The following is a 43238-nucleotide window of genomic DNA, read 5'->3' as shown; positions in this document are numbered from 1 at the left end:
TGGCCCTGATCTTCTTCCCTCGACAAGAAGAATGATCAACCAAGGGCTGCGGCCATGATCAGCCAGGGTCGATACAAGCCGACCCCAGGTTAAAGATCAAGTTAGCATCCGCCCGGCGCACTTTCGGGGGACAGCCGGGGCCGGCCCGCTCGACCACGCGACGTTTCCGGAACGTTTCCGGAAGTTGTTGACAGCACGGTCGGCGGGTATCGAGACTGACCCTCCAGTGACATGCATCTGCGTCGATTGGTGACGTCGAGCATCAAGGAGGGCCCGTGAACAGCGACCTGACGCGGCGCAGGAGATTAGCCCGGACAGCTCTGCCAGCGGCGGCGTTGTTGCTGATTGGCAGCGCCGTGGCAGTCCAGTCGAGCGCCCCGGCCGCCGCGGCCGAGACCACGCTGCGGGCCGCAGCCGCCAACGCCGGGCTGTTCTTCGGCGTCGCGGCCTCCCCCAACCGGCTCTACCCGATCGTCGGTCAGGAGTTCGGCCAGCTGACACCCGAGAACGACATGAAGCCGGACCGCATCGCCACCTCCAGCGGCGGGTTGCAGAACACCAGCGGTGCGGACACCTTGGTCAACCACGCCCAGAGCAACAACATGCTGGTCCGTGGCCACACCCTGGTCTGGCACTCACAGGCCGGCGCGTTGCAGGGCGCCAGCCAGGCGACGCTGAACACCTTCATCGGCAACGCCATCAACCGGTGGGGCAGCAGGATCGCGTACTGGGACGTGGTCAACGAGGCGCTGGAAGACAACAACACCGGCCGGCGGCGGAACCAGTGGCCGCACACCATGAACCGGGACGCGAACGGCGACGGTGACTTCTTCGACCCCGGCGACACCGACGTCATCCGGGATTCCTTCATCCGGGCCAAGCAGGTCGTGCAGGCCGGCGGTTACACCACCAAGCTCTGCATCAACGACTACGACGTCGATGGCCTCACGGTCCAGGGCGGAGTCCGCAACCGCAAAGCCGACGCGCTGTACGACATCGTCAGCAACTACCGGCAGTACATCGACTGCGTCGGGTTCCAGGCGCACTTCAACGACAACCCGAACAGCATCATCACCGACGACCTGCAGGCCAACATCCAACGCTTCGCCGACCTCGGCGTCGAGGTGCACATCACCGAGCTGGACATCGACGACGACCTGAGCAACAACGACATCGGAGCGGGTCAGGCGGAGAACTACCGCAAGGTCGTCCGGGCCTGCCTGAACGTCGAGCGGTGCACCGGCATCACCGTCTGGGGCATCTCCGACAGCGAGTCGTGGCGCTCCTCCGAGCGGGGCCTGCTGTTCACCGGCGGCAACGGCAACTACCAGAAGAAGGCCGCCTACCACGCGGTGCTCGACGAGTTGAACAAGGGCCGGAACACCACCACCCCGCCGCCGTCCGAGCCGCCGGTCGACCCGACCACCCCGCCGCCCTCCGAGCCGCCGGTCGACCCGACCACCCCGCCGCCGTCCGAGCCGCCGGTCGACCCGACCACTCCAGCGCCCACCACGCCGAACCCGACCACCGGATGCTCGGCAACCGTCTCGGCACTGGACGCGTGGACGGGTGGCTTCGTCGTCACCGTACGGGTCACCGCCACCACCGCGCCGATCAGCGGGTGGAGCGTCCAGCTCACGCTGCCCTCCGGTTCGTCCGTGACCAACGCCTGGAACGCCGACCGCAGCGGCAACAGCGGCACCGTGCAGTTCAGCAACGTCAGCTACAACGGGTCGGTGAACGCCGGCCAGTACACCGAGTTCGGCTTCCAGGGCGTCGGGACCGCCACCGGGTTGAACCCGGTGTGCACACCCGCCTGACCATCGCCTGTGCTGGGCGGGGCGTGTGCCCCCGCCCAGCACAGGCAGGACAGGCTAACGGGATCTGAGACTCATGACGGTCGAGAACACCGCGAGCGCCACGAACAGCGCGGCCGACGAGGCCACCAGGGGGTTGACGAAACCGGGCACCAGGTCCGGGCCGCACGTGGTGTCCTGTAGCGGCCACATGCTGTGCGATCCGCCAGCCGGAACGCCACGGTGATGGTCGTAGCCCGCCACCTGTCGCAGAGCACACCGGTCGTCCACGTCGGTGATCAGCCCGAAGGTGGTCGCCGCCAGCCCGTGCCCGTAGGCGGCGATCCCCGTCAATGCGGTACCCATGGTCAGCAGCCAACTGGCCCGCGTCAACGCCCCTGAGCTGTTCCGCGAGAGCCGGCGCTCACGGAGGGTGAATGCGGCCATGGCCACGAGCGCGACGGCACCGACCGCCACCACCGGCCAGGCCAGCGCCAGCAGCACAAGCGCGATGAAGATGAAAGCCATCGAGGTGCAACCTACTCTCGGCGAACCCTCCTGACTCCGGTCAGGGCCCCCGCCTTCGTGGTCCCGTCGGCAAACACTTTTCCTTCGACGTCGGGGCGGCATAGATTCGAGGCTCACGTCAGGGCTACGGAGGGTTGGGTGTGAGGGACGCGATACGGATCGGCGAGCTTGCGGCCCGGACCGGGGTGAGTGCCCGGTCGATCCGGTACTACGAAGAGCAGGGGCTGCTCGTCTCGACGCGTACCGCGAGCGGTCAGCGGATCTTCTCGGAGGCGGCGGTCCACCGGGTGTGGCTGATCAAGCAGCTGTTCGACGCGGGCTTGAGCAGTAAGCGGATGTATGAGCTGCTGCCCTGCATGACCAACCCGGACATCCGCACCTCGTGGTTGACCGACCGTCTCGGCGAGGAGCGTGACCGCCTCGTCGGGGAGATGGCGCAGCTCACCCGCACGGTGGCGGCGCTGGAGCGCATCATCGACGACATGGCGGTAGACGAGCAGTCGCGGGTATCGACGGCGGACGTCGCAGCGTGAATTGACGCCGTTGGCGGCTTGCCCCTGACACCGGTGTCAACTCATACCGTCAGGGCATGACAGCCAACCTCACCTTCTGCCCGACCGGCAGTGCTGAACTGGCACCGCTGCTGAAGCCGGTCACGTTCGCCGGGATGTCGTTGAACTCGCGCTTCGCCATGGCGCCGATGACTCGCGGCCGCTCACCGGGCGGGGTGCCGACGCCCGAGGTCGCCTCGTACTACCGCCGCCGTGCGGAACACGGCGTCGGGCTCATCATCACCGAGGGAATCCTGGTCGACCATCCGAGCGCAAGCCACGAAGACCCGGTGCCGCGACTGACCGCGGGTGCCGCCGAGGCAGGCTGGCGGCGGGTGGTCGACGAGGTACACGCCGTGGGCGGCCGGATCGCGGCACAGCTGTGGCACCTCGGCAGCCTCCGGGAGCCGATCGACGGGGTCGCCGCGTGGACGCCGTCGGGGGTACGTGAGCCGGGTCGCCCGACGAACCACGCGATGACCGTCGCCGACATGGACGAGTTGCTCGCCTCGTACGCCGAGGCGGCCCGGGTGGCGGCCAGGGCCGGATTCGACGCGATCGAGATCCATGCCGCGCACGGATACCTGCTGGACGAGTTCCTGTGGCCGTTCACCAACCGGCGCACCGACGCGTTCGGCGGCTCACCGGCGCGGCGCGCAGCGTTCCCGGCCGCGGTCGTCCGCGCCGTACGTGCGGAGTTCCCGGCGAACCGGCCGGTGATCGTACGGTTCTCCCAGTTCAAGGAACGGCAGTTCGACGCCCGAATCGCGGAGAACCCGGCCGAGCTAAACCAGATCCTGACCACGTTCGTCGACGCCGGCGCGACCGCGCTGCATGCGTCTCAGCGGCGATTCTGGGAACCGGCCTTCCCCGGCTCCGAGTTGAACCTTGCCGGTTGGGCGAAGCAGCTCACCGGTCTGCCGACGATCACCGTGGGCTCGGTCGGTCTGACCCGTGACTTCCTTCGGCCCGGCCGCCCGGAGTCGATCTCCGGCCTGGTCGAGCGGGCGACGGACGGCGAGTACGACCTGGTGGCACTCGGCCGGATTCTGCTCGGCAACCCCGGCTGGGTCACCCACGCCGTTGAGGGACGCCTCGATGACATCGTCGAGTACAACAAGTCCCACGAAGACACGTACCACTGAGCTGATCTGCTGCTCGGGACGGGTGTGGCGCCAGACCGCGGTGATGCGGTCGGGCCCGGCATGCCAGCATCGGAAAGGAGGACAACGGCACGTGCCGGGCCTCGCCACGACCACCGCCGTTCAGCGGCGGAGGACGACACCTCGTCCACGGCTAGGCCGGAGCGACATACTGATCGTCCAGTCATGTCCAGCGAGGACGTGCACGCGTGGTTCACTGTCGAGCATGAGGCAGCGAAGGACTCGGCTGGTGGCGGCTGTCCTGGCGCTCATCCTGATAGTAGTCTCCGTCGCTGCCTGGCGGTGGTGGCACAACCATCCGCCGTATGGCCCGGAAACGCTGGCAATCAAGTCCTCTCTCACTTTCGTCGGCAACGAGCAGGCTCAGGCCGCCCTCGGTGAACTCGGATCTGCCCCGCTTGCCTCCGGGCGCGACCAGTTGCTGCTCGGCCGGGTCTCCTGGCAGACCCTGCCCAAGCCTCTCGACGGCGGCTACTTCGCGCTCTTCCTCATTGACAAGCGGACCAACCACAAGCCGGAGGTCTTCGGCGTAGCCGCGCCACAGGAGGCCGTCGGCATCGGGAGTGCGGGCATCGAGAACCGGATCGCCGAGCGCTATTCCTGGCTACGAGGCGCGGGCGACGCCACCTTCGGGGACGACGAGTATCGGAGCAACGGCAACAGACTTCATGTGGCAGACGGGAAGGCTTCACCACTCACCTTCGTCGCGCTCTTTCCGTACGTTGATGAGCCGGATCCGGAGCTGCCGATGGCGACCGCACCGGTTGCGATGTCCGATCTGCTGCTGGCCCTGGTTTACCTGGGGCCGGACGGGCAGGTGTACTGGGCGCAGCGGCTCCAAGGCTAGGTGATGGCCGCGCGACCCAACCGGCACGGCCCGCACCGGATCCGCCTGAAGGACCATGCCATGGAGACGTCGAACACCCGGCAGCTCGCGCCTACTTTGGTGATCATTCGGGGCAACTCCGGCAGCGGCAAGACCACGGCCGCCCGCGAGGCTCGACGTAGGTTCGGGCGCGGGCTGGCACTGCTGGAGCAGGATTATCTGCGTAGAACCCTGCTCAGGGAGCACGACAGCGCTCACATCCAGCCCGTCGCCCCGGCGTTCATCGCCGAGACTGCCCGCACCGCCCTCGACCTGGGCTACCACGTCATCCTCGAAGGCATCCTGCACACCGAGCGCTACGCCACCGTTCTACGCCAGCTCATCGACGGTCATCCCGGTCCGGTCACCGTGTTCTACCTGGACGTCAGTTTCGACGAAACCGTCCGCCGCCACCTCAACCGGGACGAGCCCATCCCCGTGACACCCGACGAGATGCTCCGCTGGTACACCCATCGCGACCTGCTCGGCGTCCCCGGCGAAACCGTCATCGGCGAAACCAGCACCTTCGTGCAGACGGTCACCACCATCCTGCACATTAGTGGTCTCACCACCGTGGCACCGCAGACTCCGTGCCCACGGCGTTGCCGGCACTGCGCCCGCGAAGCCGCCCATACCGCTGCCGCAGCAGCGGCCACTTAACACATCGTGCGGACTCCCGCCGTACCGTAATCAGTGGCCTTGCTGCCACCCCGACTGCTTCGCCGTCTGCTTCTTCGTCGTCCAAGCTCCCGACATAGACCGCCGTTCGTCCGGGAAAGAGTCCTGTGGCCGCCGTCGATCCTCTGCTCAGCTCTGTGCCCGATCGCTACTACATCCACAACGAGGAGCGGGGTGAGACCCTGCACCGATCCGCGCCAGAGGCCATCCAACGCGAAGTGACCGCCCTTGATGTACGCGAAGGTCACCACGTGCTGGAAATCGGCACCGGCACCGGATACTCGGGTGCGCTGCTCGCCGCCCGAGCCGGCAAGTCCGGGCACGTGACCAGTGTCGACATCAGCGACCACCTCGTCACGTGGGCTGACCGGCTGCACCACCAGCGCGACGTCACCACAATCACCTGCCACGTCGCCGACGGCATGACCGGCTACCCACCACACGCTCCGTATCAGCGAATCGCGGCCTGGTGCGCTCCCCCACGGCTACCCAGAGCATGGATCGACCAACTCACCCCGGACGGACGGATCGTGGCATGCCTACCCATCGCCGCACAGCCGTCCACCACCCTGATCGCGACCATCACCCTCACGGCGGGACAACCGCACGTCGAAACGGTCATCTTCGGCGGCTACGCCCAAAGCACCGCCACCGCCGCGGAAGACGCCCTGACCATTCCCGGCCGATGGGTGGACCATCACATCGACCAGCCACAACCCGTATGGATATCCATCGGCTGGCGCAACCACGACGACCCGCAACGCACCGGCGCCCGCACAGCCCTCGCCCTGCTGCTCAACCCCGGCCACACCGAGACCTACCCCCACACGTCCTTGGACTGGCTGTCATGGACGACCTACTCGGTCATCGTCGGTGGCCCACAACGCAGCATCGCCGCCCTCGACGGCGGCAAGCGCGGCATCGGACACACCACCGCAACCTCCGCCGCCGTGATCCTGACCGACGGCACCATCCTCGCCGACAACGCGAACTCACCATCCCTGACCGCACTACGGACCTGGCTACAACGATGGGAACAAGCGGGACGGCCCTGCGCCACCTGGTACAACGCGGAACTCGTACCCAACAACGACGGTGATCCTCCCGGCTGGGACCTACGAATCACCGCCCAGCAGTTCGGGACAGCGCCCCGAGGTCTCCCCAGTTCCGGGTGACCCAAGCGTGACCGTCGCGCCTGGCCGATGCCGGGCCGGCGCGGCTCTCTTGCGGGCCGTGCCGCTCCAGACAGCGAAACCATCCGGCATTCATCCGGCTGGACATTTCAGGCTTGACCAGAGGTCAAGCAGCGCCAGGCACGCTCCACTTTGACTGATCTTGTTCCCGGAACGGCGAAAGGGCCGACCTGATATCCAGGTCGGCCCTCTGGCCTGGTCGGGGACGGCCGGATTCCGACCGAACACCCCTCGGCCCGGTCTGAGTCCCCGTCAGGCCGGGCCGTTGCCGTCACCGCTGAATCCCGAACGGACTTGACCTCAACTTTCGTTGAGGTTGCACGCTCGAGCGGAACTGACATCGGACGAGGACGCGGGTCTGCGCAGTCAACAGCGGATGGGCACCTCGGCGAAAGGCGAGAACGCTGATGAACTCAACGAACAGGAGAACCGTGCGCAGTAATCCCAAGCTCATCCTCACGGCCGTCCTGCTGTCGACCGTGTCGCTGCCGATCACCCTCACCGGCGCATCCGTCGCTCTGCCCGACATCGCGGCCGACCTCAACGCCGAACTGACCTCCGTACAGTGGGTCGTGACCGGCTACAACGCCACCTTTGCGAGCTTCATTCTCGCCTGCGGTGCGATCGCCGACATCGTCGGCCGACGACGAATGTACGCCATCGGCGTCGCACTCTTCGCGGCGACGGGGTTGATCAGTGCGGCAGCGAACGACATCGTGTTGCTCGACGTGGCTCGTGCACTCGCCGGCGTCGGCGGTGCCGCCGCGGCGGCAAGCGGCTCCGCACTGCTGGCGGCGTCGTTCGAGGGACCGGCACGGACCCGGGCCTTCGGGCTGTTCGGCACCACGCTCGGGGTCGGACTCGCATTCGGGCCCACCATCGCGGGGATGCTCGTCGACACGTTCGGATGGCGAGCCACCTTTACCGCTCCGGCCCTGGTGGCGCTCGTCGTGCTGGCCCTGGCACCAGGAATCCCCGAGTCGAAGGATCCGACCGGCCGGCGGGTCGACCTGCCGGGCACCCTGACATTCACCGGCTTCCTGCTGCTGCTCATCCTCGCCGTGATGGAGGGACCAAGGCAGGGTTGGGCGAGCCTGCTGGTCCTCGGTGCGTTCGCCGCCTCGGCGGCCGTGCTGGTGTGCTTCATCATCGTCGAGCGACGCCAGGACACTCCGATGTTCGACATCGGCCTGCTGCGCAGCCGGCGCTTTCTCGCCTTCTCCGCAGCGGCGGCGACAATCCTCAGCATCCTGATTCCGCTACTGATCTACCTGCCGTCGTACTTCACCGGCGTGCTCGGCATGACCTCGGGCCAGGCCGGCGCGACCCTGATCCTGCTCACCTCGCCAGCCCTGGTGCTACCCATGGTGGGCAGTGTGATCACCCGGTGGATAACGCCGACCGCGGTGGTCGTCGCGGCGGTCGTCCTGGTAGGTCTGGGGGCGGCGTGGCTCACCATCATCAAGCCTGGCATCAGCACGCTCGCGCTCGCCGGTCCGCTGCTGAGTATCGGCGTGGGGATGGGGGTGACCACCGGAATGATCGACGGAGTGGCGCTGGCGAGCGTCGAGACCCGCCGCGCCGGTACGGCCGCCGGCATGCTGAACACCGCCCGCCTCGCCAGCGAGACCATCGCCATCGCCATCCTGGGCGCCGTGCTCGCGAGCACGACCGGTGGCCGGCTGGCCGATCCCGGCTACACCCGCGGGCTGCACATCACACTCTGGGGCATGTCGGTTCTGGCTGCGGTCACGGTCCTGCTGATCGCGGTATTGCTGCGGCCTCGCTCGACGACGGCGCTGGAGCCCGCGAAGCTTCCTGGCGGCGACAGCAGGGTGCGCCGGATCGGTAGCCGATGATCTCGGACGCCCCCGGGGGGCCGACACCGGCCCAACCCGGGAACCCACCTGAACTTCGCCGCCGCGCAACCATCCATGCGCCGTGCGCAACGAGGTATCGGACAGCAACGGATGATCTAGCCTCATTTTCAACCGGTGTGGCGAGTCCGATCCAGCTTCCAGCGCAGTTGGAATGTCAGCGCCGCGGCCATCAGCACCGCCGGGACCACGGTGAAGCCGACCAGCAGGGCGGTGTGGGCGGACTCCGGCTGCGTCACGGTCTGCCCCTCCGTGGTGGAGATGAAGCCGCCCAGGGCGAGCACGGCCGAGTACACGTACGGGCCGATTGCGGTGCCGGTGGCTTCGGTGGCAGTCCAGACACCGGTGTAGGCACCAGCCCGGACGGTGCCACGTCGCTCGGCGGCCGCGACCGCATCCGGGACCATCGAGAACGCGAACAGCTGCAGCCCGGCGAACGCGACGCCCAGGACGCCGACCACCGCGACAGCCGGCCCGGTGCCGTAGCCGAGCAGCGGCGCCAGCGAACCGGCCACGAAGACCGCCTGGCAGATCAGCAGGCCACGCTGCTTGCCGATGCGCCGGGACACCTGCATCCACACCGGGCCGGCGACGACCGCTGGGCCGAGGAACGCCCCCATGAACACGGCGGTCAGCCCGGAGTTCTCGAAGACGTACGTGGTGTAGAACGGCAGCGCTGCGAGGAACAGGTGAGTAGTGGTGCCGGTGAACAGGTAGGACAGCACCAGCGCGCGGAAGTCGGGGTCCCGCCAGGCGACCACGATGTCACCGATGGTCGAGTGGGCCGCCTGCTGATCGGGCATCCGGAAACCGGCGTGGGCAGTGAGACGCCGTACCCCGGTCAGTGCGATCAGCCCGGAGACCACCATGACGCCGGAGAGCAGCAGGGCCATCCGGCCGTAGTCGCCGCGCTGTCCCGACGCCACCAGCGCCGGTGCGGCCACACCGGCACCAAGCAACCCGAGGGTGAGGAAGAGCATCCGGAACATGAAGACCCGGGTGCGCTCGTGGTACCCGACTCGAAGATCGGACGGGGTCGTCAGGTAGGGCACCTGGAAACACGCGAAGAGCAGGTTGCCGGCGATGAACCAGCCGCCCACCCAGAGCGCCGCCGATGCGCCGGAGAAGCCGGCGGGCACCGAGAACATCGCCACCATGGCCACCGGAAGCAGCAGACCGACCCGCAGCATGCCGAGCCGGTGTCCGCTGCTGCGCGCCTCCCGATCGGATCGGCTGCCCAGCATCGGATGCACGATGATGTCGATGATCTTCGGCAGCAGCAGGGTGAGACCGGCCAGGAACGGTGAGACACCGAGCGTATTGGTGAGGAAATAGAGCAACAGCAGGCCGGGAACGGTCACCCAGACGCCCATCCCGACCGAACCGGTGGCGTACGCGATCAGGTCACCTGCCCTGCTCCGCACCTCGCCCGCCGCCCCACGCAGCGCCGTCATCGGGTCGCCTCGTGCCGTGCGACCACACCTGCGGCCAGCTCGGCGCCCTGGAACGCGCCGGAGCGGACCCGGCCGGCGAGGATGCGCGCCACGATCCGGTCGGTCAGCGCGGGCAGGTGACGGGCCAGGAAGAACTCGACCGCGCCCCGCCGGGTGGTGGTCAGGTCACGGCGAGGACGACGGCTGAGCGCGGCCCGCAGCACGGTCCGGACCACCCCGTCCAACGGCTCGTACTGGCTCATGCCCTCCAGCGAGAGCCCGGCCGCGGCCGTCGAGTCGTGGATCGGGCTTCGTACCGCCGACGGGTACACGCAGGTGACGCCGACATGGGTGCCGAGCTCCAGACGCAGCGCGTCCGCGTACGCGACCAGGGCACGCTTGGAGGCACCGTACGCAGCGGCCAGCGGCAACTGCATGACGGCCATCCGCGAGCTGAGCATGACTATCCGGCCACCAGAGGCGACCAGCGCGTCCACACATGCGGCGGTGACCCGCCAGGTGCCCAGCAGGTTGATGTCGAGTTGGCGGCGTACTTCCGCGCCCGGTGCCAGTTCGGCCGGGGCAGGCCCACCGATCCCGGCGTTGTTGATCAGCAGGTCGAGCCCACCGAGTTGGTCGATTGCTTCGCGTACCACCGTCGGCACCGCGTCGTCGTCGGTGATGTCGCAGGCCAGGACCCGGACCGGGTCATCGGCACGGGGGGTCAGGTCCAACCCGACGACCTGGGCCCCCAGTTCGTCCAGCCGGGCACAGATGGCCCGGCCGAACGTGCCGGAGGCTCCGGTGACGAGGACACGCAAGCCGCGGGGGTTTCGGGCGCTCAAACCACACTCTCCTCGGCGGTGTAGGTGCGTCCGCCTCGGGCGAGGCGCTTCCGGCCGGCCGCGATCTCCCGGGGCAGGTCGGCGACGTACCGGTCGAAATCGATACGCATGTGCGGCCGCGCGTTCGTGCCCCACCGCTCGATGGCGGCGCGCAGGGCTCGCTGCACGGCGCGCTGCTGTTCGTCGATGTCGGGCAGGGCGTAGCCGCCGGAGAGATACGCGGCGACCAGTTTGGCCTGGACCTCCACGACCGGCAGCGCGGCACCGGTGGACTGCATCAGACCGACGAATGCCAGGCTGGGGTCGTCGAGATGGAAGACCCGCTGGTACAGCGGTAGCTGCTCGGGGTCGGGGCCCAGCCATTGCGGGGACAGGAACGGGATACTCACCCGGTACCCGGTGGCCCAGACGATCGCGTCGACCGGGTCGGCGCTGCCGTCGGTGAACATCACCCGGTCCCCGTCCAGCCGTTCGATGCCGGGCCGTGGGGTCACCTCGCCGTGGGTGAGCCGGTGCAGGATCGTGTCGCTGATCGTCGGATGGTTCTGGAACAGCCCACCGGCCGGGGCGGGTAAGCCGTACCTCTGCGGGGTCCCGACGGCGAGCCGCAACAAGGCCTCGGCGATGCGCTGCCGCAGCCGCCACGGCAGGGCGGCGAGGGCGCCGCCGGTCGCGTCGGCCGGGCGGCCGAACAGGTACTTGGGGACGATGTGGACGCCGCGCCGGGCGGAGAGCAGGACCGGCCCTCGAGCGACGTGCGAGGCGTCCACCGCGATGTCCATGGCCGAGTTGCCCATGCCGACGATCAGCACCCGCCGATCTCGGAAGACCTCCGGAGTGCGGTAGTCGTGGGCGTGCATCTGGGTGCCGTGGAACGTCCCCGGATAAGCCGGATCCGGATAGCGCGGATGCCAGTTGTGGCCGTTCGCGACCACCACGGCGTCGTACCGCTCGGTGTCACCGGACTCGGTCGTCACCGCCCAGTGCCGGTCACGCTCGACGCGGGTGACCGTGCTCCCGAACCGGATGTGCGGAACGAGCCCGAACGACTGCGCATAGTCGGCGAGGTAACTGGCGACGCGACCGGCCGACGGATAGTCGGGCCAGTCCGCGGGCATCGGAAAATCCGCGAACTCGGTGCGGCGCTTGCTGGTGTTCAAGTGCAGGGAGGCGTACGCCGAAGACAGGCCGCTGCTGTTGTCCCTGGCCCACAGGCCACCGGGCCGGTCGCCCTTCTCGTAGGCCACCACCGCACAACCGACGTCGAGCAGCGCCTTCACCGTGGCGAGACCGGCTGCTCCCGCACCGATCACCGCCACCCGACTCGAAGAAACGGCCATGGTGCTCCTCGACGGTTGTAGCTTCCGCCAAACCGTAGGGCCTGGCACCGGGCGGATACATGGCGTGGACCACGCAGTTTCGGGTTCTTGTTGTAGCGCACCACAACGGCGGAGGAGCATGACAGGATGACGCATCCGGACGGCTGGACGACGGTGGTGGACCTGATCGAACGCGTCGTGGGCGATGACGAACTGCTGCCGTCGGTGGTCGCCGGAGTCCGTACCACCGTGCGGGAGGTCTCCGCACTGCCCACCTCCGATATCGCCGCGCACACCCGCGCTCTGCTGGTGGCCGCAACCCGCGCACTGGCCGCACGGCGCGGCCCCACCGAAGCTGAGCTGTCGTTCGTCGCGGACCTCGGTGTCACCCGCGCCCGGCAGGGCGTGCCGATCGAATCGGTGCTGGGCGCGATCCACTTCGCCGAGCGGGCGATCTGGTCCCGAGCCCGGGAACTCGCCCGGGACCAAGGCGTCAGCGCCGAGCAACTGCTGGACGCCCGGGACCTTTACGACGACTGGGCCGAGGCCGTCCGGGCCCGGCTGATCAGCGCGCATCGGGCTACCGGAGCCAGCACGGATCCGCTTGCCGGGCGCCGGGAAACGGCTCTGCTGCGGCGGCTGCTCCAGGGCGGTTCGGCGGCCACGCTGGCAGCCGCCGAGGCCGGCCTTCCGGTCACCGACGGGCTGTGGGTGCTCGTCGCCCGGCCCGGGGAGACCGCCGCCGGCATCGAACGAGCCGTACGCGAGCACCCGCCGGTGCTGTGCGCAACCGTGGACGACCTGATGGTCGCAGTTCTGTCCCGGGCTCCGTCCGCCCGCCTGAAGGAGACCGGGGCCGTGGCGGGGCTCGCCGGTCCGGCCGAACCGGAGAAACTCGCGCTGGTGCAGCGGCTCGCCATCGCGGCTCTGACCGCCGCCGAGTCCACCGGCCGCACCGGGCTGATCCACATTGCCGATGTGGCCTGGCTGGCGGCGTTGACCGAGCGGGCAGACCTGGCAACGGTGCTGCTCGACCGGTACGCGCCCGCGTGGGCGGCACTCGGACCGACTGCCGAATCGGTGGCGCACGCCGTGCTCGCCTGGCTGGAGAACGACCGCGATGTCGACCTCGCCGGGGCGAGCCTTTTCGTGCACCCCAACACGATTCGCAATCGGGTCCGGCGCTTCGCCGCCGTCACCGGCATCGACCCGGAGGGCACCTTCGGCGCCATGACCGCCTGGTGGCTCTGCCGAACCTGGCTGCGCGACGCGACCTGATCTCGCGCCGTGCGGCGTTCGTCCAAGCGGCCTGGCATCCCGTGCAACGGGGATGCACAGGCGGCCGTGGTGGTCACGGACGAGGCCGGTGAGCTGGTAGTTCAGTTCGGTGGCACCTGAGCCTCGGCAGCTACAGACGAGGCGGGAACATCGGCGATACCTACGGCCCGCTCCCCGGCAGCGTAGGCTCAGCCACCCGGCTGCCAGCAAGCGCAAGGCCGGTCAGCGCGGCGTTGACGATACTCCCGGGCAGCAGATCATGTAGCTCGTAGAGGTCGGTGACCATGCCTGACTCACCGAACCGATCGACGCCCAGCGGCACCGCCGGAACACCGAGTGCCGAGCCGATCCAGGACATCGCATGTGACGCCGCGTCATGCACGGTGACGACCGGCGCCCGCTCGCCGAACGCGCAGTGGAAAACCCCGGGCAGGTCGGGCAGTGCGGCGGTACGCACCGAGCGGCGCAATGACCGCTGCCAAGCCTGGTACAACCGGTCCAGGCTCGTCACGTCGACGACGTGCGCGGCGACCCCCTCCTCGGCGAGTTCGGTGGCGGCCGCAAGCACCTCGGGCAGCACCGCCCCGCAGCTGACCAGGTGCACCACGGGCGCTGGCGCCAGTCCGTCGCGGCGCAGGTGCGGATACCTGTCATAGGCGTCGAACAGCCGGTACGCGCCATCGAGCACCTGCCGGCGCAGCGCCGCGTCACCGATGCGCCGGCGGGCGGCCTCGTACGGCTGCTGATCGATCGGGCGGGTGGTGAGCCGAAAGTAGTAGCTTCCCTCCGCCTCGGCCGACGCGTCCGACCCCGACGCGTCCGCCTGGCCGCCACCGGCCGCCGCGCCGATCCGCGTCAACGCGTCGCAGAGCAGCCAGTCGAGCGCACCGGCGTAGGCGGGCTCGAGGAAGGTGACATTCGGTAGCTCCATCCCGACCGAGGCGGTCATCGTGGACTGGTGCGCGCCGCCCTCGGCCGCCAGCGACACCCCGGACGGGGTGCCGGCCACCACGAACCGTGATCCTGAGTAGGCGCCGTAGATGAATGCGTCCAGGCCGCGCAGCACGAACGGGTCGTACACCGTGCCCACCGGGAGCAGCCGCTGTCCGGACAGCGGCTCGGCGAGGCCGAGTTGACCCAGCAGGAGGAAGAGGTTCATCTCAGAGATGCCGAGCTCGATGTGCTGGCCAGTGGGTCCCTCGCTCCACCGCAGGATGCCGTCCTCGATCCAGGTGCGCTGGGGCGTCGGGGCGAACACGCCGCTGCGGTTGATGAATCCGGCGAGGTTGGTGGAGGTCGCCACGTCCGGCGCGGTCGTGACCAGGTACGGGGCGACGGTCTCGACGCGGGCGAGGTTGGTCAGGATGCGACCGAACGCCTCCTGAGTGGAGATCGGCCGGCGGGCGCTGACGCCGGTCTGCGCCGGCACGATGATCGGCGCCGAGGTTTCGGCGGTACGGCGGCGCAACTGTTCGGCTCGGCCGGCGGCGAGCGCGCCCGCGCGGGTCGCGGGGTCGAGGCGATCCCATTCGGTCTGCGCGGTGAGGCCGACCTGCTCGCGGAGCGTGTCGATCTGCTCCCCGCTGAGCAGGGTTGAGTGGTTGCGGGGATCGCCAGCGGTGGGCAGTCCCCACCCCTTGACCGTGTACGCGAACACCACGCTGGGCCGGTCGGTGACCGCGTCGCACTGCCGGTACGCCGACAGCAGCGAGTCGAGATCGTGACCGCCGAGGTCGGTCACCAGCGGGCCGAGGTCGTCATCGGACACCTCGGCGAGATGGTCAGCAAGCTCGGCCGGGGCGCCGTCGAGCAGCCGTTCGCGCAGCGGCTGACGGGAGAGGCCGAACAACGACTGGTACTGCTCGTTGGGCATCCGGTCCAGCCAGGCACGCAGGTGATGGCCGCCGGGTCGGGCGAACGCCTGCTGCAGCCGACGGCCGTACTTGACCTCCAGCACATGCCAGCCCGCCGCTTCGAACTGGCCCCGCCACTGGTCGATGCGCACGCCGGGCACCACCCGGTCCAGCGACTGCCGGTTGAAGTCGACCAGCCACATCACCTCGCCGAGGCCCCGGGTCGCCGGGTCCGCGACGGCCTCCCAGATGTTGCCCTCGTCGAGTTCGGCGTCGCCGAGGATGGCGACGAAGCGGGACCGGGGCCGGGCACCGAAGTGGGCATCGACGTAACGGCGTGTGGCGGCGGCGAACAGTGGCGCGGCGGCACCGAGGCCGACCGAGCCGGTGGAGAAATCGACCTGGTCGGGGTCCTTGGTCCGGGACGGATACGCCTGCAGTCCGCCGCGGGCGCGCAGGCGGGTCAGGTACGACCGGTCCAGGTTGCCGAGCAGGTACTGGATCGCGTGGTAGACCGGGGCGGCGTGCGGTTTGACCGAGACCCGGTCCTCCGGGCCGAGATGGGCGAACCACAGCGCGGTCATCGCCGAGACCAGCGATGCGCTGGACGCCTGGTGGCCGCCGACCTTCACGCCGTCGTGGTTGGGCCGTTCCCGGTTCGCGGCGTCGACCATCCGTACGGCCAGCCACAGCACCCGGCGCTGGATCTCGTCGAGTTCCTCGTACCCGGCGGCCTGACCGGCCGTTGGGTGGGGCGGGGCGGGGATGGTCCTCGGCATCGGGGCTCCCAGGGTGTGGTCGGTGGTGGACGATCAGGCGGTGTCGGTGGGGGGGGTGCCGCGCCGGTGATCAGCGGATCAGGGGCCAGTGGGCGTAGCGGTCCGGACCGATGGCGCCTTCGTGCCGGCGTGCCTGGTCGGCGACGGCGGCGCGGATCTCGTCCGCGTCGAACCGGGTGAACCGCCCGCGGTCGTAGAGGATCTCGCCGTCGACGACAACGGTGTCGACCGTGCGGGCGCCCGCGTAGAAGATCAACCAATCGACCGGATCGTCGAAGGCCGGTAGGGACTGGGGGTGGTGGGTGGAATGGATCACCAGGTCGGCGCGCTTGCCCACCTCGATCGAACCGACCTCGTCGGACATGCCGAGCGCACGGGCGCCGTGCAGGGTGGACATCTCCAGCACCTGTTCGGCGGTGAGGGTGGGCAGCTCGTCGCGCAGTTCACGGAAGACCATCGCCGCCAGGTACGCCTGACGGGGCAGGTCGCGTGGGCCGGACAGGCCGTCGGAGCCGAGTGCGACGGTGACACCGGCGGCGACCAGCTCGGGGAACTGCCCCTCGCGCAGTGCGCCCTTGGCCCGGCGCAGCGACGCCGACGGGCAGTGCACCAGGTTGGTGCCGCTGCGGCGGACCAGGTCACGTTCGGAGTCGTCGGTCTGAATCATGTGGACGAGCGTGGTGCGTGGGCCGAGTAGACCGAGGTCGTGCAGGTGGGCGACCGGCCGCACGCCGTGGGCGGCGAGGCTGGCGTCGACCTCGGCCCGGCTCCACGACTGGTGCATGATCAGCGGTACGCCCCGGTCGTCGGCGAGCTGCCCGGCGGCGCGAAGCAGGGCATCGCTGTTGAGGCCCATGCCGACCAGGGTCACCGCGGCGCGTATCCGGGCCGTCGGCTGCCAGGGGTAGCGGTCCAGTTGGTCACGCAGTCGGGCCAGGCAGGTCTCGGTGTCGGCGGTCACCTCCGCCAACGCCCCGTCCTGCGGCACGTCGACGATGAAGTGACCGGGGATGCCGCGCATCCCGACCCTCGCGATTCCTCGGGCGGTGGCCGCCAGGTGCACCGAGCCGCCGGTGTCGGCGAAGAGGGTGGTGCCGCTGGAGACCATGTCCATCGCGCTCAGCGTCGCGGCCAGTTCCTCGTCCAGTGGTGTCTTGCCGCGGAACGCGACCTCCTCGACGGTGTCCCAGTCGCCGGCGCCCTTGGGCGACAGACCACGGACGGTCTCGGTGCCGGTGTGCACGTGCGCATCGATCAGACCCGGGTGGACCACCGCGCCGCGCAGGTCCCGCTCGGCGGCGGTGGTCGGCGGCCGGAGCCGGTCCGGACCCACCCAGCTGATCCGGCCGCCGTGCACGACGACCGTGCCGTCGGTGAGGATGCGCCGCTGCGGGTCCATGGTGATGACGCGGCCGTGGCGCAGCACCAGATCCGCGGGCAGCGGCCGGGCGGTGCCGGACGGCTGCGGCCCGCCCTCCCCCGGTTCAACCACGGCCGGTCCCGCCCAGATGCAGGATCGTGCTGCGGATGGTGGACAGCTCCTGCAGCGCGTACGGGATGCCGACCCGCCCGACGCCGCTGCTGGAGCCGGGGTGCCCGCCGGCCGGCAGGTGGGTCTCCCAGACGTTGGAGTGATCGTTGATGATGACGCTGCCGCAGGGCAGTGACTGGGCCACCCGGAACGCCCGATCCAGGTCCGCGGTGAAGACTGCCCCGCTGAGGCCGTACTCACTGGCGGCGACCAGGTCGGCGAGCTCGGCCTCGTCGCGGAACGTGGTCAGCGGGATGACCGGGCCGAACGTCTCCTCGGTGAACACCATCGATGCCGGGTCCACGCCGTCCAGGACGGTCAACGGCCAATACCGGTCGGTCGGCGCGTCGGCCAGGGGGGCGCCACCGGCCACCAGGCGGGCCCCCCGAGCGGTGGCGTCGGCGAGGTGATCCCGCATGACGACGCCGGTCTGCGCCAGGTGCAGCGGGCCGAAATCGGCGTCGGGGTCCTGCGGGGCACCAACCCGGCGGTCGGCCGCCACCGCCGCGATCGCGTCGAGAACCTGCCGGTGATAGCGCTCCTGCACCAGGACCCGCTCGGTGGCGGCGCAGCTCTGCCCCGAGCAGAAGGTGGCCGCGGTGACGACGGCCTCGGCGACCTGCTGCGGATCGGCGTCGTCGAAGACCACGGTGGGCCCGTTGCCGCCAAGTTCCAGCAGCAGCTTGCGCATCCCGCCGACGGCGGCGATCTGGTGCCCCACCGGGCTGCTGCCGGTGAACCCGACGGCGGCGAGCCCCCGGTGGGCGGCAAGCGCCGCGCCGGTCGCCGGGCCGCCTTCGACGAGGGTGACAGCACCGTCGGGCCAGCCGGCCTCGGCGATCGCGGCGGCGACGTGGGCGCTGCTGCCCGGGGTGCTCTCGGCACCCTTCCACACCACCGTGTTGCCCATCGCCAGGGCCGGGGCGAGGTACTCCAGCGGAATGTTGACCGGGAAGTTCCAGGGGGTGATCACACCGATGACGCCCAGCGGGATCCGGTCGACGAAGACTCGTTTGGCCGGGTCGGAGATGGCGGGCATGCTGCCGTCGAGGCGGCGCGCGTACTCGGCGGTCATCCGCAGCGCGTGTATCGCGGTCTCCACCTCGGCCTCGGCCTCCCGGCGGACCTTGCCGTGCTCCACCAGCAGGCTGTCGACGACCTGCTCTCGCCGGACGGCCAGCGCCGCGGCGGTGGCCTGCAGCAGGTCGCACCGCTGCCACCGGGACAACGCGGCCAGCCGGGGCAGAGCGGCCGTGGCGGCGCGCACCGCGTCGTCCACGCCGGCGGCGCCGGCGTCCGACCAGGCGCCGATGCGCTCCCCGGTGGCCGGGCTGAGCAGTGGGGTGATGGTCATGTTGGCCTCCTACGGTCAGCATCCCGGCGCAGCACACGCCCGGCCGGTGGTGATGCGCTGGCGAGCAGTTCCCCGTGGCTGGCGACCCCGTTGACGAAGACCTGGCAGACTCCGGTGGGGGCGACGGTGGCGTCGTCACCGCCGTCGTGCAGCGCGGCGAGGTCGACGACGGCCAGGTCGGCCCAGTTCCCGGGAGCGATGCGGCCCCGCCCGGTCAGCCGGAACCGGTCGGCGACGGCGGCGCTCTGCCGGCGTACCGCGTCGGCGAGCTGCTCCGGCTGGTCCCCGGCGGCGCGCAGGGTCCGCACGAAGGTGGCGAAGTTGCGGGGGTGGGCGCCGGGAACGGGGTCGATGACCCAACCGTCGGAGCCGATCATCGCCGCGGGGTGGGCGAGGACCCGCTCGACATCGGCGGCGCTCATCGCGTCGACGAGCATGGTGGCCTCGGCCGCGTCGTCGGCGAGGATGTCGAGCAACAGCGCCGCCGGGGTGGTGGCGAGGTCGGCGGCGGCCAGCGGTAGGGGCCGGCCGATCACCGGCTGCCAGCGGGGCGAGGCGTGGGAGACCACGACCTCGTCGAGGCCGACGTAGCCGGCGCCGGCGGAGAGTTCGGTCAGCAGCCGGGACCGGCCAGCCGGGTCGGTGACCAGTCGGCGGATCGCCTCGGCCCCGCCGGTGTCGGCCCAGCCGGGCAGCGCGGCGGTCAACGTCGTCGCGCCCATCGTGTACGGGTACATGTCGACGGTGACGTCGAGCCCGGCGGTGCGGGCCTGGTCGATGCGGGCCAGGGTCGTGCGGGTGGAGCCCCAGTTCGCCCGCCCCATCGCCTTGAGGTGGGAGATCTGGGTGGCGACGCCGGTGCGTGCGGCCAGGTCGAGGATCTCCTCGACCGCGGTGACGCAGCCGGCGCGTTCGTCGCGCAGGTGCACGGCGAGGACGGCGTCGGCCGCGGCGGTCAGGGTCGCCACGTCGACCAGTTCGTTCCGGTCGGCATCGCGGCCGTCCGGGTAGGCGAGGCCGAGGCTGACCCCGGCGGCGCCCTGGGCCAGGGCGTGGGCGATGGCCCGCCGGATCCGGTCGCCGTGTGCCGGGGCGTCGCCGTCGGGACGTGCCGTGGCGGCCCTGACCGAACTGTGCCCGACCATCGGCGCGACGTTGACCTGGACTCCGGTGGCGGTGAGGGCAGCGCGATAGTCGGCGAGGTCGGACCAACCACGGCGCAGGCGCGGGTTGAGGAAACCGCCGCTGGCGGGCGGCCCGCCCGCACGACGCACCGGGAACGGCGAGAACCCGCAGTTGCCGGTGACGACGGTGGTGACCGCCTGCCGCAGCAGCCCGGTGGCGTGCGGCGCGGTGGGCAGGGTGAAGTCGGCGTGTGAGTGCGCGTCGATCGCGCCGGGCAGCACGTGCAGGCCACGGCAGTCGACCTCCACGACGTCCCGGGCCCGCCCGACCGTCCCTACCGCGCTGATGCGGCCGGCGGTGACCTGCACGTCGGCGACGACCGGCCGGCGGCCGGTGCCGTCGACGACGGTACCCCCGCGCAGCAGCACGGCCCGTCCGGTGCTCGGCCGGCGGCTGGTCACCGGCCACCCCCGGCAGCGGCGACAGCGACGGTGTCCAGCACGGCGTCGCCGTCGACGAAGTACAGCTGGCGGGTGAGGTTGGCGGCGACGCAGGCGTGGTTGGGCACGAAGCGCAGGCGGTCGCCGGGGGCGAAGCGCCCGGACGGGTCGCTGACGACACCGTGTTCCTCGGAGAGCCAGGTCAGCGTCGCGCCCCGCTCCGGGTCCTCGCCGTAGCCGTCGATGAGGCTGACGCCGTGCGCGCCGCGGTCGAGGCCGAAGACCTTGGAGCCGGCGTCGACCACGGCACGGCCCGGGCCGGTGCTGACCACGGTGCAGAGCACGGAGAGCGCGCACTGGTCGAGGGTGGCCACGCCCAGGGCGACCTGGGTGCGGTCGAGGAGGGCATAGTTGCCGGGTCGGGTCTCGGTGACCCCGCGACGATCGGCGCGGGTCAAGAACGTCGGGGTCGAGCCGATGCTGACCACCTCGCAGGTGGTGCCGGCGGCGCGGATGTCCCGGGCGGCATGTCGTACCGCGTCGACCTCCTGCTGGGCGGCGCGGGCCAGCTCGGCGGTGTCGCGGGCGCCGTAGGCGTGGCCGGCGTGGGTGAAGACACCGGCGATTCGCAGACCGGGCCGGCTGGCGGCCATCTGCGCCAGGTCGGCGGCGACGTTCGGGGCGACGCCGCAGCGGCCGAGCCCGCTGTCGATTTCGATGAGCACGTCAAGGGTGATGCCGGCGCGGGTGGCGGCCGCGCTGAGTGCGTCAGCTCCGGCCGGGCCGTCCAGCGCGGCGAGGATCCGCGCCGTCGTGCCCGCCACCAGCTCCACCAGGCGCGCGGTTTTCACGGTGCTGACCAGCGGGTACGCCAGCAGGTAGCTGGTGGCGCCAGCGGGGCGCAGCGCGTCGAGTTCGTCGAGTTTGGACACGGTCAGCCCGGCGGCGCCGGTGGAGAGCTGACGGCGAGCGATCTCCACGGTCTTGTGGGTCTTGGCATGGGGGCGCAGCGCCAGCCTGTCCCGGTCGGCGACGTCGGCACCCCGGCGGAGGTTGGCAGCGAGCCGGGGCACCTCCACCAGCGTCACCGGGGTGTCGAGGTCGGCCAGGCGGCGTGGGACACGGGTAGGGGTGTGGGACGCGGCGCTCACGCTGATCGGCTTCCCCTCGTCGGTCCGGGCTCTTGTCCGATGGTCGTCCAGGCCCTACTGTGACGGCAGATACTGTGACTACGAATGCACAGTAGGGATGAGGCGGGAGGCTGTCAACGGATGGACGCCGGGAGTCCGATCGCGCACTGGATCACCACCGAAAGGTCCACATTCGAAGAGCGTACCCCGGCATCGGCGGCGCTCTTCCAGCGCGCCTGCCGAGTCATGCCCGGCGGCGACACACGCTACTCGCTGGCTATGCATCCGTATCCCTCATACGTCGAGAAGGCCAGCGGCACCCGGCTGTACGACGCCGACGGCAACCGCCTGCTCGACCTGATCTACAACGCCACCTCGTTGATCCACGGGCACGTGCATCCGAGGATCACCGAGGCCATCCGGGAGCAGGCCGGACGCGCCACCGCCGTCCTCGCTCCCAACGCGGTACAGGTCGCGCTCGCCGAGCAGCTCTGCGCCCGGGTGCCGTCGCTGCAGCGGCTGCGGTTCACCAACTCCGGCACCGAGGCGACCATGATGATGGTCAAGACCGCCCGCGCCTTCACCGGCCGCGACCTCGTGTTGAAGATGGATGGCTCGTACCACGGCACCTTCGACGGCATGGAGATCAACGCGGCGGCGCCCGGCTCGGCACGCGGCGTGCCCTACACCGCCGGCGTACCGGCCAACCTCGCCGACAACGTGATCGTCGGGTCGTTCAACGACACCGACGGCGTGGTCTCCCTGATCGAGCAGTACGCCGACCGGCTCGCCGCCGTTATCGTCACCCCGATGGCGTCGATCGGCACCTGGATCCCCCCGACGCCCGGCTTCCTCGAAGCCATCCGGACGGCGACCGCCGCACACGACGTGCTGCTGCTCTTCGACGAGGTCATCGCCTTCCGGGTGGCACCCGGCGGCGCCCAGCAACGCTACGGCGTCACCCCCGACCTGACCGCGTACGGCAAGGTGGTCGGGGGCGGTATGCCGGTCGGCGCGTACGGCGGGCGGGCCGACGTGATGGCGGTGACCGACCCGGCCGGCGGCCCTCGGCTGGCCCACGCCGGCACCTTCAACGGCAACCCGGTGACCGCCGCTGCCGGGCTGGCCACCCTGGAGCTGCTCGACGCCGAGGCGTACCAGCGGCTGGAGCGCGTCGGTAAGCTGTTCGGCGACGGGCTGCGCGACGCCTTCACCGACCTGGACCTGCCGCTGGCGGTACGCCAGGTCGGCTCCCTGGTCAGCGTCGCCACCACCGACCGGACCCCGACCGCGTGGGCCGAGGTGAACGCCGCGATGCGACTGGCCCTGCTCAACCGTGGGGTCTGCGGCTGGGGGGTCTTCGCGCTGCCCACCGTCATCGACGACGCCGAGATCGACGAGGCGGTCGCGGCCATCCACGACGCGTTGCGGGTGCCGGCGGCGGCGCTGCGGGAGGTGCCGGTCGGATGAGCGCGGGACGGATCATCACCGTGCTGGGGGACATCGACCCCGCCGAACTGGGCACCACCCTGATGCACGAGCACCTCTACATCCGGCTGTGGGAGATCGCCGGCCGCTACGACCTCGCCGGCCTGCCCGACGACGACGACCTGCTCGTGGAGGAGTTGGCCGGCTACGTCGAGCAGGGCGGGCAGGCACTGGTCGAGCTGACCGTGCCCGGCATCGGCCGGGAACCGGCCCGCCTGGCCGCGCTGGCCCGGCGCACCGGCCTGCACATCGTCATGGGCTGCGGCTGGTACCGGCAGCCCTACTACCCCGCCGCCGAGGAGATCGACCGCCGCAGCGTCGACCAGTTGGCCGACCGCCTGGTCACCGAAATCCGTGACGGAGCCGACGACACCGGCGTACGCCCCGGCATCATCGGCGAGATCGGCGCGGACAAGTCGTGGATCTCGGCCCAGGAGGAACGCTGCCACCGGGCAGCGGCGCGGGCCAGCCTGCGTACCGGGCTGGCGATCACCACCCACTCGGTCGGCAGCGACGTCGGCCTGCGGGCGCTCGACCTGTTCCAGGAGGAGGGCGTGGCGGCCGACCGGGTGGTGATCGGCCACGCCGACAGCCACCCGTCCCTGGGCTTCTACCGCACCGCCCTGGGCCGGGGCGCCTGGCTGTCCTTCGACAACCTGGGCGCGTTCCCGCCGGCGTACACGGAGCGGGTGCTGGACGCCATCGCCACCCTGATCGGCGAAGGCCACCACCGCATCGTGCTCTCCCAGGACGTCTGCAAGCGGGACATGTTCGCCCTGTTCGGCGGCAACGGCTACCGCTACGTCCTCGGCACCGTGCTGCCCGCGCTGCGCGAACGCGGGGTCACCGACGCGCAGCTGCACCAGCTGATGGTGGGCAACCCCCGTGAGGTGCTCACCGTGACGGCGGTGGGCTGATCCCGGCGCCCACCGCCGGCCGCCGTCACCCGCCCTGCTGGAGGCGGCGCCACCGGGCGCCGCCGTCGAGCACCACCACGGTGCCGTTGCCGGCGGTGCCCCCGATCAGCTCCACCGCTGCCCGCGCCACCTCGTCGACGTCGACCTCGGCCGACACGACAGCGTCCGTCCGGCCGGTGTGCCGGGCCGTCCACGGGGTGTCCATCCAGCCCGGGGCGACGGCGCTGACCGCGACACCGGCTGGGGCGACGGCGGCCAGTCCCCGGGTGAAGGAGACCAGCGCCGACTTCGACACGGCGTACGGCAGGCTGCTGCCGGCCGGTTCGAACGCCGACGTCGACGCCACGTTGAGCACCCGCCCCCACCCGGCGTCGACCATCGCCGGAAACGTCGCCCGCGCCAGCGCGACCGGGGCGAGCAGGTTCACCCGCAGCAGCGCCGTCCAGACCTCGTCATCGGCGCTGTCCAGATCCTCGAAGGGGATGAAGCGGGTGGTGGCCGCGTTGTTGACCAGGATCTCGACGCGGCCGAGGGCCGCCGTCACCTCCTCGACCAGCCGTGGCGCGGCAGCCGGGTCGGTCAGGTCGGCGGCGATGGCGATCGCCTCGCCACCAGCCGCGCGTACCGCCGCCACGGTCTGTGCCGCGCCCTGCGCCGAACTGCCGTAGTGCACCGCGACCCGGACGCCGGCGGCGCCGAGCCGCACCGCGATCGCCTGGCCGAGGCCGCTACCGGCACCGGTGACCAGCGCGACCCGTCCGGCGACGGTCACCGGCTGCGCTGCCTGTGCCATACGTCGATCCCCTCCAGTAACCGGTCGATGTCGTCGTCGTCGTTGAACCCGTGCGGGTCCACCCGCACCCGACCGGACGGGTATCCCCACACGTCCACGCCACACTCGCGCAGGTGGGCCGCCAGATCCGGGGCGTTGTCGGCGGCGAAGGAGACCACGCCGGCGCGTCGCTGCGGGTCCGCCGGGGTGACGACCGCGATGCCGCGCGCGGCCAGCCCGTCGACGACCCGCTGCACCAGCTGCGCCACCCGCGCGGCGATCGTCTCGACGCCGGCGGCGCGGACCAGCCGGATGCCGGCGGCAGCCGCCGACAGCAGCGGCAACGCGACCAGTCCCACCTCGCTGCCCGCCGCACCGGCGGGCACCTCGGGCAACTCGGTGAGCCGGTAGGAGTCCCCGATCCGGGCGCTGACGTAGCCGATGTCCAGCGGCCCGCCGGTGGCGGCCTGCCCACGGACGGCGAGGAAGCCGACGCCCGGCGGGCCGAGCAGCCACTTCATCGCGGTGCTCACCAGGGCGTCGACGCCGTCCCGGGTCATCTCCACCGGCACCACGCCGGTGGACTGGGCGGCGTCGACGAAGAGCCGCATCCCCCGCTCGGCGGCCAGGCCGGCCAGCTCGGCGAGGTCGTGGCGGTAACCGTCGAGCGCCGCCACATGGGAGACGGCCAGGCAGCTGACGGTCGGGTCCGCGTGAGCGGCGAAGGCGTCGACCGCCCGCTGGCCCGGCGTCCGGTGCACCTGGCGGACCCGCAGGCCGTGCCGGAGCGCGGCCCAGGCCATCGTCGGATAGGTGGTGTCGTCCACCAGCACCGTGGATCCGGCCGGCAGGCCCAGCAGCCGCAGCGCCAGGTTCGTCGCCCGGGAGGTGTTCTCGGTGATCGCGACCTCCTCCGGTGCCGCCCCCACCAGCTGGGCGAACGCGTCGCGCAACCGGTCCCAGCCGCCGAAGTAGTCGCCCCGGTGGACCAGCGGGTCGCTCGCCCACTGGTCCACCCAGGAGGTCAACTCGGCGCGGACCGGTTCGGCGAGCGGCGCTATCCCGCCGCTGAACAGGTACGCCCTGGTGGCCAGCAGTGGGATCGCGGCTCGCAGGGCGGTGAGCCCGCCGTCGCTCGGGTCAGCCATCCGTGCCGCCTTCCCGTGGCCGCTCGGGCATCGCCGCCGTCTCGGACTCCCCGAGATGGACGATGACGTGCTTGAGCCGGGTGTACTCCTCGAAGCCGTACCGCGACAGGTCACTGCCGTGACCGGACTGCTTCACCCCGCCGTGCGGCATCTCTTCCGCACCGATGCCGAAGGAGTTGATGCAGACCTGCCCCGCGTCGAGGTCACGAGCGAAACGCATGGCCCGGCCGACGTCGCGCGTGTAGACGGCGGCGGCCAGCCCGTACGGTGAGTTGTTGGCCCGGTGCAACGCCTCCTCCTCCTCGTCGAAGGGTTGCACGGTGACCACCGGCCCGAAGATCTCCTCGGCGACGATCGGCGCGTCGTCGGGGACACCGGCGAAGACGGTGGGCGCGTAGAACGCGCCCTCGGACAGCCCGTCCGGATGCACGACCCCGCCGCCGGTCAGCGGCGTGTGGCCCGCCGCCACCGCCTCCGCGACCAGGGCCGCGACCCGGTCCCGGTTGGCGCGGTCGATGAGCGACCCGAGGTCGACCTCGCGCAGCGGATCACCGACGGTCAACTGGGCGGTCCGCCGGGCCAGCATCTCGGCGAACTGCTCGTAGCGCGAGCGCTGCACCAGGAACCGGGCGGCGGCGGTGCAGTCCTGTCCGGCGTTGAAGAATCCGAGCGTGACCGCGGCCTGCAGCGCGCGGTCCAGGTCGGCGTCGGCGAAGACCACGAGCGGGCTGTTGCCGCCCAGTTCCAGATGGGTACGGGCGACGTGCTGCGCGGCCGCTGCCTGGACCCGCCGTCCGGTGGCCGTGCCGCCGGTGACCGAGACCAGGTCGATGTCGGGGTGGGACGCCAGGGCCTGCCCCACCTCGGTCCCGCCGGTCACCACGTTGAGCACCCCGTCGGGCAGGCCGGCCCGGGCGGCCAGCGGCCCGAGGGCGAGCGCGGTCAGCGGGGTCTGCGGTGCTGGTTTGAGCACGATGGAGTTGCCGGCGGCCAGGGCGGGCCCGACCTTCCAGGCCGCCATCAGCAGCGGATGGTTCCAGGGCGCGAGGCCGGCCACGACGCCCAGCGGTTCGCGGCGCAGCATGCTGGTGTGCCCGGGTACGTACTCGGCCGTGGCGACGCCGTCGAGGTGGCGGGCGGTGCTGGCGAACCAGCGCAGGGCGGCGGCGCTGCCGGCGACGTCAACCGCGTGGCGCAGCCGCAACGGTGAACCGGTCTCCGCGGTCTCAATGCGGGCCAGTTCCGTTCCGTGCTCCTCGATCAGATCAGCGAGGCGGGTCAGTACGGCGGCGCGGGCGGCGGGGGACGCGCGACGCCAGGTGCCACCGGTGTGCCGTCCGCGGGCGACCTCGACGGCGAGGTCGACGCCGGCCGGTCCCGGCCCGGCCAGGTGGCGCAGCAGCCGACCGCGTGCCGGGTCGATGACGGGCTCGACGACATCACCGCAGTGCCAGGCACCGTCGATCCAGGCGCCGGTGGCCTGGGCGAGCAGGCCGGTCACGGCACCACCACCAGGGTCGGGCCGCTGGCATCGAGTCCACCGGCCACGGCGGCGGCGAACTCGGCCGGGGTCTGCGGCTCGGCGTACCGACAACCGAAAGCGGCGGCCAGCGCCGGATAGTCGGGCGCGCGCTGGCGACAGCCGACCGGTCCGGCACCCTGCTCCTCCAGCAACCGGGCGATCTCGCCGAAACCGCCGTTGCGCCAGACGACGGTGACCAGTGGGATGTCCCGTTCCGCGGCGACCAGCAACTCGGTCAGGGTGAACATGAGCCCGCCGTCGCCGACCAGCGCCACGGTGGGCCGTCCCGGGGTGGCCACCGCCGCGCCGATGGCCGCCGGCACGGCGTAGCCGAGGGTGCCCAGCCCGGACGGGTTGAGCCAGCCACGGGGGCGGTGCACCGGGAACAGTGGCGTCGCCCCGTAGTAGTTGGCGCTGGTCGAGTCGACGGCGAGACAGGCGTCGTCAGGCATGCTCCGGCGCAGCGCCGCGATCCACGGGGCGTACGGCGCAGCGAGCGGCGCCGCCTCGTCCAGGATCCGCCGGCGGCAGGTGGCGGCACGCTCGGTGCTGGATCGGTGCGCCGTCGGCAGCCGTTCGGCCATCTCGGCGAGGACGGTGGCGACATCCGCGGCGACCGCGACGTCGGCGGGCAGGTGACGACCGATGGCCACCGGGTCCACGTCGACGTGGATCAGCCGACCGGTCAGCCGTGGACGGGATGCCCAGAAGTCCGTCGGGCCGAGCTCGGTGGCGACCGCCAGCACCACGTCCGCGCCGGTGAGCAGGGCCTGCGCGGCACCGTGCGGAACGCCGTACTGCTGGGTGACGATTCCGGCGTGCAGCCGGTGCCGGGCGTCGATCGTGCCCTTGCCGTTGAGGGTGGTCAGCACCGGGGCGTCGAGTCGTTCGGCGAGGGTGCGCAGGTCCTCGGCGGCGCCCGCGGCGCCCCCGCCGGCGACGATCACCGGCCGGTGGGCGGCGGCGAGCATCGCCACGGCCTCGTCGACGGCGCCGGGATCGGCCGGCAGCGGCCGGCGCGCCGGGGCGACGCTCGTGTCCGGCCCGGGCGGGTCGACGGGGGCGTCCCAGAGGTCCTGCGGGACCTGGACCACGGCCGGGCCGGGACGTCCCCACCGGCGTGGGGTCAACGCGTCGTGGAGCGCGTGCAGGACGTCCTCGGGTTCGCTGGCCCGGGTCACCCGGTCGGTGACGGCGCGGAGCAGGGCGTCCTGGTCACGCAGTTCGTGGGCGTGTCCGCCGCGACCGCCCCGTTCCGCCCGGGACAGGTCACCGGCGAGCACGAGCATCGGCACCGCGTCCGAGTACGCCTGCCCGATCGCGGTGGCCACATTGGCCACCCCGGGACCGCAGATGACCGAGCAGGCCGCGACCCGTCCACTCGCGCGGGTTGCGCCGTCGGCCATGAACCCGGCCCCCTGCTCGTGTCGAGCGGTGACGTGCTCGACACGGGCGGTGTCGAGCGCACGGTAGAGACCGAGGGTGTGGGAGCCGGGGATGCCGAAGATGCGGTCCACTCCCCCGGCGGCCAGGGCACGCACCACGGCGGTGCCGAGGGTTGTTCGGAAGGTCATCACCACTCCTGCCGCAGGGGTCGACGGTCATGGTTGAATCCGCCATGCCCAGGCGGCTCGGAATACGTATGCATGGTGCTATGATGCGTTGGCCGTCGTCAAGACCACCCCCACCGCGACATCGCGGGCCTGACCGGCCAATACGAGCGCACAGACCACTGATGCGATGGATGACGAGATGACTAGTGGACCCGATGTCGCGGCCCCGCCACCCGGACAACGCCGGAAGGTGAGCAGCCACGACATCGCCAGGCTGGCCGGAGTGTCGCAGTCGACGGTCTCCCGGGTGCTGAACAACCATCCCCGGATCACCGCGGTCACCCGCAACCGGGTTCTCGCCGCGATGGAACAGCTGCGTTACACGCCCAACGCCGCGGCCCGCACCCTGATAACCGGCCGCAGCCAGCTCATCGGCCTGGTGGTCTCCAACATCACCAACCCGTTCTATCCCCAGCTTATCGAGGCGATCGTGGCCACCGCCGCCGAGCACGACTACAACGTCGTGCTCGGCAACACCCAGGAGAGCCCGCGCCGACAGATGGACTACCTCAAGCTGCTGGTGGAGCACCAGGTCGATGGGGCGATCCTCACCTCGGCGCTGCAGAGCGGCGCCGACGACCTGCAGCGGGTGATCCGCGCGGGAACACCGGTCGTACTGGTCAACCGGACCCTGCCGGGCGGTACGCTCGACAGCGTCCACATCGACAACCAGCGCGGCGGCGCGATCGCCACGGAGCATCTGATCCGGCTCGGCCACCGCCGGATCGCCTTCGCCGGCGGGCGGGCGGACACCTCGACCAATCAACTCAGATTCGACGGATACCAGCAGGCGATGATCGAGGCCGGCCTGGACATCGACCCCGATCTGGTCGTACACGGCGACTTCACCCACCTCAGCGGAGGGATCACGGCGCATCGGCTGGTCACCACCGCCCAGCCGCCCTCGGCCATCGTCTGCGCCGACGACGTCATCGCGCTCGGCTGCATCGACGCCCTGCACGACCGCCGGATCCGGGTGCCGCAGGACATCGCCGTGGTCGGCTTCGACGACGTGCCGGTGGCGGCGTTGAAGGGAATCGGGCTGACCACTGTGCGCCAACCGGCGCCCGAGATGGGGCGTCGCGCCTTCGACCTGCTGATGCGCCGCATCGGCGACGACCGGCAGGGCCCGGCGGTCGACGAGGTACTCCCGGCCGAGTTGGTCATCCGCGACACCTGCGGGGCACGCGCGGGCGGACGCGGTTGAGCTCTGCGTCCGCCCGCGCGTGAGCACTGACCGCCGACCGGACCCGGCGCGGTGCACCGGTCCGGTCGGCGGTCAGCCGGTCCGCACCGAATCCGCCGCCGTGATCGCCTCGGCGAGCCGGTCGACGAGCTGACCGAGCTGCTCGTCGGTGAGCACAAAGGCTGGTGACAGCTGCACGCTGTCGCCATTGATCACCCGGGTCAGCACGCCTGCGGCGCGGGCCTGCCTTACCACGCGTTCGGGCAGGGCGGGATCCCGGACGGTGTCCAGGGCGATCGCGCCGAGCAGTCCCGCGCAGCGAACCTCACGCACCCCGGGCAGCTCGGCCAGGCGGGGCAGTCGCACGGCGAGCTCCTCAGCCAGCACGGCCGCCCGGGCCAGAAGGTCCTGCTCGACCAGCAACCGCAGGTTGGCGAGCGCGGCCGCGCAGGCGACCGCGTGGCCCGAATAGGTGTAACCGTGGCGGAAGACCCCCGCCGTGGCGTCGGCGAACACCTCCCAGAATCCACGGTCGGCGATCACCCCGCCCAGCGGCACGTAGCCGGAGGTGACGCCCTTGGCGAAGAGCAACAGGTCCGGTTCGATGCCGTAGCTGGCCGAGGCGAACCAGTCGCCGGTACGACCGAAGCCGGTGACGACCTCGTCGGCGACCAGCAGCACACCGGCGCTCCGGCAGATCTGCGCCACCTCGGTCAGATAGCCGGGTGGTGGCGGGTACACACCACCGGCGCCGATGATCGGTTCCACGAAGAAGGCCGCCACCCGCGACGAACCCAGTTCGTCGATGACGCGCCGCAGTGCCCCGGCGTCGTCGTGCGGCACCCGCACGAACTCCGGGTCGGGCGCCGTGCCGTAGCCGGCGTTGTTCGCGGCGATCCCGGCCAGGGACGTGCCGTGCCCGTGCATGCCGTGGTAGGACAGGCTGCGGGAGACGATGACGCTCCGGTCGATCTCGCCGCGCAGCGTCCAGAAGCGCCGGACCATTTTCACGGCGGTGTCGACCGCGTCCGATCCACCGGAGGTGAAGAAGACCATCGGGTCCGCCGACGGAGCGAGATCGGCGAGTTGCTCGGCAAGTGCCGCCGCCGCCGGATTGGACATGTCGCCGAAGGTGGAGTAGGCCGCGAGACGTCGGGCCTGTTCGGCGATGGCGTCGGCGATCGGGGCCTGACCATGGCCGACGTTGGCGTACCAGAGCGCCGCGGTGGCATCGAGGTACCAGTTTCCGTCCTTGTCGCGCACCTGCGCGCCCTTCCCCTCCACAAGGGTCAGTTCGCTGGCGCGGGTGCCACCCAGGCTGGAGAACGGATGCCACAGTCGGGAGGCGGCCGGCGGCCGGTCGGCTGCGGCGGGCGGTGAGATCCGGCTGGACGATGTCGTGGTCACGGGCAAGCTCCTTGTCGACCCGGACGCCGCGCTGACCCCACTTCCGGACAAAGTGGCCCACACCGGCACCGGCGCACCTGCCGAAAGGCGCGGGCGAGCGCGCCGGCTCCGACGGGCAGCGACCGGAGGAGGTGGGGATGAGGGGCGCGGCGTGGGATGGCGTGGTGGCAGGGGTGGTCCGTCGGGGCGGTCGCATCCTGCGACCGCCCCGACCACGGTCAGCCGGCGATGAAGCTCTGGAACCGTTCGTTGACCACGTCGTAGTTGCTGCGGTCGGTGCCCGCGTACGGCTTGTACCAGAAGAAGGAATCGATCCGGAAGGTGATGTCGTTGGGTACGCCACCCAGCTCGGGGACGTCGTTGGTGGATGTCGTCCAGCGGTCGGCGAGCTTCTTGTCGGCCGCGTCGTAGATGGCGGTCGAGGGGATCGGCTGCCGCCAGGCCTCACCGATCCGGGCGCCGATGCTCGGCTCGAACCGGAAGGCGATGCTGGCCATCGACGCCTTCGCGTTCGGCGCGCCCTTCGGTACGGCGAGGAAGTCCACGTGGGCCAGGGCCTGGTTCAGGGTGTACGCGACCTTGGCGCCCTGATCGATGAGATCCTCGATACGAGCGTTGGACATGGCGACCATGGTGGCCTCACCGGTGGCGAGCAGTTGCTGCGCCTCGGTGCCGGAACCCCACCACTTCACGATGTGCGGCTTGATCTGCTCCAGCTTGCGGAACGCCCGGTCGAAGTCGAGCGGGTACATCTGCTCCGGTTCGACCCCGTCGGCCAGCAGCGCTGCTTCGATCACCTTGACCGGCTCGAAGTTCTGCAGCGAGCGCTTGCCGGGGAACCGCCCGACATCCCAGAAGTCGGCCCACGACTTGGGCTGCGACTCGGCATTCGGGTACGCGTCGAGGTTGTAGGCCAGGACGATCGACGCCTCAGCGTACCCGACCGCCTTGGGCAACTTGTACTTGTCGTCCATCGAGTCGAGCACCGACTTCGGGAACAGCGAGTAGTCGATGTCCTCCAGACAGCACTCCGCGAACTGCTCGTAGTTGCCGGCGGTCACACTGAACTGGTCGATGTCGACCCGACCGGCGGCGACCTGGCTCTCGATCCGGTTGTAGATGTCGGTCGACCACGGCACCTCGACCACCTCGACGCCGGTAATCCCGGTGAAGGGTTTCCAGACGTGGGTGAACTCGGCGTCGGAGAAGGTGCCACCGAAACCGACGTTGGTGATCTTCCCGCTCAGGTCGCCGGTGTTCCACGGGCGATCGTCGAAGTCACCGGCGGCGGGTCCGTCCGCGCTGTTGCCACCGCCGCACGCGGCCAGTACGGTCACCGCCGCCACCGCGGCGGCCAACTGGCGTACGGTCCGGCCGGACCGACGGGGGTGTGAATATCGTCCGAAAGGTAGGGTCATCTCGATCGGCTCCACTTCATCGCTAGGGCGCGTTAGTCCAGGTGACTGGCCCGCCCGGTTCGTCTGGTAGCGACGTGACTTCTGATGCGTGACTACTGCTGCGGTGTGGGCGACGGCAGGCCGGACGGGCGGCCGTGCCAGTGGGTCTGGATGTTGGCGAACTCGCTGATCCCGTCGGCGGCGAGTTCACGGCCGATACCGGAACGACGGACGCCGCCGAAGGGCAACCGCCAGTCGCTCTGCACGATCTCGTTGACGAAGACCATGCCGGCGTCAAGAGCTCCGGCGAGACGGTCGGCGCGTTCCGGCGACGCCGTCCACACGCTCGCCCCCAGTCCGTACTCGTCGCTGTCGGCGAGCCGGAGCAGTTCCTGCTCGCTGTCGGCGACCAACACCGGCGCCACCGGCCCGAAGGTCTCGTCCCGCCACACGGGTGCGTCGACGGGAACGTCGGTGAGGATGGTGGGCGGATAGTAGAAGCCGGGCCCGGCGACCGGTTCGCCGCCGGTGAGCACCCGGGCCCCAGCGCGGACGGACTCCCGGACCTGGCTGTGCAGCAGGTCGCGCAGGTCGGCGCGGGCCAGCGGGCCGACGGTGGTACGGGGATCCGCGGGGTCGCCGACCCGCTGTGCGGCGAACTGTTCGGTCAACGCGGCGAGGAATGCCTCGGCGACCGGCCGCTCGACGATGAACCGCTTGGCCGCCACACAACTCTGCCCGCCGTTGCCCAGCCGGGACCGGGCGGCAGCGGACGCGGCGGCGTCGACGTCCGCGTCGGCCAGCACGATGAACGGGTCGGACCCGCCGAGTTCAAGCACGACCTTCTTGACCGCCGCACCCGCCACGGCCGCGACTGCCGCACCCGCGGTGACGCTGCCGGTGACCGAGACGCCGGCGACGGCCGGATGCGCGATCACGTCGGCCACGGCCGACTCGGCGACGAGCAGCGGCGACAGCGTCCCGGCCGGCAGCCCGGCCCGCGCGACGACGTCGCCGAGGGCGAGTGTGGACAGCGCGGCGTTCGGCGCGGGTTTGATCAGACAGGCGTTGCCGAGCAACAGGTTCGGCACCGCGAAGCGCAGCGTCTGCCAGTACGGGAAGTTCCACGGCATGACGCCGAGGATCACTCCGGTGGGACGCAGCCGGATGCGCGCCGGCAGGTCCCCGGCCAGGGGGCGCCGGTCGGCGAGCAGGGTCTCGGCCTGGTCGGCGAACCCGTCGCACAGTGCCCGGCACTTGTCGACCTCGGCCGCCGACTGCGCGATCGGTTTGCCGATCTCGCGTACGAGCAGACCCGCCAGTTCGTCCCGGGCGTCGCCGAGGGCGTCGGAGAGGGCACGTAGCGCCTCGACGCGCTGCGCCGTGGGACGCTCACGCCAGTGCCGCTGAGCGCGGGCGGCCCCGTCGATGGTGCGGGAGGTCTCGTCGGGGGTCAGGGTCGGGGTGCCGGCGATCGGTTCGCCGCTGCGGGGGTCGATGCTCAGGTAGTCACGGTTCACAGGATCGATCCCTTCATACCGGTACGACGCTGGCGCAGGCGCATCATCAGCGCGACCACGCCGAGCACGGTGATCACCACGAGCATCTCGGCGACGGAGACGACGGCGAGGATCGGCGAGAAGCGCACATGCAGGTCCTCCCAGAGCCGCAACGGGAGGGTCCGCAGCCCGGTGCCGGCGAGACTGATCGTGAAGACGAGCTCGTCGAAACTGGTCAGGAACCCGAAGAAGGCGGCGACGAGGAAGCCCGGACGCAGCACCGGGAGGGTGACCGTGAGGAAGGCCCGCAGCGGGGACGCGCCAAGACCGCGGGCGGCCTGCTCCAGGCGGTAGTCGAAGGCGCGCAGGTTGGCCACGAGGATCAGGGTGACCAGCGGCACCGCAGGAATGGCGTGCCCGATGACCAGCCCGGCGAAGGTCCCGTCCAGCCGCAGATTGAACAGCACCAGATAGAGCCCGAAGGCGAGTGCCACACTCGGGATGATCAGCGGGGTGGCGATCACCCCCATGATCAGATCCTTGCCGGGAAAGGTCCCCCGAACCAGCGCCAGCGCCGCGAGAGTGCTGAGGGTGGTGACGACGAGCGCCACCACGACACCCAGCCGGATGCTGGTGAGGAAGGCGTCCACCCACCTCGGGTCGGCCAGGAACTCCCGATACCAGTCGGTGGTCAGATCGGTCGACGGGAACTCGGCGAAGGTCGAGCGTTGGAAGGACATCAGCACGGCGGCGAGCATCGGTACCAGACACAGCGCCAACCCGACGCCGGCCAGCACGTGGCCGGGGGCGCGGTAGACGATCGACGGTAGCCGGCTGATGCGCATCAGCAGGTTCACGCGGCGCCAGCCCGCGTCCAGGGCACGGCCGGAGCGGCGGGACACGGCGGCGCTCTCCGGGCGCCAGATCGCGCTGAGGGGCACCACCCGCGACACGGCCAGCAACACGATGAAGGAGGCCACCAGCAGCACCATCGACATGGCGGAGGCGAACGCGGGTTCGCCGACGGCGGTGGTGAGGGTCCGGTTGAGCAGGACCGGGTAGACCTGTTCACCTGAGCCGCCGAGCAGGTCCGGAGTGATGAAGAAGCCCAGGCCGAGCATGAACACCAGCACGCAGCCGGCGAGCACACCGGGGATGCTCAGCGGCAGGAAGACGAAGGCGAAGGCGGCCGGACCACCGGCACCGAGCCCGTTCGCCGCCTGCGTCAGACGCGGATCGATGCGGCGCATGACGGTGTAGAGCGGCAGCACCATGTACGGCAGCAGAACGGCGATCATGCCGAGCAGCACCGCCTGCTGGGTGTACATCAGCTGCACTGGCTCATCGACCACGCCGAGGCCCAGCAGCAGCTTGTTGATGGGCCCGTTGCGGGCGAAAATGGTCATCCACCCGAAGGTCCGCACCAGCAGCGCGACGAAGAACGGGATGACGATGAGGGTGGTGACCACGGCCCGGGCCAGCCGAGGTCCGTGCGACATCAGATAGGCCAGCGGATAGCCGATGATGAGCGCGCCGAGCATCGCCACCGAGGCATAGATGAAGGTGCGGCCGAGCGCTTCCAGGTAGAGCGGCTCGGTGAGCAGGGTGCGATAGTGGCGCAACGGGTCGCCGTCGGGAACGCTCTGGGCGGCTAACCTGACGACAGGGTAGGCGAGCGTCAAGGCGTAGAAGGCCAGCACCGGCACGAGCAGCCAGGCCAGCCGGTCGATCGGCGATCTGCGGGCGGGTGGCGGCGAGGAGGACGCCGGCTTCTCCTGCGGTGCCAGGGTGGCGCCGGCCTGTGGATCCGGGGCTCGGACGGGGACGCTGGTCACCGCAACACCACCGCTTCGTCGGCGGCCCACCGCAGGACGATGTCGTCGCCGGCCGCGTAGCTGGCCACCCCGACGGTGTTCTCCCGGATCAGGTGCAGCACCGAGCCGCCGTCGATCTGCACCGTGTAGCGGCTCCGTTGCCCCATGTACAGCACCTCGGTGATCTGCCCGGACACGCCGGCCGCCTCCGTGCCGTCCGCGGCCGGCGCCAGGGTGATCCGCTCGGGCCGCACCACCACGACCGCCTCGTCACCCACGGCCAAGCCCGGGCCGTTGCGGCCCTGGACGTGGACGCCGTCGGCGCTCCGCAACGTGCAGATGCCGTCGGCGATCCGTTCGACACGGCCCCGGAACTCGACGGACTCACCCATGAAGGTGGCGACGAAGGCGTTCGCCGGGCTCGCGTAGATCTCGCGCGGGGTGCCGACCTGCTCGATCCGCCCCTCATTCATGATCACGATGCGGTCACTCATGGTGAGCGCCTCGTCCTGGTCATGGGTGACGTAGATGATCGTCGACGCGATCTGGCGGTGCAGGTTGACCAGCTCGAACTGCACCGCCTCGCGCAACCTGCGGTCCAGCGCACCGAGCGGTTCGTCCATCAGCAGCACCGGCGGCTCGAACACGATCGCGCGGGCCAGCGCCGCACGCTGCTGCTGGCCGCCGCTGAGCTGGGTGGGGTACTTGTGCGAGTGCGCGCCCAGCTGCACCAGGTCGATGGCGTGGGATACCCGGCGGGCCAACTCCGCGCCGCGGATGCCACGCATGCGCAGCGGGAACGCGACATTGCGCTGCACCGTCATGTGCGGGAAGAGCGCGTAGCTCTGGAACACCATGCCGATGTCGCGCCGCTCCGGCGGTAGCCGATCGAGGCGCTGCCCACCCAGGTGGATGCTCCCCGCCGTCGGTGACTGGAAGCCGGCGACCATCGACAAAACGGTCGTTTTACCGCTGCCGGAGGGGCCCAGCAGGGTGAGGAACTCGCCGCCGCGTACGTCGAGGTCGAACCCGCGCACCGCCTCGAAGTCCTGGTAGCGCTTCGTCACCCCGGTGAACCGCAGCTGCCGACCGTCCGAGCCGCCCGCCTCCACAGGCGTACGCAGTGCGGCCGGTGATCCGTTCGTTTCGGGTGCGGTGGCAGCACCACCAAGCTGGGCCCGGCTCGACACTGCTGCTCCTCTGTGCTGGCGACGAGTGTGCATACGTATTCGTAGCATGTGAACTACCAGCAGCGAAAGATCCGATCAGCAAGTGATTCGGCTCCATCGGCGATCGGGCACCATGCAGCTCAGGGCCAGAACGTGGCGATCCGCCGCCCCCTCACGGGCGGCGAGGCTCTCACGCGTTCCGCGTGCATAGCTAGCCAGCTCGGGCGGTTCAGCGACGCGCTACAAGGGTTACGTCCAGGGAAGTGGTGTACGACTTGCCCGTGATGGGCGTGTTGCGTAGATAGGAGACGGCCACCGCGCGATCCTTCGAGACGGCTAAGTCCGGTGAAGGAGAGTGATGCGCGATGGCCACATCTGAGATGTGAACCCCTGTTGACCTGCTGTGCGAGCAGGTCGCGGGCGCGTCGCCGGACGTGTTGCAGGCGATGATGAAGACGTTCGCGCAGGCGGTGGTGTCCGCCGAGGCGAACGCTGGGTCGGTCATCTGCACCCGGCGAGACAGCAGAAACCCGGCTTGCTGCCGTTGTTGGCCAAGAACTTGGCCAACAACAGCCAACAGAGCCTTGAGCTGCACCAATAGTCGACCGCTGTCCACTCGCTTGAACTCCGGCCGTTCGTGGCCTGCGCCGGACTGTCGGGCGGTCAAGGCCCCGACCTGCACCCAACACGCCCGTACCCGAACACCCACCACTCACTCTCCATCGGAGTGATCGACGCCGACGACGCGAACATCATCGCCGAAACCCGACTCGAAGGCGTCACCGTCCAGATCGCCGCCGCCCGCTGCGGCATCCACGGCCAACTCGCCTCACACTGGCGCGACCAAGCCGAAAAACGCCTGATCAACGCCATCCGCAAGGGCGAACTCGCCCACGTGCGGCTACGGCCACATCCCGCCAAACCCGTCCATCGGACCACGCTGAGGGCATGGCCCGGCGAATAGACCCACCCCGGAATGCGGAACGAGGCCCTCTCGGTGGTGATGTCGTCCAGAGCAGCAACGGCCGAGCCATGTGCCGTCCGCCGGCCGCCATAGGGCGAGCCCAATGGCGGCGCTGGCGCAGCCTGAGATCCACGCGACCTGTTGCTTCGTTCCTGGCAGCCGTCGGATCGCCGCGCTGCCGTGGCTGCCTACGCCGACCCGACCATTCCCGGTATCCCGCGTCCAGCAGCGGCTTTACATGCTCCGATGCAACAAGCTCGTCGCCGATCGATGCTGTCCGGGCCGGAAGACGCGGTAAGCGACGCAATCTTGAGAAGGACCCAGCGACGTGACCGCGAAAACCGATCACGCCGTCCCTGATCAGGGCAACCGCCAGCGGCAACGCTGGTGCGGACCTACACCAGTAGAGCGCCTATCCCTGGGAAACCTGGTGCAGTGATGCGGATCGAAGCTGCGACACTTGCTTTCATGAAGCCGCCGCTGTGCCTCGTCTGCGGATCAACCGACAGCGCTACCCAATTCACCGTGGTGAACTTCGCCGTCAACGACCAGGAGCGAGCAGGACTCGAAGCACGAGCAGCCGTCGGTTGGGTCGGGCACCCGGAGAACGCCTACTGGTTCTGCGCCGAACACCTCCACTTCGGCACCGAACGCCAGTCGATGCACTGGCGCGACGCCGTCGCCGAGATCCGCGCCGTCACCGACGGGTTTCCCCGTCGCCTACCGGGATCCTAATCACCCTCGCCGTCCTCGAGCTCTCGGACACCGCAGGGCGGTCCTCGGTCACGGAATCGCGGCACGTCGACGCACGGGCCGCGCCGGTCGGCGTCAACGCCCTGCAGGCGTAAACGGTTGGCGGCAAGGTGATCGGCGTCGCTACGATGCGTCGTGGTGGGGCCTGTAGCGCAGAGGTAGTCGCGCCGCCATAGCGTGGCGGAGGATGCCGGTTCGAGTCCGGTCGGGTCCCACCCCCGTCGCCTGGTCGGTAGCGCAGAGGTCGACGCGCCGCACTGCTCGTGCGGAGGACGCCGGTTCGAATCCGGTCCGACCACGCCGACGGGTTGGGAGGAATGATGGACAGCGCCGAGGTCGAGCAAGTTCTGCGGGTGCTCGGCGAGATCCGCGCCTTGCCCGTCGACGACCCGATCCGGCAACGAGTCCAACGCGCCGTCGACGGGCTGCTCAAGGACGCGCAGCGCCAACGCCGCGCGGATCGACGGCGCAGGACCGCCGCTGCCGACCGGGCCGTGATCGCCGACGCCGCCACGGCAGCCGCCGACCGCCCCGAAGGCGTACCGGTCGCAGATCCCGCAGTCGTCACCGGCACGGTGGGGGTCGGACGAACTCGGCGGGACCGCCGCTGCTACGCCTGTCGCGACCGGTTCCGCACCGTCGACGCCTTCTACCACGCTCTCTGCCCCGCCTGCGCGGACCTGCACCGCCGACACCGCCACGCCCGCACCGACCTGACCGGCCGCCGCGCCGTGGTCACCGGAGGCCGGGTCAAAATCGGCTACCAGACGGCGCTGAAACTACTCCGCGACGGGGCCACCGTCACCGTCGTGACCCGATTCCCCGCCGACGCCGCCCGCCGCTACGCACACCAACCAGACGCCGCCGACTGGCTCGCCTCGCTGCGCATCATCGGCGCCGACCTACGCGACCCCTGCCAGGTCCTCGACATCGCCCAACGACTGGCCGACGACGCACCCCGACTCGACATCCTCATCAACAACGCCGCCCAGACCGTACGCCGACCGGACTGGGCCTACCAGCCCCTCATCGCCGCAGAACTACACGCCGCACCCCACGGCGTCGCCATCGAATCCGCAGCCGGTTTCCGACCGGGCGCCGCACCACCCGACTGGAGCGCCCGCCTGTCCACGCTTCCGGAAGCCCCCCGCCAGGAGCTGACCTCCATCATCGACGCCACCGGCGCCCTCATCGTCCCCGGCACCACGAACTCCTGGACCGCAACCATCGGCCAGATCGACCCCGTCGAACTACTGGAAGTGCAACTCGTCAACGTCGTCGCACCGTTCCTCCTGCTCGACCGACTCCGCCCCGCCCTAACCGCACCCGGACCCGACAACCGGTACGTGATCAACGTGACCGGCCGCGAAGGCTGGTTCTCCGAAGACAGCACCGGCCCCACCCGACACCCCCACACCAGCATCAGCAAGGCCGCCCTCAACATGCTCACCCGCGTCGGCGCCACCGACCTCGCCCGACACCACGTCCACATGAGCGCCGTCGACACCGGCTGGATCACCGACGAGAACCCCACCACCATCAAAGCCCACCGCGCCGCCACCGGCTGGCAACCACCACTGGACGTCACCGACGCCGCAGCCCGCATCTACCACCCCATCATCAGCGGCGAAAACGGCACACCCCTACACGGCGTCCTACTCAAGAACTACACCGTCGTCCCCTGGTAGCAGCAAGGTCAACGACAGGGCCGACCTCGACGTCGGGTTGCGGACGTCAACCGTCACGGCAGGCGGGCCGCAGGGCGTGACGGGCGCCGCCTGCGGTCCCGGCGGGCGTACGGCGTACCTGCCGCCGAATGCCTGCCGTGTTCGGGTCAATCTGGGCCATGTCCTGTCGGCTTCCGCCGCCCGCCCGCCTGGTGGGTGATGCCCCGGCGGGGAGAGTCCGGCCGTCCGGGGAGATCCACCGAGTAGACCGCGCCGGTGGGGGTCGTGATCGTGGCGATCCGCTCGGGTCTGCTCGGATCGCCACGATCACCACAGCCACACGATGGAGTCGGTGCTGGCGGCAGCGAGGGTCCTCCGTCGGGGAAATGGAGCAGGTAGACATAGTTGGTCGGTCCGGTGATCGACTCCCCTATGGGACGTGCTGGCCCGTCACCTACTACCCGCCACAGACGGACCGGACCTGAACATATAGACCTGGTCGTGGGGTGGCCTCTACGGTCTTCTGGCTGGTGAACAGGCGCCGAATGCATCGGAGGTTGCGCGGGTGCGTACAGTTCCGGGTCGGACTTGGGGTGGGCCGGATAGATCCGGAGCAGGGAACGGGACGAGACAGCGACAACATGACGGCGGACAAAATTACGGAAACCGGTCAATACCGCATTGACCCGGCCCGGCTGGAGACCTGTCTCAGCGTCTTCGAGGCGTTGGAGGACCTGCCTCCCGATCACCCCGACGTGGTGCGGGTGCAGCGGGCCACCGCGAAGCTCTACAAAATGATCAAGCAGCGGCGACGCGAGGAACGGCGGGATGCCATCGCGGCGGCCGACCGCGCAGTGACGGCGGCCACCGCCACCGGCGCCCCAAACCGGATCGACGACGAGACCCAGGGCAACCCGCTCGCCTCCCCCACCGCAGGTGCCACGGCCGGCGTCCTACACAAACCGCGCGGTTGCTACATCTGCAAGCAGCGCTACCGCGATGTGGACGCCTTCTACCATCAGCTCTGCCCGCCCTGCGCCGCACTGAACCGGGAGCGCCGCAACGCCCGCACCGACCTGACCGGCCGACGCGCGCTGCTCACCGGCGGCCGAGCGAAGATCGGCATGTACATCGCGCTGCGGCTGCTGCGCGACGGCGCGCACACCACGGTGACCACACGGTTTCCCCACGACGCGGTCCGCCGATTCGCCGCGATGCCCGACAGCGGGGAGTGGCTCCACCGCCTGCGGATCGTCGGGATCGACCTGCGCGACCCCGCCCAGGTAATCGCCCTCGCTGACTCGGTCAGCGGCCAGGGACCACTCGACATCCTGATCAACAACGCGGCGCAGACCGTCCGCCGCACGCCTGCGGCGTACGCGCAACTCGTCGCCGCAGAGGCGGCGGCCCTGCCGGACGGCCCGCTGCCGGAGATGATCACGTTCGCCAAACCGGCCGGCCGGGGCGACCCGGCGGGCAGCCTGATCGCCCCACTGAACTTGCCCACCATCACCCCGCACGTGCTCACCGCGCTGGCGCTGACCAGCGGCTCCGCCTCGCCGGAACGGATCGCGACAGCCAGCGCCATCGACGCCGGCGGTCTGGTGCCGGACCTCGACCCGGTCAACAGCTGGGTGCAGCCGGTGCACGAGGTGAACCCGGTCGAGCTGCTCGAAGTGCAACTGTGCAACGTGACCGCGCCGTTCGTACTGATCAGCCGACTGCGACCGGCGATGGCCGCAGCGACCGCCCGCCGCAAGTACGTGGTGAACGTGTCGGCGATGGAGGGCCAGTTCGCCCGCGGCTACAAAGGACCAGGGCACCCGCACACCAACATGGCCAAGGCCGCGCTAAACATGCTGACCCGCACCAGCGCCCAGGAGATGCTGGCCGACGGCATCCTCATGACCAGCGTCGACACCGGCTGGATCACCGACGAGCGGCCACACCCGACGAAGATGAGGCTGGCGGACGCCGGCTTCCACGCCCCGCTGGACCTCGTCGACGGCGCGGCCCGGGTCTACGACCCGATCATCCGCGGCGAACAGGGCGAAGACCTGCACGGCTGCTTCCTCAAGGACTACACACCCTGCGCCTGGTGATCGCTCAGGGCTATTGCGTTCTGGGGTAAGTGCTGGTCACGGCGGTTATGAGGTCGTGTGAGCGACGGTCGGCGCGTCGGGT

34 protein-coding genes and 2 tRNA genes are annotated in these 43238 nt (G+C 70.4%); 17 read left to right on the top strand and 19 right to left on the bottom strand.

Features of this window, described 5'->3' with window-relative positions; translation table 11 throughout:
* The first annotated feature begins 275 nt into the window (after positions 1–275).
* Positions 276–1820 carry an endo-1,4-beta-xylanase gene (locus tag FF096_RS24960; RefSeq protein WP_309223889.1) on the top strand — a complete coding sequence of 515 codons (1545 nt, stop codon included), beginning with the start codon at positions 276–278 and terminating at the stop codon, positions 1818–1820.
* A 54-nt stretch (positions 1821–1874) separates the two neighbouring features.
* Here FF096_RS24960 and FF096_RS24955 read toward each other — a convergent pair whose 3' ends face one another.
* The gene (locus FF096_RS24955) at positions 1875–2324 is read right to left on the bottom strand and encodes a hypothetical protein (RefSeq protein ID WP_155222005.1); all 450 of its coding nucleotides are present in this window, start codon (positions 2322–2324) and stop codon (positions 1875–1877) included.
* Between the two features lie 140 nt (positions 2325–2464).
* Here FF096_RS24955 and FF096_RS24950 point away from each other — a divergent pair, with 140 nt between their 5' ends.
* The 6 genes from FF096_RS24950 to FF096_RS24925 all read left to right on the top strand — a co-directional run bounded on the left by FF096_RS24950 (position 2465) and on the right by FF096_RS24925 (position 8633).
* Positions 2465–2857 (top strand): MerR family transcriptional regulator, encoded by a 393-nt coding sequence (locus FF096_RS24950; protein ID WP_375335391.1) that lies wholly within the window; start codon positions 2465–2467, stop codon positions 2855–2857.
* A 56-nt stretch (positions 2858–2913) separates the two neighbouring features.
* A complete protein-coding gene (locus tag FF096_RS24945) occupies positions 2914–4020 on the top strand; it encodes a 12-oxophytodienoate reductase (RefSeq protein WP_155222003.1) in 1107 nt (368 codons plus the stop codon).
* Positions 4021–4267: 247 nt separating this feature from the next.
* Positions 4268–4885 (top strand): hypothetical protein, encoded by a 618-nt coding sequence (locus FF096_RS24940; protein WP_309223888.1) that lies wholly within the window; start codon positions 4268–4270, stop codon positions 4883–4885.
* A gap of 60 nt (positions 4886–4945) precedes the next feature.
* Positions 4946–5563 (top strand): AAA family ATPase, encoded by a 618-nt coding sequence (locus FF096_RS24935; protein ID WP_155222009.1) that lies wholly within the window; start codon positions 4946–4948, stop codon positions 5561–5563.
* 155 nt (positions 5564–5718) lie between these two features.
* Positions 5719–6756, top strand: a complete 1038-nt coding sequence (locus FF096_RS24930) for a methyltransferase domain-containing protein (RefSeq protein ID WP_309223887.1) — start codon at positions 5719–5721, stop codon at positions 6754–6756.
* A 449-nt stretch (positions 6757–7205) separates the two neighbouring features.
* Positions 7206–8633: an MFS transporter gene (locus tag FF096_RS24925; protein WP_309223886.1), complete on the top strand. Its 1428-nt coding sequence runs from the start codon at positions 7206–7208 to the stop codon at positions 8631–8633.
* A 128-nt stretch (positions 8634–8761) separates the two neighbouring features.
* Here FF096_RS24925 and FF096_RS24920 read toward each other — a convergent pair whose 3' ends face one another.
* Genes FF096_RS24920 through FF096_RS24910 form a run of 3 tightly spaced genes read right to left on the bottom strand, consistent with a single transcriptional unit; the run spans position 8762 to position 12269 of the window.
* Entirely contained in the window at positions 8762–10105 is a 1344-nt protein-coding gene (locus FF096_RS24920; RefSeq protein WP_155222000.1) for an MFS transporter, read from the bottom strand.
* A complete protein-coding gene (locus FF096_RS24915; RefSeq protein ID WP_155221999.1) occupies positions 10102–10905 on the bottom strand; it encodes an SDR family oxidoreductase in 804 nt (267 codons plus the stop codon). The genes FF096_RS24920 and FF096_RS24915 overlap by 4 nt, the downstream gene beginning before the upstream one ends.
* A gap of 20 nt (positions 10906–10925) precedes the next feature.
* A complete protein-coding gene (locus FF096_RS24910) occupies positions 10926–12269 on the bottom strand; it encodes an NAD(P)/FAD-dependent oxidoreductase (protein ID WP_155221998.1) in 1344 nt (447 codons plus the stop codon).
* Positions 12270–12395: 126 nt separating this feature from the next.
* Here FF096_RS24910 and FF096_RS24905 point away from each other — a divergent pair, with 126 nt between their 5' ends.
* Entirely contained in the window at positions 12396–13526 is a 1131-nt protein-coding gene (locus FF096_RS24905; RefSeq protein WP_155221997.1) for a helix-turn-helix domain-containing protein, read from the top strand.
* Between the two features lie 160 nt (positions 13527–13686).
* Here the strand turns inward: FF096_RS24905 and FF096_RS24900 are convergent, their stop codons facing one another.
* The 5 genes from FF096_RS24900 to FF096_RS24880 all read right to left on the bottom strand — a co-directional run bounded on the left by FF096_RS24900 (position 13687) and on the right by FF096_RS24880 (position 21759).
* On the bottom strand, positions 13687–16053 hold the full coding sequence (locus FF096_RS24900) for a transketolase C-terminal domain-containing protein (protein WP_230462948.1): 2367 nt from the start codon (positions 16051–16053) through the stop codon (positions 13687–13689).
* Positions 16054–16228: 175 nt separating this feature from the next.
* Positions 16229–17650, bottom strand: coding sequence for an amidohydrolase family protein (locus FF096_RS24895; RefSeq protein WP_155221995.1), 1422 nt, complete (start codon positions 17648–17650; stop codon positions 16229–16231).
* A complete protein-coding gene (locus FF096_RS24890; RefSeq protein WP_155221994.1) occupies positions 17643–19043 on the bottom strand; it encodes an aldehyde dehydrogenase in 1401 nt (466 codons plus the stop codon). Before FF096_RS24890 ends, FF096_RS24895 begins: the two co-directional genes overlap by 8 nt.
* Positions 19040–20629, bottom strand: coding sequence for an amidohydrolase family protein (locus FF096_RS24885; protein ID WP_196222642.1), 1590 nt, complete (start codon positions 20627–20629; stop codon positions 19040–19042). Before FF096_RS24885 ends, FF096_RS24890 begins: the two co-directional genes overlap by 4 nt.
* A complete protein-coding gene (locus FF096_RS24880) occupies positions 20626–21759 on the bottom strand; it encodes an alanine racemase (RefSeq protein ID WP_155221992.1) in 1134 nt (377 codons plus the stop codon). Before FF096_RS24880 ends, FF096_RS24885 begins: the two co-directional genes overlap by 4 nt.
* Positions 21760–22017: 258 nt before the next feature.
* Between FF096_RS24880 and FF096_RS24875 the strand changes: the two genes are divergently transcribed.
* Together FF096_RS24875 and FF096_RS24870 are read left to right on the top strand one after the other, a co-directional pair.
* On the top strand, positions 22018–23208 hold the full coding sequence (locus FF096_RS24875; RefSeq protein WP_196222641.1) for an aspartate aminotransferase family protein: 1191 nt from the start codon (positions 22018–22020) through the stop codon (positions 23206–23208).
* Complete coding sequence (locus tag FF096_RS24870) at positions 23205–24143, top strand: phosphotriesterase (RefSeq protein WP_155221990.1); 939 nt, start codon at positions 23205–23207, stop codon at positions 24141–24143. The genes FF096_RS24875 and FF096_RS24870 overlap by 4 nt, the downstream gene beginning before the upstream one ends.
* Positions 24144–24168: 25 nt before the next feature.
* Here FF096_RS24870 and FF096_RS24865 read toward each other — a convergent pair whose 3' ends face one another.
* Genes FF096_RS24865 through FF096_RS24850 form a run of 4 tightly spaced genes read right to left on the bottom strand, consistent with a single transcriptional unit; the run spans position 24169 to position 29159 of the window.
* Positions 24169–24936, bottom strand: coding sequence for an SDR family NAD(P)-dependent oxidoreductase (locus FF096_RS24865; RefSeq protein ID WP_155221989.1), 768 nt, complete (start codon positions 24934–24936; stop codon positions 24169–24171).
* Positions 24912–26063 (bottom strand): aminotransferase class V-fold PLP-dependent enzyme, encoded by a 1152-nt coding sequence (locus FF096_RS24860; RefSeq protein ID WP_155221988.1) that lies wholly within the window; start codon positions 26061–26063, stop codon positions 24912–24914. Before FF096_RS24860 ends, FF096_RS24865 begins: the two co-directional genes overlap by 25 nt.
* On the bottom strand, positions 26056–27564 hold the full coding sequence (locus FF096_RS24855; protein ID WP_309223885.1) for an aldehyde dehydrogenase family protein: 1509 nt from the start codon (positions 27562–27564) through the stop codon (positions 26056–26058). The genes FF096_RS24860 and FF096_RS24855 overlap by 8 nt, the downstream gene beginning before the upstream one ends.
* Positions 27561–29159: a thiamine pyrophosphate-binding protein gene (locus tag FF096_RS24850; RefSeq protein WP_155221986.1), complete on the bottom strand. Its 1599-nt coding sequence runs from the start codon at positions 29157–29159 to the stop codon at positions 27561–27563. Before FF096_RS24850 ends, FF096_RS24855 begins: the two co-directional genes overlap by 4 nt.
* Before the next feature lie 178 nt (positions 29160–29337).
* Here FF096_RS24850 and FF096_RS24845 point away from each other — a divergent pair, with 178 nt between their 5' ends.
* A complete protein-coding gene (locus tag FF096_RS24845; RefSeq protein ID WP_196222640.1) occupies positions 29338–30405 on the top strand; it encodes a LacI family DNA-binding transcriptional regulator in 1068 nt (355 codons plus the stop codon).
* Positions 30406–30477: 72 nt separating this feature from the next.
* Here the strand turns inward: FF096_RS24845 and FF096_RS24840 are convergent, their stop codons facing one another.
* The 6 genes from FF096_RS24840 to FF096_RS26435 form a co-directional block, all read right to left on the bottom strand.
* Positions 30478–31791: an aminotransferase class III-fold pyridoxal phosphate-dependent enzyme gene (locus FF096_RS24840; RefSeq protein WP_309223884.1), complete on the bottom strand. Its 1314-nt coding sequence runs from the start codon at positions 31789–31791 to the stop codon at positions 30478–30480.
* Positions 31792–32009: 218 nt separating this feature from the next.
* Positions 32010–33149: an ABC transporter substrate-binding protein gene (locus FF096_RS24835; RefSeq protein ID WP_196222639.1), complete on the bottom strand. Its 1140-nt coding sequence runs from the start codon at positions 33147–33149 to the stop codon at positions 32010–32012.
* Positions 33150–33301: 152 nt separating this feature from the next.
* Positions 33302–34708: an aldehyde dehydrogenase family protein gene (locus tag FF096_RS24830; RefSeq protein ID WP_309223883.1), complete on the bottom strand. Its 1407-nt coding sequence runs from the start codon at positions 34706–34708 to the stop codon at positions 33302–33304.
* Entirely contained in the window at positions 34705–36522 is a 1818-nt protein-coding gene (locus tag FF096_RS24825) for an ABC transporter permease subunit (protein WP_155221983.1), read from the bottom strand. Before FF096_RS24825 ends, FF096_RS24830 begins: the two co-directional genes overlap by 4 nt.
* Positions 36519–37691 (bottom strand): ABC transporter ATP-binding protein, encoded by a 1173-nt coding sequence (locus FF096_RS24820; RefSeq protein WP_309223882.1) that lies wholly within the window; start codon positions 37689–37691, stop codon positions 36519–36521. Before FF096_RS24820 ends, FF096_RS24825 begins: the two co-directional genes overlap by 4 nt.
* 208 nt (positions 37692–37899) lie before the next feature.
* Positions 37900–38265 carry a hypothetical protein gene (locus FF096_RS26435; RefSeq protein WP_196222638.1) on the bottom strand — a complete coding sequence of 122 codons (366 nt, stop codon included), beginning with the start codon at positions 38263–38265 and terminating at the stop codon, positions 37900–37902.
* Between the two features lie 132 nt (positions 38266–38397).
* On the opposite strand from FF096_RS26435, the gene FF096_RS24810 reads away from it, so the two are divergent.
* From FF096_RS24810 to FF096_RS24785, 6 genes are all read left to right on the top strand, one after another.
* On the top strand, positions 38398–38634 hold the full coding sequence (locus FF096_RS24810; RefSeq protein ID WP_155221981.1) for a hypothetical protein: 237 nt from the start codon (positions 38398–38400) through the stop codon (positions 38632–38634).
* 468 nt (positions 38635–39102) lie between these two features.
* Complete coding sequence (locus FF096_RS24805; RefSeq protein ID WP_155221980.1) at positions 39103–39369, top strand: hypothetical protein; 267 nt, start codon at positions 39103–39105, stop codon at positions 39367–39369.
* A 159-nt stretch (positions 39370–39528) separates the two neighbouring features.
* Positions 39529–39601, top strand: a tRNA-Ala gene (locus FF096_RS24800).
* A 12-nt stretch (positions 39602–39613) separates the two neighbouring features.
* A tRNA-Ser gene (locus tag FF096_RS24795) sits at positions 39614–39686 on the top strand.
* A 21-nt stretch (positions 39687–39707) separates the two neighbouring features.
* Positions 39708–41075: an SDR family NAD(P)-dependent oxidoreductase gene (locus FF096_RS24790; RefSeq protein ID WP_155221979.1), complete on the top strand. Its 1368-nt coding sequence runs from the start codon at positions 39708–39710 to the stop codon at positions 41073–41075.
* A 620-nt stretch (positions 41076–41695) separates the two neighbouring features.
* Positions 41696–43156, top strand: a complete 1461-nt coding sequence (locus tag FF096_RS24785; RefSeq protein ID WP_155221978.1) for an SDR family oxidoreductase — start codon at positions 41696–41698, stop codon at positions 43154–43156.
* Positions 43157–43238 lie beyond the last annotated feature (82 nt).

Origin of the sequence: Micromonospora sp. CP22 (assembly GCF_009712475.1) — a bacterium.
Lineage (GTDB): Bacteria > Actinomycetota > Actinomycetes > Mycobacteriales > Micromonosporaceae > Micromonospora.
This window is presented reverse-complemented; position numbering and strand designations above follow the sequence as displayed.

Excerpts from the sequence above, each read along its gene's own strand:
- FF096_RS24865 (WP_155221989.1), bottom strand. The coding sequence starts at position 24,936 with ATGGCACAGGCAGCGCAGCCGGTGACCGTCGCCGGACGGGTCGCGCTG.
- FF096_RS24920 (WP_155222000.1), bottom strand. The coding sequence starts at position 10,105 with ATGACGGCGCTGCGTGGGGCGGCGGGCGAGGTGCGGAGCAGGGCAGGT.
- FF096_RS24910 (WP_155221998.1), bottom strand. The coding sequence starts at position 12,269 with ATGGCCGTTTCTTCGAGTCGGGTGGCGGTGATCGGTGCGGGAGCAGCC.
- FF096_RS24875 (WP_196222641.1), top strand. The coding sequence starts at position 22,018 with ATGCATCCGTATCCCTCATACGTCGAGAAGGCCAGCGGCACCCGGCTG.
- FF096_RS24850 (WP_155221986.1), bottom strand. The coding sequence starts at position 29,159 with ATGACCTTCCGAACAACCCTCGGCACCGCCGTGGTGCGTGCCCTGGCC.
- FF096_RS24785 (WP_155221978.1), top strand. The coding sequence starts at position 41,696 with ATGACGGCGGACAAAATTACGGAAACCGGTCAATACCGCATTGACCCG.
- FF096_RS24870 (WP_155221990.1), top strand. The coding sequence starts at position 23,205 with ATGAGCGCGGGACGGATCATCACCGTGCTGGGGGACATCGACCCCGCC.
- FF096_RS24905 (WP_155221997.1), top strand. The coding sequence starts at position 12,396 with ATGACGCATCCGGACGGCTGGACGACGGTGGTGGACCTGATCGAACGC.
- FF096_RS24860 (WP_155221988.1), bottom strand. The coding sequence starts at position 26,063 with ATGGCTGACCCGAGCGACGGCGGGCTCACCGCCCTGCGAGCCGCGATC.
- FF096_RS24805 (WP_155221980.1), top strand. The coding sequence starts at position 39,103 with ATGAAGCCGCCGCTGTGCCTCGTCTGCGGATCAACCGACAGCGCTACC.
- FF096_RS24845 (WP_196222640.1), top strand. The coding sequence starts at position 29,338 with ATGACTAGTGGACCCGATGTCGCGGCCCCGCCACCCGGACAACGCCGG.
- FF096_RS24790 (WP_155221979.1), top strand. The coding sequence starts at position 39,708 with ATGGACAGCGCCGAGGTCGAGCAAGTTCTGCGGGTGCTCGGCGAGATC.
- FF096_RS24890 (WP_155221994.1), bottom strand. The coding sequence starts at position 19,043 with ATGACCATCACCCCACTGCTCAGCCCGGCCACCGGGGAGCGCATCGGC.
- FF096_RS24955 (WP_155222005.1), bottom strand. The coding sequence starts at position 2,324 with ATGGCTTTCATCTTCATCGCGCTTGTGCTGCTGGCGCTGGCCTGGCCG.
- FF096_RS24945 (WP_155222003.1), top strand. The coding sequence starts at position 2,914 with ATGACAGCCAACCTCACCTTCTGCCCGACCGGCAGTGCTGAACTGGCA.
- FF096_RS24900 (WP_230462948.1), bottom strand. The coding sequence starts at position 16,053 with ATGGTCGACGCCGCGAACCGGGAACGGCCCAACCACGACGGCGTGAAG.
- FF096_RS24935 (WP_155222009.1), top strand. The coding sequence starts at position 4,946 with ATGGAGACGTCGAACACCCGGCAGCTCGCGCCTACTTTGGTGATCATT.